This window comes from Janthinobacterium sp. 67, assembly GCF_002797895.1.
Lineage (GTDB): Bacteria > Pseudomonadota > Gammaproteobacteria > Burkholderiales > Burkholderiaceae_D > Janthinobacterium.
On sequence record NZ_PGES01000001.1, the window covers coordinates 1,591,399 to 1,649,069 of the forward strand.

Consider the following 57,671-nt stretch of genomic DNA (forward strand, 5'->3'; position numbering starts at 1 on the left):
CCCTGTACCTGGCGTTGCGCCCCGGCGAGCCGCCAGCCCCGCCGCCGGAAAGGGCGGAACCGGACCTGTTCGCGTTCGTGCGCTCAATGGAAGGCACGCGGCCAGACGGCAACGTCACGGTGGCCGCCGGCGACAAGCTGGTGGTCGACGCGGAACTGGGCCATCTGTTCGACTACTACCTGGCGGGCCTCGGCGAAAAGCCGCTGGCCGCCATCCGCAGCCAGATCGAGGCGGAGCTGGACCGGCGCCTGGCGCCCGTCCCCGCCCGCGAAGCGAAGCGTTTGCTGGGCGCCTACCTGGCCTACAAGCAGGCATTGCTCGGCGCGGAACAGGCCTTGCCGGCGCAAGCCGATGCGGCTCTGGCGGCGCGCGCGCGCCTGCATGCCATGCGCGCCTTGCGCGGCAATTACTTTACAGCCGAGGAAAGCGCGGGCCTGTTCGGCGCCAGCGACGCGTATGACGACGACGCCGTGGCGCGCATGACCATCCTCGGCGACACGTCGCTCGATGAAGCGCAGCGCCAGGCGCAACTGACGGCGCTCGATCAAAAAATGCCGCCCACCCTGCGCGCCGCGCGCGACGCGCCGCTGCAGGTGGCGCAGCTGGACGCCTCCGTCAAGGCCTTGCGGGCACAGGGCGGCGGCGACAATGAAGTCTACCGCCTGCGCGCCAGCACCTTCACGCCGGCGGCGGCCGCGCGTCTGGCGGAACTGGACCGCGAAGAATCGCAATGGCAGCAGCGCATCATCGCGTATCGAGCGCAGAAGGCCAGCCTGCCAGGCGGCGCGCAGGATGCGGCGGCCCTGCGGCAACTGCGCGACGCCAGTTTCACGCCGGACGAACAGCGCCGGCTGGGCGCCTACGAATAGCGCTCAAGCCAGCTGCGCCAGCAAGGCAGCCGCCGCCATCACGTCCACCGTTCCCCGCCCCTGCCGATAGCCCGCATGGACGGGGGCCAGCACGGCGTGCGCGGCCGCGCCGCGGCCTTGCGCCTGCAGCACGGCCGCCAGGCTGGTGGCGCAGCGCAGTTCCCAGCCTGGCGCCTGCTGCTCCCTGGCCAGCCGCAGCGCTTCTTCCAGTTGCACCCGCACCGCTTCCAGCCCGGCCGCATCGCCTTGCGCCAGCGCGCGCCAGCGCTGGTGCGCGTCACGGCGCAGCACTTCCGGCGCACTCCACGGCGCCTGGCCCGTGCGAGCGCGCCGCAGCGCCTGGCTATCGGCGGCAGCGTCGTGCAGGGTGGCCATCAAGTCGACCTGTATCGGCCAGTTGCGCACCGCAGGCCAGGGGAATGGCGTCAGCGCCTCGCCTCCATCGAGCAGGCGCTGGTAAGCGGCGCCCCAGGCGCTCCAGTACAGCAAGCCATAGCGGGCCGCATGCTCGCACAGCAGGCAAGTCCACGCATCGGCCAGCTCCCGCTGCCCGCACCACAGGGCAACGGGAATGGCATTGATGGCCAGCGCCACGCACAGCGTGACGCCATTGTGCTCGAGCCCCACGGCCACCGCCTCGCGCACCAGGGCCAAGGCGTCGTCGGGGCGGCCCTGCATCCATAGGCAGCGCGCCAGCGTGCCGCGCAGGCACACCTGCTGATCGGCCAGCAAGACATTATTGAAGCCAAGCTGGCCTGCGCCCTCGGGATGCGCGAGCACCATGCGCGCCAGCGCCGCCGATTGCGCGTAACGTCCCTGCAGATACTCGCCCACGGAGCGCATGCGCGCCAGCACCAGCCGCATCGGCGTATCGCCGCGCGCGTCGCACAGGACGGCAAGCTCGGTGACGTAACTGTCGGCGCGCTGGAAATCGGCCAGCTTCAGGCTGCAGATCCACATGCCGCAAATCGCTTCAAAGCGGCGGCTGCCATCGTCCGTGCGCATGGCCAGCGCATAGCCGCGCTGGAACGAGCGCAGCATGGTACCGGTGATGCCCTGCGTATGCAGCAGCAGGTGCGCCTGCGAGGCATGCAGCCGCATCTCGCTGTCCGGGTCGTCCAGCGCATGCGCGGCCATGCGCGCGAGCGCGCGCCCGACGCGCACGCGGTACTCGTCCATCAGCGACAGCTGGTAAAACAGGGTTTGCGCGGCCAGGGTCAGCGCCACGCCCAACGCCACGTCGCCCTCCTCGCCGAAGGCCCAGTCGATGGCGGCGCGCAGGTCGTCGACGTGGCGGCCGTAGCGCGCGCTCCAGCGGGCCGGCGGCATGCTCTTCCAGTCGGCGGCGATGCGCCCGGCCAGGCCCAGGCAATGGCGCGCATGACGCAGCAGCACGGCGCCCGCGTCCCCGCCCGCCGACAGCTGCGCGCTGGCATAGGCGCGCGTGGTGTCGAGCAGCCGGTAATACACGTGCTGGTGGCAAAACTCGATGCTGACGAGGGACTTGGCCGCCAGGTCGGCCAGCGTATCGAACACGTCGCATCCGGCCACGGCGCTGGCCGACTCGAGGCGGAAGCGGCTCCTGAACACGCTCAGCGCCTGCAGCACCTGGCGCTCTTGCGCGTCGAGCAGGCCGTAGCTCCAGTCCAGGGTGGCGCGCAGGGTCTGGTGGCGCAAGGGCATGTTGCGCGCGCCGCGCGTGAGCAAACGAAAGCGGTCGTCGAGCTGGCGGCGCAATTCGTGCAAGCCGAAATGGCCGATGCGCCCGGCCGCCAGTTCCAGCGCCAGCGGGATGCCATCGAGCCGCCGGCAAATGTCCACCACCACGGGCACGTCGGCGTCGGCCAGCACGAAAGCATCGTCGACGGCCGCGCAGCGTTCGCAAAACAGCTGCACCGCGGCGAAATGGCGGGCCGCCGCCGCATCGGGCACGGCATCGGCCGGCGGCAATTCCAGCGCGGGCAGGCGCTGCAACTGCTCGCTGGTGAGACGCAGCGGCTCGCGGCTGGTGGCCAGCACGTGCAGCAGCGGCGCGCCCTTGAGCAAGGCGTCGGCCAGCGTGGCGGCCGCGCCGATCACGTGCTCGCAGTTATCGAGCACGATCAGCATGTGGCGCGGGCGCAGGTAGGCCAGCAGGACCGGCATGGCGTCGCCGGCCGCCACGGCCACCCCGAGCGCCGTGGCCAGCGCCAGCGGCACCAGGCGGCCCTCCTCCAGCGGCGACAGATCGACGAAACACACGCCGTCGGCATAGCGGCGCAGCACGCGCGTGGCCAGGCCGACGGCCAGCGTGGTCTTGCCGATGCCGCCCGGGCCGGCAATGCACAGCAGGCGCAATTGCAGCAGCTGGTTGGCCATCGTCTGCAGCACCTCGGCGCGGCCCAGCATGCGCGTCAGCATGACGGGCAGGTTGTGCCGGGGTTCGGCGCCGGCCGCACCGGGTGCCGGCCTGCCCGTGTGCGCCAACGGCGCGAGGAAACCGTAGCCGCGCCCGGGAACGGTGGTGATGTAGCGCTGGCCGTCGCGGCCGTCGCCAAGCGCCTTGCGCAGCGCCGCCAGGTGCACGCGCAAGGTCGCGTCGTCGACGACGGCATTGGGCCAGACAATGGCCACCAGTTCATGCTTGTCGACGATGTCGCCGGCGCGCTCGAGCAGGGCCAGCAGCAAGTCCATGGCCCTGCTGCCCAGGCGTAGCGCGCGTTCGCCTTCGAACAGCACGCGCTCTAGCGGCAAAAGGCGAAACGGGCCGAAGACATAGGCCGGGGCGGGACTGTTTATCATTCTTGCGAGGGGGAGTAGGTGTTAACGCATGCGGCTTGCAGAGGACCTATTTTACTGAGCATGCGCGCCATGCCGTACCAGGCCGGCCGGCGCGCCCGCGGCCAGCAGCGCGGCCACCTCGGCCGCGGGCGCCGGGCGGTGCAGATAAAACCCCTGTACCTGCGGGCAGCCGAGCCGCCGCAGTTGCGCCATCTGCCCGCCGTTTTCCACGCCCTCGGCCAGCGCCTGCAAGCCCAGGCCCCGCGCCAGCGCCAGGGTCGAGGCGACGATGACGGCGTCGCGGCCACCGCTGCCACCGTTGCCCAGCTCATGGATGAAGGAGCGGTCGATCTTGATGGTGTCAATGGGCAGCATCCTGACATGACTGAGGCCCGAATGGCCGGTGCCATAGTCGTCGAGCGAAATGGACAGGCCCAGCGCGCGCAGCCGGCGCAATCCCTGCGTCGCCTGCGCCATGTCGTCGATGCAGCAGCTTTCCGTCACTTCCAGCTCCAGCAGGCCGGGCGGAATGGCGTGGCGCCGCAAGCAGCCCAGCACGAAGTCGGGCAGGTGCGGCTGGCACAGCTGGCGCGCCGACACGTTCACGGCGACCGGCACCACGGGCAAGCCCGCCGCGCGCCACTGCGCCAGTTGGCGGCAGGCCGCGTCGATGCCCCAGTTGCCCAGCGCGGCGATGGCGTTCGTCCGCTCGGCCAGGCCGATGAATTCGTTCGGGTAGACCAGGCCGTGGCGCGGATGGTTCCAGCGCAGCAGCGCTTCCAGGCCGACCAGGCGCAATTGCGCCGTATCGAACTTGCCCTGGTAGTGAAAGCAGAATTCGCCGTTGGCGATGGCCCTGTCCAGGCGCCCCTGCAACTCCCGGCTGCGCGCCGGCGCCCGGCACAGCCGCGCCAGCGCGCCGTGCCAGAACCTTGCCAGGCGCGCCACTAGGCCAGCAGGCGCGGCAAGGCCGGCGCAGTGCGGCCCGCCAGAACCGCCGGCCCCTGGCGCAGGCGAAACACGCTGACCACCTGCAGCAGCCTGGCCGCTTCGCCTTCCAGCGATTGCGAAGCGGCCGCCGCTTCCTCCACCAGGGCCGCATTCTGCTGCGTCACTTCGTCCATCTGCACGACCGCCTGGCTGACCTGGCCGATGCCCGTGCTTTGCTCGGCGCTGGCGGCCGTGATGTCGGCCACCATCTGGCTCACGCGTCCCACGGCCGCCACCACGTCCCGCATCGTGGCGCCCGCCTGCGCCACCAACGCCGCGCCCGCGTCCACCTGCTGCGTCGAGTTGGCGATCAGGGCGCGGATATCGCGCGCCGCCGCCGCGCTGCGCTGCGCCAGGTTGCGCACTTCCGTTGCCACGACGGCAAAGCCGCGCCCCTGCTCGCCCGCGCGCGCCGCTTCCACGGCCGCGTTCAGGGCCAGGATATTCGTCTGGAAAGCCAGCATGTCGATCACGCCGATGATGTCGGCAATCTGCGCCGACGACGCGCTGATGGCGTCCATCGTATGGATCACCTGGCCCACGGCTTGCCCGCCGGCGCCGGCGATGTTCGCCGCCTCGACGGCCAGCACGCTGGCATGGCGGGCATTGTCCGCGTTCTGCTGCACGGTCGAGCTCAGTTCCTCCATGGCCGATGCCGTCTGTTCGAGCGAGCTGGCCTGCTCCTCGGTGCGCGAGGACAGGTCGATATTGCCGGCCGCGATCTGCGACGAGGCCGTCGCGATGGTGTCGGTGCCGCTGCGCACCTGCTGCACGATGTCGAGCAGGTTGCCGTTCATGATGCACAGCGCGTCGAGCAGCTTGCCCGTTTCATCGCCGCCGTGGCGGCCGAAGGTCGACGTCAGGTCGCCGGCGGCCACGGTCTGCGCCACGCTCAAGGCATGGCGCAGCGGATCGACGATGCTGCGCGTGACCAGCCAGGCCGTGACGAGCGAGAAGAGCACGGCCAGCGCGCTCAGCGCCAGCATCATGTTGCGCGCCGTGGCGTGTTCCGCGCGCACCTGGGCGCCCGCTTCCTCCATCAGCCCATGCTGGTGCGCGATCAGGCTTTCCAGCGCCGCCATGTAGCGCAGCTGCTCGCCGCGCACGGTGCCCAGCAGCAAACCGGTCGCTTCGTCGCGCGCGCCCTCGCCCAGCAGGGCCAGCACCTTGTCGCGCCCGCCATTGAACGCGGCGCGCGCCTGCGTCACGGCCGCCATCAGCTGGCGGCCCTGCGGCGACAGCACCACCTGTTCCAGCTGCGCCAGCCCCTTTTCCGTTTCGCCGCCCGCCCTGGCGATGGTGGCGCGTTCCTGCGCCAGCTGCTGCGGCTCCGTCATCAGCAGCAGGTTGCGCGAGGAGCGTGCGATGATGTTGACATTCTTGATGATGTCGTTGGCCAGCACGGTTTTCGGATATTTGTCATCGATCACGTCGCGCATGCGCAGCTCCAGGCTCGACAGGCGCAGCATGCCCAGCACGGCGGTCGCCAGCAGCAGCAAGGTCAACAATGCAAAGGCGCAGCGCAAGCGCGTGCCGATTTTCATATTTGCCATCTTCATTCGCATCCTTCAGTGTGGTGCATCGGTCATCGCGCCGGGCTCGCATGCAAGGCTGACGGCAATGGCTGCCGCCTGCCAGGTATGGCCGGACGCAGCAGGCGGAAGGGTCAGCCGGGATGTGGCCGAGGCGGGAACAAGGGCGGTACGGCAGGCAGTGTGAGTTATCTCACAGGCAATGTCGCGTTAAGTTTTGCAAAGATTTGCTTAGATGGCAAAACAGCTATTTTAATAACGCTGTTTTTTTAGTAAGTAGTAGCCGCAGTGCGCGCCGGCGCATACATGTAAAAACGGCCGCGCAAGGCGGCCATCCGGTAGCGCATGCTGGCGCCTTCACGCCATCAGAACACTTCCCACTCGTCGTCGCGCGGCGCGTTCTGGCGCTGGGACGGCACGGCGCGCAAGGCCGGGCGGCCCGCCGCGGGACGTGATGCGGGACGCTGCGGCGCTACGCTGGCCGCCACGGCACGCGGCGCGGCCGGCTTTGCCTGCGCGTTTGCACGTGCGGCAGGCGCCTGCGCGCCATCGAGCTTGAAGACGCTGACCACCTGGGCCAGCTGGCCCGATTGCTCCTGCAGCGATTCGGCCGCGGCGGCCGCCTCTTCCACCAGGGCAGCATTCTGCTGCGTCACCTGATCCATCTGGCCGATGGCCTGGTTGATCTGGTCGATGCCCGAGCTTTGCTCCTGCGTGGCCAGGCTGATTTCCGCCATGATGTCCGTCACGCGCTGCACGCTGGCGACGATTTCGGCCATCGTGCTGCCCGCCTCGGCCACCAGTTTGCTGCCCGTATCGACGGCCACGACGGAGTCGCCGATCAGCGTCTTGATTTCCTTCGCTGCGCCAGCGGACCTTTGGGCCAGATTGCGTACCTCGGTGGCCACCACGGCAAAGCCGCGTCCCTGCTCGCCCGCGCGCGCCGCTTCCACGGCCGCATTCAAGGCCAGGATGTTCGTCTGGAAGGCGATGCCGTCGATGACGGAAATGATGTCGACGATCTTGCGCGACGAATCGTTGATGGCGTCCATGGTTTCGACCACCTTGCCCACCACGGCGCCGCCCTTGACCGCCACGCCCGAGGCGCTCAGCGCCAGCTGGTTCGCCTGCTGGGCGTTGTCCGCGTTCTGGCGCACGGTCGACGTCAGCTCTTCCATCGACGACGCCGTCTCTTCCAGCGAGCTGGCCTGCTCTTCCGTGCGCGAGGACAGGTCCAGGTTGCCGCTGGCAATTTCCGACGAGGCCGTGGCGATGGTTTCCGTGCCGCTGCGCACCTGGCCCACGATGCTGACCAGGCTGGAATTCATGTCTTTCAGCGCCTGCAGCAGCTGGCCCGTTTCTTCCGTCGTGTGCACTTCGATCCGGCTCGTCAGGTCGCCCGAAGCCACCGTTTGCGCCACTTTCACGGCCGAATTGATCGGCTGGGTAATGGCGCGCGTGATGTAGGCGGCGCAGCCGATGCCCAGCGCGGAGGCCAGCAAGCCGAGGATGACCATCAGGCTTTCCGAGCGGACCACGGCCGCGCTGCCGTCCTTGACGCTGGCGTCGGCCACGCCGTTATTGAGCTTGATGATCTCGTTGAGCGTGCCTTCGGCCTTGCCGAATAACGCGCGCGAATCCTGGTACTGCTTGTAGAACGCCACGAACAACTCTTTCTGCCGCGGCTCGTCGCGGTTATCGGCCAGCTGGCGCAAGATGGCCCGCACCTTGTCGTCGTCGCCCTTCCAGGCCGCCCACTCGCCCTGGAAGCGCTGCCACAGCACGGCTTCCTCGGGGGTTTGCGGCAGCGGCTCGTACAGCTTGCGGCCCGCCTCGATATTGTTCCACGCCTTGGTGCGCAGCTGCAGCGCTTCCGCAAACTTGTCCTGTGCCTGGTAATTGTTTTCATAGATGGCGGCCGTCAGGGTGGCGGCGGCGACGGCCGTCTGGCCTTCGCTCATCATCATCAGGCCCTGGATCGACGGCAGGCGCACCACGCCGATTTCATTGACGGCATTGCCCACGGTGGCGATGCCCGCGTAGCCGCTGATGCCCACCACCAGCAAGGCCGCCATCATCACGGCAACGAGCGTCGCCAGTTTCCATTTGATCAGTAAATTCTTAAACATGGCTAGATCCTTTATAAAGTCACGACGACTGCTGGCAAAGTTGAGGCTGGCATGTTCGAGTAAAACAGCTGACACTTGTATAAAGGTGGCGGGGATGGGGCGTACGCTTCGTTACAATTGGCGAGATTTGATAAGTGGAAGCATAGAGGAAAAATATGGTTCTGGCTGATACATACTTGATACAAAACAAGATTTATTTCTTTCCTGTGGCGCGTGTTGCACAGCGGTCAAAAAAATTGACAGGGCGCCCCGCTTTGGTGCAAAAAATCCCCGTGCCTCCCTATTGGCTGCGCAGTTGATAGTCGTATAAGATGAGCAACAAGCAAACAACAGGCAGACCATGGCTTATCCTATCGAACACAAACTGGTGATCGGGGTCGCTTCCAGCGCCCTGTTCGACCTGGCCGAATCGCACCAGGTCTATCTGGACAACGGCCCCGAGGAATACCGCAAATACCAGGAAACGCATATCGACACGGTGCTGCCGCGCGGCGTGGCCTTCCCCTTCATCCGCCGTTTCCTGAACATCAACAAGCACTATCCGCGCCAGTCGCCCGTGGAAGTGGTGCTGTTTTCGCGCAATTCGCCTGAAACGGGCTTGCGCGTGATGCACTCGATCGCCCACTACGGCCTGGACATTTCGCGCGCCGCCTTCATGACGGGCAAGTCGCCCTACCCCTACCTGCCCGCCTTCAACGCCTCGCTGTTCCTCAGCGCAAATGAAGGCGACGTGCGCAGCGCGCTGGCCTGCGACTATCCGGCCGGCCTGGTGCTGCCGTCGCGCACGGAAGACGATGAAAACGACGAGGAACTGCGCGTGGCCTTCGATTTCGACGGCGTGATCGCCGACGACGAAGCGGAAACCGTCTTCAAGCGCAACAACGACGTCGATGAATTCCACGCCCATGAAACCCTGAACGTGGGCACGCCGCACCGCCCCGGCCCGCTGGCCGGCCTGTTCCAGAAGCTGGCCACCATGCAGCGCCTGGAAGAAAGGGCCCAGCGGCGCGACCCCGGCTATAAAAAGATCCTGCGCATCGCCATCATCACGGCGCGCAACGCGCCCTCGCACGAGCGAGTCGTGACGACCCTGAAAAGCTGGGGCGTGGCGGCCGACGAGACGTTTTTCCTCGGCGGCATGGACAAGTCGCGCGTACTGGCCGTGTTCAAGCCGCATATCTTCTTCGACGACCAGCTGAGCCACCTGAAATCGGCGGGCGGCACCATACCGATGGTGCATGTCCCCTTCGGCATCGCCAATGCCCGCGCGGGATAAAACCTGCTGCGCGTCGTGCTTTGCGGCCTGCGATGCTCACCGTACCAGCGTACGGTTGCGCTTCTTAGCCACAAATCACTGCCGCTCGCGACGGTTTTCTCAAGCGCGGAGATAAGGGCGATGGTCTATAATCTCGCCTGTCAGCGCCGTCACTGGCGGCGCGGCGCGCACCACAGCTGTTCCACTCAACTGCCTCTGCCACTAGTGTCATCGCCTGCATGTCCTTAGACTTAACAAAAGCCCTCCCCAAGCCCGGCAACCGCTATGCGCTGCCCGCCCTGTATGGTTCATCCGACGCCTATGCCCTGGCGCTGGCCGCCTTGGCCTTGAAAGCGCGGGGCCAGATGCTGGCCGTGGTGGTGGCGCAGGCCAGCGACGGCCAGCGCCTGCTCGATGAAATCCCCTGGTTTGGCGGCAAGGACCTGCGCTGCCACCTGCTGCCGGACTGGGAAACCCTGCCCTACGACGCGTTCTCGCCGCACCAGGACCTGGTCTCCGAGCGCCTGGCCACCTTGCACGAAATCCAGACACGCCAGTGCGACGTGCTGATCGTGCCGGCCACCACGGCGCTCGTGCGCCTGGCCCCGCCATCCTTTTTGGCCGCCTACACCTTCTTCTTCAAGAAGGGCGAAAAGCTCGACGAAGCGCGCCTGAAGTCGCAGCTGACCCTGGCCGGCTACAGCCATGTCTCGCAAGTGATGTCGCCCGGCGAATACTCGGTGCGCGGCGGCCTGCTCGACCTGTTCCCCATGGGGTCCGCCCTGCCCTACCGCCTCGATTTGTTCGGCGACACCATCGAAACCATCCGCACCTTCGACGCCGACACCCAGCGCTCGCTGTATCCCGTGCATGAAGTGCGGCTGCTGCCGGGCCGCGAATTTCCCATGGACGAAGCGGCCCGCACCACCTTCCGCAACCGCTGGCGCGAACAGTTCGAAGGCGATCCATCGCGCTCGGTCGTCTACAAGGACATCAGCAGCGGCATCGCCTCGGCCGGCATCGAGTACTACCTGCCCCTGTTCTTCGAGCACACGGCCACCCTGTTCGACTACCTGCCGCCCGACGCCTCGCTCGCCCTGGTGGGCGAGATCGACGCTGCCATCGGGCGCTTCTGGACCGACACGCAGTCGCGCTACCGCTTCCTGAAGGCGGACCGCGAGCGGCCGATTTTGCCGCCCGAATCGCTGTTCCTGTCCGACGAGCAGTTCTTCGGCCTGGCCAAGCCGTATGCGCGCCTGGCGATCAGCAAATCGAACGATGCGCTGGCGTCCGAACTGTCCGCGCCCATGCCGAACATCGCCGTCAACCGCCGCGCCGACGATCCGCTGGCCAACCTGCGCAGCTATTTGCTGCAATCGGGACGCCGCGTGATGATCTGCGCCGAATCGAACGGCCGCCGCGAAACCTTGCAGCAGTACTTCAGCGAATACGATCTGCACCTGACGCCCGTGGAAGGCAGCGACGGCTTCCTGCAATCCGACGCCAAGCTGATGCTGGGCGTGGCGCCGCTGCATGCGGGCTTCGAGCTGTTTACGCCCGAGGGCAATCTGGCCTTCATCACCGAAACGGAGCTGTACGCCGGTTCCGGCCGCCGGGTCGGCAGCAAGAAGCAGGAAGGCGTGACGCAGGTCGAGTCGATGGTGCGCGACCTGTCGGAGCTGAAAATCGGCGACCCCGTCGTGCACATCAACCACGGCATCGGGCGCTACATGGGCCTGACCAGCATGGACCTGGGCGAAGGCGAGACGGAGTTCCTGCATCTGGAATACGCGAAGGACACCAAGCTGTACGTGCCCGTGTCGCAGCTGCACGTCATTTCCCGCTATTCGGGCGCTTCGCCGGAAGACGCGCCGCTGCATTCGCTCGGTTCGGGCCAGTGGGAAAAGGCGAAGAAGCGCGCGGCCGACCAGGTGCGCGACACGGCCGCCGAGCTGCTCAACCTGTATGCGCGCCGCGCGCTGCGCCAGGGCCACTCGTTCGAATTCTCGTCGCACGATTACCAGCGCTTCGCCGACAGCTTCGGCTTCGACGAAACGCCGGACCAGGCCGAGGCCATCCACAACGTCATCAAGGACATGACTTCCGGTAAACCGATGGACCGCCTCGTCTGTGGCGACGTCGGCTTCGGCAAGACGGAAGTGGCGCTGCGCGCAGCCTTTATCGCCGTCATGGGCGGCAAGCAGGTGGCCATCCTGGCGCCCACCACCCTGCTGGCCGAGCAGCATGCGCAAACCTTCGCCGACCGCTTCGCCGACTGGCCCGTGCGCATCGCCGAGCTGTCGCGCTTCCGCAGCGGCAAGGAGATCACGCAGGCGTTCAAGGGCATGGCCGACGGCACCATCGACATCGTCATCGGCACCCATAAACTGCTGTCGGACGACGTGAAATTCACGCGTCTGGGCCTCGTCATCATCGACGAGGAACACCGATTTGGCGTGCGCCAGAAGGAAGCGCTGAAAGCGCTGCGCGCGGAAGTGGACGTGCTGACCCTGACGGCCACGCCGATCCCGCGCACCCTGGGCATGGCCTTGGAAGGCTTGCGCGACTTTTCCATCATCGCCACGGCGCCGCAAAAGCGCCTGGCGATCAAGACGTTCGTGCGCAGCGAAGGCGAAGCCATCATCCGCGAAGCGTGCCTGCGCGAGCTCAAACGCGGCGGCCAGATCTATTTCCTGCACAACGAGGTGGAAACCATCCAGAACCGCCTGGCCATGCTGACGGAACTGCTGCCCGAGGCGCGCATCGCCGTGGCGCACGGCCAGATGCACGAGCGCGACCTGGAAAAGGTCATGCGCGACTTCGTCGCCCAGCGTTTCAACATCCTGCTGTGCACGACGATCATTGAAACGGGCATCGACGTGCCGACGGCGAACACCATCATCATGCACCGTGCCGACAAGTTCGGCCTGGCGCAGCTGCACCAGCTGCGCGGCCGTGTGGGCCGCTCGCATCACCAGGCCTACGCCTACCTGCTGGTGCACGACGTGCAGGGCCTGTCGAAGCTGGCGCAGCGCCGCCTGGACGCCATCCAGCAGATGGAAGAACTGGGCAGCGGCTTTTACCTGGCCATGCACGACCTGGAAATCCGCGGCGCCGGCGAGGTGCTGGGCGAGAGCCAGTCGGGCGAGATGACGGAAATCGGCTTCCAGCTGTATTCGGACATGCTCAACGAAGCCGTGCGTTCGCTGAAAGCGGGCAAGGAGCCGGACCTGGCCGCGCCGCTGGCGTCGACCACCGAGATCAACCTGCACGTGCCGGCGCTGCTGCCGGCCGACTTCTGCGGCGACGTGCACGAGCGCCTGTCGATCTACAAGCGCCTGGCCAACTGCGCCACGCAAGAGAAGATCGACGATATCCAGGAAGAGCTGATCGACCGCTTCGGCAAGCTGCCCGACGCCGTCAAGGCCCTGGTCGAGACGCACCGCCTGCGCATCGGCGCGAAAACCGTGGGCATCGTCAAGATCGACGTGCATGGCGAGGCGGCCACCCTGCAATTCATGGCCAAGCCGCCGATCGACCCGATGCGCATCATCGACCTGATCCAGAAAAACCGCCATATCAAGCTGCATGGCCAGGACAAGCTGAAAATCACGGCCGCCATGCCGGACCTGGCCGCGCGCGTGACGCAGATCAAGACCACCATCAAGCAATTGACGGTATAGACCATTTCGATAATTAATGCAGGACTGCCACATGACCACTACCAAGACCATCACCATGAATCTGATCCTGCAGGGCCTTGACGGCGATAGCGCCCGCCTCGAGCGCATCGCCGCGCTGGCCGCGCCGACGTCCGTCACGCGCCTCGGTCCGAACGCCGTGCGCTGCGAACAGATCGCCTACTCGCCCGCGCTGCGCCCCACGATCGAAGTGGCGGCGCAGGCGGCGCAGCTGGACGCCACCTACATGATGGGCCAGCGCGAACTGCGCGAATTCAAGCTCGTGGCGATGGACATGGATTCGACCCTGATCACCATCGAGTGCATCGATGAAATCGCCGACATGCAGGGCTTGAAACCGCAAGTGGCGGCCATCACGGAAGCGGCCATGCGCGGCGAACTCGATTTTGCCGCCAGCCTGAAGCAGCGCGTGGCCCTGCTCGAAGGGCTCGACGCGTCGGCCCTGCAGCGCGTCTACGACGAGCGTCTGAAACTGTCGCCGGGCGCGGAAGCCATGCTGGCGGCCGTGCAAAAGGCCGGCCTGAAAACCCTGCTGGTGTCGGGCGGTTTTACCTTCTTCACCGAACGCCTGAAGGAACGCCTGGGCCTCGACTACACGCATGCGAACGCACTGGAAATCGTCGACGGCAAGCTGACGGGCAAAGTCCTGGGCGGCATCGTCGACGCGGAAGAAAAGCAGCGCACGGTGGAGCGCGTGTGCGCGGAACTGGGCATTTCCCCATCCGAAGCCATCGTCATGGGCGATGGCGCCAACGATTTGAAAATGATGGGCATCGCCGGCCTGTCCGTGGCCTTCCGCGCCAAGCCCGTGGTGCGCTCGCAAGCCGACGTGGCGCTGAACTTCGTGGGACTCGATGGCTTGCTCAACGTCTTGAGCTGAGTCGGCGCCAGCTTAGCCCTATCGGGCGGGCGGTGCGCGCGCGATGGCATAAGTTTGCTATATTGAAAACTTGTGACCATCCGCCAGCCCATTGTGAAAGAACGCCGCATGCCGCCACCGCTGCCAGAAGAGATACAACGCCACCTCGATATATTCGTCGCCGCCGCGCAAAAGGCCTTCGGCGCCGACCTGGCCGCCGCCGTACTGTTTGGCTCGGCCGCCGATGGCCAGCTGCGCGCCACCTCCGACGTCAACCTGCTGTTGCTGCTCAAGCGCTTTACGCCACAGGCAGCCGATGCGCTGCGCGGCCCCTTGCGCCTGGCGCACGCCGCCATCGATTTGCAGGTGATGTTCTTGCAAGAAAACGAATTGGCGCAGGCCGCCGACGCCTTTGCCGTCAAGTTTGCCGACATCATCGCGCGCCACCGGGTGCTGCATGGCGCTGACCCTTTCGCCAGCCTGCACACGAGCCGCGACGCCGTGCTGCGCCGCCTGCGGCAAGTGCTGCTGAACCAGCAGCTGCGCATGCGCGAACGGTATATGCTGTTGAGCCTGACAGAAGAACAGCTGGCCAGCGCCATCGCGGACGCGGCCGGCCCCCTGCGTTCGGCGGCGGCCTCGCTGGCGCAACTCGATGGCAAGTCTGCACAATCTGGCAAGCAGGCGCTCGAAGCGTTTGTCGACCAGCTGGGCGACCCGGCCCTGCACGCCGCCCTGCAAGCCATGTCGGCCGCGCGCGAAACGGCACGCCTAGCGCCGGGGCAGGCCCTGCCCGCCTTCACAAGCCTGATGGCGATTACCGAACGCCTGCGCGAACACGCGGAGCAGATGCGGTGAACGGCTTCAATCCCTTTGACTGGAGCGGGCCATCGTTCCTGCTGGCCTACCTGATCTTCGGCGCGCTCGTGTACTACCTGGCGCGCGAGCTGCTGATCCGCATGGAATTGCGCAATCCGCACGCCCAGCTGTCGCTGGCAGATGATCCCTACCGCATCGCGTTCCTGCGCGGTGGCGCCCTCGAAGCCGTGAAAATCGCCGCCATCGTGCTGGTCGACCGGGGCTTGCTGCGCGCCGACGGCCCGCTGCTGGAAACGGCCAACGCCGACAGCCTGCGCTTTGCCAGCCACGATATCGAACGCGACGTGCTGCGGCTGTACCTGGGGCGCCAGGGGCACAGCAAGGAACTGGCCGTGCAAGCCGAGATGCTGCCGTCGTGCCGCGCCTACGAGGAGACGTTGACGCAGCAGGAATTGCTGGTCGGCCCGCAGCTACTGCGCCGGCGCGCACGCATCACCTGGGCCGCGCACTGGCTGCTGCTGACGGTGGCCGGCGTCAAGGCCGTCATCGCCATCAGCCGCCAGCACTACAATCTGCTGTTCCTGGCGGTCCTGCTGGCGATTTTTCTCCTCATGCTGCGCGGCTTGCGCACCAGCGCGAGCAGCTGGAGCGCGCAGCGGCTGCTGACCGACCTGCGCATGCTGTTTGGCCGGCTGAACATGCGCTCATCGCGCCTGCAGGCGGGCAACAGCAGCGCCGACATGGCGCTGCTGGCCGCCATCTTCGGCATCAGCGCCCTGCCCTTGTCCGTGTACGCGTATGTCGCCGAGCTGTATCCGGTGCCCCGGCAAAATGGCGGTGGCGACTCCTCGTCCGGCAGCACGGGCGACTCGGGCGACTCGTCATCGGGCGGTGGTGACGGCGGCGGCAGCGGCTGTGGGGGATGCGGCGGTGGCGGCGGCTGTGGCAGTTAGCCAGGAGACCGCGCGCGACCGTGTCGGCCTGGGCTGGCGCGCCGAACTGGCTGCCGGCATCCTGTCCAACCTGGCGCGGATCGACGTGCTGGAAGTGATCGCCGACGATTATTACGGCGCCTCGCGCGCCGGCATCGCCGCCTTGCGCAGCCTGGCGCGGCAGGTGCCGGTCAGCCTGCATGGCGTCGGCATGGGACTGGCGTCGACGATTCCCGCCGAGCCGCGCCGGCTGCATGCGATGGCGCGCCTGATGCAAGCGGTGCAGGCGGAATCGTGGTCCGAGCACCTGAGTTTCGTGCGCGCCGGCGGCATCGAGATCGGCCACCTGGCCGCGCCGCCGCGCACGCCGCACAGCGCCGCCGGCGCCATCGCCAATATCGCGCTGGCCACGCGCATCGTCGGCAGCGCGCCGCTGATGGAAAACATCGCCACCCTGGTCCAGCCGCCGGCCAGCACCATGGACGAAGCGGCATGGCTGGCGCAGATTATCCACGGCGCGCAAGTGCCGCTGCTGCTCGACCTGCACAACCTGTATGCAAATGCCGTCAATGCCGGCGAGTCGCCGCAGGAACTGCTGCTGCGCCTGCCGCTGGACAGGGTCGGCGCCGTGCACCTAAGCGGCGGCCACTGGATCGCTGCGCCGGACGGCGGCCAGCGGCTGCTGGACGACCACCTGCACGACGTGCCGCCCGAAGTCTTTGCTTTATTGACCGTGCTGGCGCGCCATGCGCCGCAACCGTTGACGGCAATCGTCGAACGCGACGGCAATTACCCGTCGTTCGAGCATGTGCTGGGCCAGCTGGAACTGGCGCGCGCGGCCTTGCGCGCGGGGCGAGCCGCATGAGTTCCCCCGCACTGGAAACCTATCTGGCAAGGCTGTACACGGACGACGCCCTGCGTGCCGCCTTCCTGCTCGAACCCCATGCGCAAGCCCTGCTGCATGGCTTGTCGCCGCAGGAAGCGGAAGCGATGGCGGCGATCGACCGCATCGGCCTGCAGATGGCGGCGGCCAGCTATCGTTCCAAGCGCACCGCACACGGTACCCGGGCGGCACCGGCGCAACGCTGGTGGCGCCGGCTGATTGCTGGCTGGACCTGACGGCCTACAGCTGCCACATACGCAGCGGCAGCAATCCCCACCAGGCCAGCACCAGCAGCAGTTGCAAAGCCGCCAGCAAGGCCACCCAATCCCATTTCGCCCACGAGCCCGCCTCGGCCGGCGTGCCGCGGCTGCGCCAGCAGCGGGCCAGGCCGAACGCCGTCGCCAGCGGCAGCGCGCCCGTCACCAATACCAGCAGCACACTGGCGATGGTGACGTCGCCCAGGCGCAGGTAGGACTGGAAATAGAAAAACGGCAGCGGCAAGAGCAGCGCCAGCATGGCCAGCAAAGGCGCGAACAGATGGTCGCCCCGCTCCAGGCTGCGCAGCGCGGCGCGCCACACGCCCACCACCAGTACGTACAGCAAGCCGGCAGCCCCCAGGGCCAGGCTGCCCCACAGCACCAGCATGCGCAGCATCGACGCGCGCTCATAGCTGCGCAGGCCGTCGCTGAGGATATGCTTGCCGTCTTCCTGCATCAGCACGTGCGACGGCGTGCTGCGGTCGCTGGCGCGGAACAGCAGGCCGCCCACCGGTTCCAGTTCCTTCGGCTCGCCCTGGAACGGGATCAGGAACAGCGACTCGCCATCCCATTTCAGCCGCGTAAAACCGAAGACGGCATCGACCCAGGCCATGCTGGCCATGGGGCTCGGCGACGGCACGTAGACGCCCTGCCAGTTTTCCACCGTGGGCGCGGGCGTACCGCGCGGGGCCGGCGCGCGCAGCGGCAGCTCCAGGTCGCGCAGCAGCAGGCGGTTGAAGCGTTCATAGTCGGCCCGCTCGGCATCCGTATTGAAGGCCACGAAGAAGGCGCTGTCCTGCTCCGGGTAGATGCACAGCATGGCGCGAAAACCGACGGCCGTGCCAGGGTGGCAGGCGCCGACCACGTTATGGCGGTCGCGCACGGCCAGCGCCAGGCCGTGGCCCGTGGCCAGGCCCGCCTGCGCCGCATCCGTGCCGGCCGGCTCGGACAAGGCGCCCATCAGGGCCAGGTCGATGAACTGCGCGCCCTGCAGCTTGCCGTCTCCCATCAGGAAGCGCGCCAGCCTGGCCATGTCGGCCGCCGTGGTGGTGAACTGCGCGGCCGGGCGCAAATACTGGGGCACGGCCGGCTGCGCCACGCCATGCTCGAAGTGGCCCATGGCCAGGCGCGGGTCCGCGAGCGATCCCGCCTGACTGACGAAAGCAAACGTGCTGTCCGCCATGCCCAGCGGCTGCAGCAGCTGCGCATCGAGGTAGCGCTCATAGGGCTGGCCCGTGACCTTCTCGATCACCATGCCCAGCAAGCCATAGCCCATGTTCGAGTACGCATAGCGGCTGCCGGGCCGGGCGCGCACGCGCAGCAGATTGCCGCCGCCGTCGAAGGCCTCGGCCAGCGGCGTGTCCGGCGCCGGGTTCAGGCTGAACGCCTGCCAGAAGCGCACATTATCGATACCCGACGTATGCGCGAGCAAGTGGCGGATGCGCACGGGGTCGCTGGCCAGCCACGGATTTCTCAGGGCGACTTCCGGCAGCACCTGCTGCAAGGGCGTGTCGAGCGTGAGCTTGTCTTCGCTGACGAGGCGCAGGACGCCCAGTGCCAGCGCCACCTTGCCCACGGAGCCCACCTGCATGCGCGTGTCCGCCTGCATCGGTATTTGCTTGGCGGCATCGCGCAAGCCGGACGCGCCGACTTTGACTGTTCCGTCGGGCAAGACTTCGCTCCAGACGGCACCCGCCAGGCCCTCGTCCTTCAAGCCGGCCGCAAACTCCGCCTCCAAGGTAGGGCCGGCGGCGTGGGCCACGGTGGCACAGCACAGCAGCAAGGCCGGCACGGCCCGCTGCAGCCACGACCTGGCGCGCGCGGCCAGGGTCGGATATCGATCTCGTTTCAACAATGTATTCCGCCTTTTCCATGGACTGCGCTCCCGCGCAAGATAGCTTGTTACAATCAAAACCTGAGCAAACAATCAAGCAGGAGCCCGCATGTCACAAGATATTATTTTGGATACCCAACTTCAGCAGACCAAGAAACTGGCCTGGTGGTTGTACCTGATACATGGCGCCAGCTTCGTGTTTTCGCTGGGCGCGTTTTCCTTCATTCCGCTCATCATCAATTATGTGAAGCGGGACGAGGCGGCCGGGACCTTCGTGCACAGCCATCACAGCTGGATGATCCGCTCCTTCTGGTGGTACGTGGTCTGGATCGTCGTCGGCGCCATCTTGTGGGTCACGCTGATCGGCCTTCCGCTGGCGCTCATCGTGTGGGGCGTGGCCTGGCTGTGGAAAGCCTACCGCCTGCTGCGCGGCTTCATCGACCTGAACAACAACAGCCCCGTCCCCATGTAAATGCTTGTGGGCAAGCCATCGTGCTTGCCCGCACAGGGCTACATCGCCGCGAACGCCCGTTCGATATCGGCGATCAAGTCCTGCGGATCTTCCAGCCCCACGTTCAGGCGCACCAGCTGGCCCGGCAGTTGCCAGCCCTTGCGCATGGCGGCGATGCGGTACGGCATCACCAGGCTGTTCGCGCCGCCCCAGCTGTAGCCAATCTTGAACAACTGCAAGGCATCGACGAAACGGTCCGTCTGCGCCTCCGTGTAGCGGGCATCGAACAGCACGGAAAACAGGCCGCCCGCGCCGGTAAAGTCGCGCTGCCAGATGGCGTGGCCCGGGCAATCCTCGAATGCGGGATGCAGCACCGTGGCAATCTCGCTGCGGCCCTTGAGCCAGGCGGCCACCGTGCGCGCGCCCGCGTCATGGGCGTCGAAGCGCAGCTTCATGGTCGGCAAGCCGCGCAGCACCAGATAGGCGTCGTCCGCCCCCACGCCCATGCCCAGACGCATGTGCGCCTGCGCCAGGCGCTCGTGCAGCGCCCGCTCGCGCGTAATGAGCGCGCCCATCAGCACGTCCGAGCCGCCCGACTGGTATTTCGTCAGCGCCTGCATGATGATGTCCACGCCCAGGTCGAAGCCGCGCAGGGCCAGGCCGGCCGACCAGGTGTTGTCCAAAGCCACCAGCACGCCGCGCGCACGGGCGGCCGCGCAGATGGCGGGCAAGTCCGGCACTTCCATCGTCACCGAACCCGGTGCTTCCGTCCAGATGAGTTTGGTGTTTTCCTGGATCAGGGCGGCGATGCCGGCACCGATGAGCGGATCGTAATAGCGGGCCGTGATGCCGAAATCCTGCGCCAGCCAGCGTCCCAGTTCGCGGTTCGGGTTGTATATATTTTCCGGCAATAAAACGTCGTCGCCCGTTTTCAACAGGGCAAAGTCCGCCATGGCGATGGCCGCCAGCCCCGACGGCGCCAGCAGGCAATGCTTGCCCCCTTCTATCTCGGCCAGCCGCGCTTCCAGGGTGAACGTGGTGGGCGTGCCGTGCAAGCCGTAGGTGTAGGCGTTCTTGTCTTTCCAGTCGCCCGAGCGCATGGCCGCGACGTCCTTGAACAGCACGGTCGAGGCGTGATGGATGGCGTTGGGAAACGCGGCAAAGCCTTGCGGCGCCTGGTAATCGCTGTGGATCAGCGCCGTCTGGAGGGATTTGGGTGTGGTCATGGCGTCGTCGGCAAAAATAAAAAGGCGGGCCAGTCTGTGCTGGTCCGCCTTGATTGTAAGGGCTTATGCCCTTGCCTGCCGTACGTATGACAGAGTGTTACACCTGCATAAAATTTTTATTCTGCGGCGCCCCACAGGTCGTGCGCGTCCGCTGAGGTGATGGTCACGTCAACAAACTGGCCAACGGCCAGCTTGCGGTGCGGCTCGAACGGCGGTTTCACATACACGACGCCGTCGATTTCCGGCGCATCGGCGGACGAGCGGCCCACGCCGCCGGAGCGGGTGACTTCATCGATCAGCACGCGCACGGTCTTGCCGACCTTCGCTTGCAGGCGCTTGCGAGAAATCTCTTCCTGCAGCAGCATGACGCGGCCGCGGCGCTCTTCGCGCAGCTCTTCCGGCACGGGGTTGGCGATTTCGTTCGCGGTCGCGCCTTCCACAGGAGAGTACGCGAAGCAGCCCAGGCGGTCGATCTGCGCTTCCTTGAGGAAATCAAGCAGGTACTCGAATTCCGCTTCCGTTTCGCCTGGGAAACCGGCGATGAAGGTCGAGCGGATGGTCAGGTCCGGGTTGATGGCGCGCCAGGCCTGGATGCGGTCGAGGTTTTTCTCGCCGCTGGCCGGGCGCTTCATGCGCTTCAGGACGTCAGGATGCGCATGCTGCATCGGAATGTCGAGGTACGGCAGGATGTGGCCGCCGCTCATCATCGGGATGATCTGGTCCACGTGCGGGTACGGATACACATAGTGCAAGCGCACCCAGGCGCCGTAGGACTTGGCCAGCTCGCCCAGCGCTTCCGTCAGCTGCGTCATGTGGGTTTTCACGGGACGGCCATTCCAGAAGCCGGAGCGGAATTTCACGTCCACGCCATACGCCGACGTATCTTGCGAAATGACCAGCAATTCCTTGACGCCGGACTTGAACAGGTTTTCCGCTTCCATCATCAGTTCGCCGATCGGACGCGAGACGAGGTCGCCGCGCATGGACGGGATGATGCAGAAGCTGCAGCGGTGGTTGCAGCCTTCGGAAATTTTCAGGTAGGCATAGTGCTTCGGCGTCAGCTTGACGCCTTGCGGCGGCACCAGGTCGAGGAAAGGCGCATGCGGCTTCGGCAGGTGCAAGTGGACGGAATCCATCACTTCGGCCAAGGCGTGCGGACCCGTGACGGACAGCACTTTCGGATGCACCTTCATGATGATGTCGTCGCCGGCAGCATCTTTCTTGGCGCCCAGGCAGCCGGTCACGATCACTTTGCCATTTTCAGCCAGCGCTTCGCCGATGGCGTCCAGCGACTCTTGCACGGCAGCATCGATAAAACCGCAGGTATTGACGATCACCAGATCGGCGCCAGCATAGGATTTCGCCGTTTCGTAGCCTTCGGCGCGCAGTTGGGTCAGGATTTGTTCGGAGTCGACCAGCGCTTTCGGGCAGCCGAGCGAGACAAAGCCCACTTTCGGCGCCGCACCTGGCATGGCCAGCATGGCCTCGGGCTGGGCGGAAGGAACGGGAATACGGTGAATTTCAGACATGGTTGGCAGCTAATAAAATGGTGAGGCGAATCGGCTATTGTACCCCGAGCCGCCCCATGCTGTCAGGGCCGGCTTCTTTTGCTGGCGCATCTGCAACGCTGCAACTGCCGTTTTGTTCCGGCCACTGCCATCGAAGCAGTGGCCGAACAAGCTCCCACCATGCATCATCGGTATCAAGAAATTAAAAATAATGCCTTAGGGAAATTAATGGTCTGACATATAATTGTTTTTTAAAAAACTAAATCAATTCCATGTCTTTTTCCTTTTCCAATCTGAAAGCGCGACGCCTGGCTGTCGCGGCTTGCGGCATGTCTGTATTGCTGCTGAGCGGCTGCGTCGTCAACACGTCGGTCGTTGACCCACTGAAAATGAGCGCACAATCGGGAGAGACCCCGGTGGTGGTCAGCATCACGTCGAACACCAAAGATATTTACGGATTCAATTCGATCAAGTTACGCCAGGTGGTGGCGGGCGAGCAGCGCAGTGATTTCAAGCTGGTCTCCGCAAACCTGGTGATGACAAAGGTCGAGAGCGCGATGGCAGGGGATACCTCCCTGTTTATTGGCACCCTGCCCCCTGGCGAATATGAGTTTGTCGAACTGATCGACACCCGGGCCAACAAGCTCTTGCATGTGTACTCGACCATCGTAGGAAGCTTCAAAATCGGAACGGGAAAATCGGCGGATCTGGGTCGGCTGATTGTGACACGCGGCGATTTCGGCGTGCAATACGGTCGCAGCGCGCAGGTGGTATCCAATGCGGAATTGATCCAGCGCTTTGCCCCCGACTACAGCAAGCTATTCGGCGCCGCTGCCAGCCTGGGCTGGAGCACCCCGCACCACGCGCAGGACAATGTCGAGCAATTTGCCCGCGCCCACCCGGCCGGGGCCGAGTGCGCCACCGAAATGCCCGATGGTCGGGTGGCTGCCGCCAGCCGCATGGGCGCCGTCCTGATGCGCTCGACGCAAGGCCAATGGAAGATCATCAATGCCCCATCGGTGGAGTCGCTGTCTTGCGTGTTCCCCGTAGACCTGCCGAATGCCGAGTTGATCGCGGTAGGCGAATCCGGCTCCCTGCTGCGCAAGGCGCGTGACAGTGACGAGCTGTTTCCTGTCGACACAGGCAACCTGCCGCCCGGCAACCTGCTGCGCATCGGTGGCAACCCCAAGGATGGCTGGTACGTGATGCATCGCAAGGGAGACGCATTGAACATTTTCCATGCGAATCAACTGGACGCTGGCGACTGGCGCTCCGTGCACCGTTCCACCTTGCCCGGCTCGTGGCTGCACGGCCCGGGCTTGTTATGGACATGGCAAGACGCGGGCCACATCGGCTATGCGCTGGAAAGCGGCGTGATCGGCGAATTCGATTACAGCACGGGCAAGTTGACCGAGCGCTTTAGCCCGCACAAGAAAAGCTTGACAGAGTTTATCCATCAAGCCAATGGCACGCAAAGCGTTCTGGTAGCGGCTGGTCTGGGAGGACGGTTTCCGGACGCCTATGTTTCACGGGATCGTGGCCAGAACTGGACACCTGTCGTGTCGCCATTCAAAGTCCTGATGTCGCCCGTGGCACCCCTCAATGACGGCAGATTGCTGATGGAGGCCGGCATGTATAACGAGGGCGCACTGCTGGTCAGTAGCGACGAAGGTAAAACCTGGGGACCGTATGCGCCATACACACTGCGCCACGCCCCATTGATTTTCCCCTCCGGCCTGGCTCTCAGCATTCAGGAAGATTTCAAGGGTAACGTCAGCATTTACAGCTCCATGGATAATGCCAGGAAATGGAAGCTCGAGCATTCAAACCAGGATCTGCTCTCCACGCTGCAACAGCTGAAACGATAGGCGCTTCCGCACTCGCCATCGACAGCAGCCGGCATGGCACCCGCAAAGCACAACGGCACAGGAGTTCCCGTGCCGTTGCGTGGACCGCATGGGCTGCGGCTTATTTTTTGTCCGTCGGCGGAACCGGCGGCACAAACGGGAAGGTGCCGAACAGATTCTTGCTCTGGTTCTGCATCTGTTCCTGCATCTGCACGAACAGGCTCTTGCTCTGGTCGATGTAGTTGTTCATCATGCCTTGCATCATCGGGCCCTGGACATTCATGAACTGGGTCCACATTTCCGGGCTGAATGGCTTGCCTTCGAAGCTGCCGGCCGACGTGCCCGTGAACTTGTGCTGGATATCGGTGAACGCTTGCACGTTCTTTTCCAGGTAGGATCCCATCATGCCCTGCATGGCGTGGCCATAGTAGCGGATGATCTGCGACAACACGCTGCTCGAGAACATGGGCGCGCCGTTCGCTTCCTCTTCCAAAATGATTTGCAGCAAAATGCTGCGCGTCAAATCTTCATTGGATTTGGCATCGACGACGGTAAACACTTCATTGTCCAACACCAGCTGCTTGACGTCCGTCAAGGTGATGTAGGAACTGGTTTGCGTGTCGTACAGACGGCGGTTGGGATATTTTTTAATCAGGCGGTCTATACTTTTTTTTGCACTACTCATCACAAGTTCCACTTATTGCGCCGCAGCGCATACTGAGTTGATTCGAAAAAAAAGCGAACCAGGGTCCGCTTTCGCACCTGCCTACTTTTTGCATTATAGAGGGGAAAACAACTCCATTGCACATCAGGGTAGTAGATTCCCTTATTTATTGCAACGCAACTAAAAGTAGATTCCTGACCAGACCGGAGATTACGCCGGCCTCGTCAGCAAAAACGCTTTGTAAATTAATCCGCCCTGACTTTAACATACCGCCCCGGTGCCGCCTCGATAGCCGCGTGGCGCTTGTTGCCCGGCTTGCCTGGCGCCTTCACCTGGGCGCCGCCGTGTTCGGCCAGGAACGCCGCCCATTCGGGCCACCAGCTGCCCACGTGTTCGGTCGCGCCTTCCATCCATTGCTCGGCGCTCAAGGGCTTGGCTTTCGCCGTGCGGGGCTGGTCGTTGCTCCAGTAACTGCGCTTTTTCTTCGAGGCAGGATTGATCACGCCGGCGATATGGCCCGACGCACCGAGGATGAAACGGTTGGCTTTCGGTTTTTTCGGGTTCAGCAAGGCCGTGCTGGCGTAAGCCGCGCCCCAGGGCACGATATGGTCTTCGCGCGAACCGTAGATGAAAGCGGGCGCGTCGATGCTGCTCAGGTCGACCTTTTCGCCCGCCACCGTCAGCTTGCCCGGCACTTTCAGGCTGTTTTCCAGGTAAGTGTTGCGCAGATACCAGCAGAACATGGGGCCCGGCAAGCCCGTGCCGTCGCCATTCCAGTACAGCAAGTCGAACGCGGGCGGCTCCTTGCCCTTCAGGTAATTCGACTGCACATAATTCCACACGAGATCGTTCGGCCGCAGGCTCGAGAAAGTGCTGCCCAGGTCGCGGCCCGTCATCAGGCCGCCCTTGGCCAGGGTCTGCTCGCGCAGCGCCACCTGCGGCTCGTCGATAAAGACGTCGAGCGCGCCCGTGTCGCAGAAATCGAGGAAAGTGGTCAGCAGGGTCAGGCTGGCGGCGGGATTCTCGCCGCGCGCCTTGAGCACGGCCAGCGCCGTCGAGACGATGGTACCGCCCACGCAAAAGCCGAACATATTGAGCTTGTCCTGACCGGAAATATCCTGCGTGACCTTGATGGCTTCGATCACGCCTTGCTCGACGTAATCGTCCCACGTCAGGTGCTGCATGCTCATGTCCGGATTGCGCCAGGACATGAGGAACACGGTATTGCCCTGCTCCACCGCGTAGCGCACGAGCGAATTTTCCGGCTGCAAGTCAAGGATATAGAACTTATTGATGCATGGCGGCACCATCAGCAGGGGACGCTGGTGTACCGTGGCAGTCGTCGGTGTGTACTGGATCAGCTGGAACAAGGCATTTTCAAACACCACCGTGCCCGGCGTGGTGGCCACGTTGCGGCCCACTTCGAAGGCCGATTCGTCGGATTGCGAGATGCGGCCCTTCTGCATGTCGGCCAGCATATTGCTGAGGCCCTTGGCCAGGCTTTCGCCCTTGGTCTCGATCAGGGTTTGCTGGGCGTCGGGATTGGTGGCAAGAAAATTGGCGGGCGACATGGCGTCGACGATTTGCTGCACGGCAAACGCAATCTTTTGCTTCTGGTGCGGCGTCGCTTCCACGGCGTCGGCCATGGCGCTGAGAAACTCCGCATTGAGCAGGTAGGCGGCCGCATTGAAGGCAGACAAAGGGCTGGCGTGCCAGGCGGGCGCGGCGAAGCGGCGGTCTTTCAGCTCCGGAGCCTTGCCGGCCATGAAGTCGGCCCACAAGCCCGTCAGCTTGGCCACGTAGGCATTTTTCAGTTGTTCGATCGCTTCCGGCTTGATGCTGGCGCCCGCATCCTGCAAAATGCCGGCAATCGGATTGCCCTGGGGGTGCGGTACCATGTTGAACCACGTCTTCCACTGCTCAGGATTGCTGATCTGCGCCATCCATTCTTTGGTCATCATTTGAGGATCGGGCATATTCATAGGGATATGTAAGTCCATTCAAGAATTAATAAATAATTACTTCCGGGCCACCTGCATGCAAACTTTTACTGACTGGCAATACCAATGATGCTCATGACCGCTGTTGCCTGGATCTATGTCGTCGGCCTCATGGCGCTGACGGAACCGTCCATCGTCGCCGGGGTAATGACCTTCGTGCTGTACTGCGTCATCCCCCTGTCCATCCTATTCTATCTGACGGGCTCGCGGCGACGCAAACGCAAGGCGGCGCGCATCGCGGAACTGAGAGCGGGCGCCCAAGCCTCAGCAGACGATAAAACAAAAACGGCAGACACATAAGTGTCTGCCGTGCGGATTATTTGCGCCAGATCAAGCTGGCCTGTCTTCCCGTGACGCCATCGCGCCGGTACGAGTAAAACTGCGCCGCATCGCTGACGGTGCAATATTCCCCTCCCGCCACTTGCGCCACGCCATCGCGCAACAGCAGGGTGCGCGCCAGCGCGTAGATATCGGCCAGGTACTTGCCCGGTCTGCCAGCGATGGCGGCGAAGGCCGCACTCAACACTTGCCGCTCGGCGTCGTCGCGCGCGCCGTCGCGGAACGCTTGCAGCACGTCCTGCCCCACTTCGAATTGCTGCGGACCAATCGCCGGCCCCAGCCAGGCGAGGATATCCGTCGCGCCCTGTGCCCGCATGGCTGCAACCGTGCGCTGCAAGACGCCATTGGCCAGTCCGCGCCAGCCCGCATGGGCCGCGCCGACGACGAGGCCATCGCTCGAACAAAACAGCACCGGCAGGCAATCGGCCGTCATCACCACGCACACGGCGCCAGGCAAGGCGGCGATGCTGGCATCGGCGTCCGGCACGCAGCCGTGCAAGCTGGCAGCATCGGCAACTGCCACACCATGCACCTGCGACAGCCAGGCCGGCTCGGCAGGCAAGATGGCCGCCAGCCGCGCCCGGTTGGCGGCCACGTACACAGGGTCGTCGCCCACGTGCGTGCCCAGGTTCAAGCCACCGCCGCCCTGCCCGTCACCGTACGGACCTTCACTGACACCGCCCGCGCGCACGGTCGCCAGCGCGCCCACGTTCGCGGGCAAGCCTGGCCAATGGGGAACAATGCAAGGCAACGGCGACGTCATCAGACCTGTTCCGGCTCGGGAATGCCGGCCGTGGCGATCAGTTGCGCGAAATCATCGGCCAGCGGCACGATCCATTCGCACGCTTCCAGGGTGCCCGGATGCACGAGACCCAGGCGACGCGCCTGCAGCGCCTGGCGCGAGAAGACGGATACCAGGTGCTGCTTGCCGTACACGTAATCGCCGACCAGAGCAAAGCCCAGATGCTGCATGTGCACGCGGATCTGGTGCGTGCGGCCTGTTTCCAGACGGCATTGCATCAGGCTCACGGGACGGCGGTCGAGTTCGCCGCTGCCGATCAATTCATAGTGCGTGATGGCGGGCTTGGCCGTAAAGTTTTCCGAGACGGCCATCTTGACCCGGTCGCGCGGGTGGCGCGCGATCGATGCGTCGATGGTGCCCGCCATTTTTGGCGTGCCCCACACGAGCGCGAAATACTCGCGCTTGACGGTGCGCGCCTGCAACTGGCGCACGAGGTCCGTTTGCGAGGCCAGGGTCTTGCCGACGACCATCAGGCCGCTCGTATCCTTGTCCAGGCGGTGCACGATGCCGGCGCGCGGCACGCCAGCCAGCTGCGGACAGTGGTGCAGCAAGCCGTTGAGCAAGGTGCCCGACCAGTTGCCGGGGCCCGGATGCACGACCAGTCCGGCCGGTTTGTTGATGACGATGATATGCTCATCTTCGTGCACGATGTTCAATTCCATCGCTTCCGGCTTAAAAGCCTCGTCTTCCGGCGCGCTTTGCGGCAGAATGACGATCTTCTCGTCGCCATAGGCGGTCATGTTGCGTTTGGCAACTTTTCCATCGACGGTCACGAAACCGGCTTCCAGCCACAATTGCAAGCGGCTGCGCGAGTATTGCGGCACCAGCTTGGAGATGACTTTATCGAGGCGGTGGCCGCAGGCGTCCGGCGTCAGTTCCAATGTAATCGGGGCCATTTCCTCGAAGACGTCGTCGGCGGCAAAATCGCCGTCAAACGCCTCTTCAGCGGCATGGTCAGAAAGGGAGTCAAACGCGGGGTCAGCCAAATTAGGCTTCGGAGTTAATATCACAGCATTCCCATCGGCTATAATCAGCCTATTGTAAAATCTTGGTTAAAACCTTCTTGCAAAACGTCATGCAAAAAAAATTATCGTTGGTAGTCGCTTCAGTCGTTCTGCTCGGCATGTCCGCTTGCAGCTTGTTGCCTGAAAAAGTGGATGAGACCAAAAACTGGTCCGTTACGAAATTATACTCGGAGGCGCGTGAAGAAATGGCCGGGCAGCACTATGAAGCTGCAATCGGCCTGTTCCAGAAGCTGGAGGCTAACTATCCTTTCGGCAACTATGCTCTGCAAGCGCAGATGGAGATCGCTTACGCGTATTATAAGTCGGGAGACCAGGCGCAGGCACTGGCTGCCGTCGAACGCTTCATCAAGTTGCATCCGAACCACGCCAATGTCGACTATATGTACTACTTGCGTGGCCTGATCAGCTTTAACGACCAGATCAGCTTCCTGAACTTCCTGTACGAGCAAGATCCGACCGAGCGCGATCCGAAAGCCACGCGCGAAGCGTTTGCCGCCTTCAAGCAACTGGTCGACAAGTTCCCGAACAGTAAATACGCGCCCGATTCGCTGGCCCGCATGAACTATCTGATCGATGCGATGGCGAAATACGAAGTGCACGTGGCGCGCTATTACTACCGCCGCGGCGCCTACCTGGCCGCCGCCAACCGCGCGCAAACGACGATCAGCGACTTTTCCGCCTCGCCGGCCATCGAAGAAGCGCTGTTCATCATGTACCGCTCGTATGACAAGCTGGGTTTGACCGACTTGCGCGACGACGCCTTGCGCGTGCTGACCAAGAACTATCCGAACACGGCATTCCTCAGCCCGGAAGGGGTGAACAAGGAACGCAAGTGGTGGAAATTCTGGCAGTAAGCTGCAATAAAAAACCGGGCTAGCCCGGTTTTTTCTTAGCCCAACGGCAAAATCCGGGGTCGTACCCTGAGGGTACGACCCCAGCATTTGCTTTAGGGTTACTCTCCGACCTTGCGCCGAAACACCCAGTTAGTATCGTTCGACGCCTCCGGCACATACGCGTAGCCGTCGACGTCAAACTGCTTCAGCTGCTGCGGATCGCGGATCTGATTGACGGCCGCATAGCGGGCCAGCATGCCGCGCGCGCGCTTGGCGTAGAACGAGATGATTTTATATTTGCCATTCTTCCAGTCCTCGAACACGGGCGCGATGACGGGTACGTCCAGCTGGCGCGGCTTGACGGATTTGAAATATTCTTCGGACGCCAGGTTGACCAGCACTTTCGCACCCTGCTCCTTGGCCGTACGGTTCAGGCCGTTGGTGATGGTGTCGCCCCAGAACGCATACAAATCCTTGCCGCGCGCGGTCGACAGCCGCGTGCCCATTTCCAGGCGATGCGGGTGGATCAGATCCAGCGGGCGCAGCAAGCCGTACAGGCCCGACAGGATGCGCACGCGCGACTGGGCATAGTCGAGCTGGGCCGGCTGCAGGCTGCGCGCCTCGAAACCGGCATACACGTCGCCATTGAAGGCCATGATGGCCTGGCGCGCGTCGTCAAGCTGCGGGGTCCAGGATGCGTAGCGGGCCACGTTGAGGGCCGACAAGGCGTCGGAAATACCCATCAGGCTGCCCACTTCGGCAGGGGAAAACTGGCGCATGCGGGCGATGAGCTGGGCGGAATGGTCGAGAAAATCGGGGGTGCTGTGCAACGAGGTTGTTGGCGGCGTCTCCAGGTCGAGACTCTTGGCGGGCGAAAGCACGATCAACATAAATTATCACTACAGAATAGAATTGCCGACATGATACCTGCTCCACAAAAACTCGTCCTCGACACCAACGTTTGCCTCGACCTCTTCGTCTTCAACGACCCGCGCTGGGCGGGCCTGCTGGCGGCCATGGAAAGTGGCGCCGTGCACGCCATCACGCGGGCGGATTGCCGCGAGGAATACCTGGTCGTGCTGCACTACAAGCATCTGCCCCTTGATGAAGCCAGTCGGGCCGTTGCCGCCGCCCGCTTCGACGCCCACATCACCGTCGTGGCGCCGCCTGTTTCCGGCGTGCGCCTGCCCGTCTGCACGGACAAGGATGACCAGAAGTTCCTCGAGCTGGCGCGCGACGCGAACGCCGACATCCTCATCACCAAGGACAAGGCCCTGCTGAAACTGGCCCGCAAGACGGCCAAGGCCGGCATGTTCAAGATCATGGTGCCGGAAGGCTGGGCCTTGCCAGCCTGAAGCCGCCAAAGCCCCGCACGCGACGGGGCGCGCTGCGCTAGAATGGGGCACGATTCCACTTTCCGCACCGCGCCCCTACCGTTCATGAACAGCCCGTCCCTGCCCTACACGACTCCCGCCCTGACCACCCGCTTGCCTGCTGTCGGCACCACCGTGTTTACCCGCATGTCCAGCCTGGCGGCCCAGCATGGCGCCGTCAACCTGGGCCAGGGCTTTCCCGATTTCGATTGCGACCCGGCCCTGGTCGACCTGGTCGGCGACGCCATGCGCGCCGGCCACAACCAGTATCCGATGATGACGGGCGCCGCGCCCCTGCGCGAGGCCATCGCCGCGAAGATCGCCAGCCTGTACGGCCACAGCTATGATGCAAACACGGAAATCACGGTCACGGCCGGCGCCACGCAGGCGCTCACCACCGCCATCCTGTGCTGCGTGCATCCGGGCGACGAAGTCATCGTCATCGAGCCGGCCTACGACAGCTACCTGCCCGCCATCGCGCTGGCCGGCGGCGTGCCCGTGCTGGTGGCCATGGAAGTCGGTGAACACGGTTACAGCGTGCCGTGGGACAAGCTGGCCGCTGCCGTCAGCAGCAAGACGCGTTTGATCATCATCAACACGCCGCACAACCCGACGGGCACCATCCTGCGCCCCGCCGATGTGGCGGCGCTGGCCGACATCGTGCGCGGCACGCAAATTTTGATCCTGTCCGACGAAGTGTACGAACACATGGTATACGACGGCGTGCCGCACGCTTCATTGAGCCGCAACCCGGAACTGGCGGCGCGCAGCTTCATCGTGTCCAGCTTCGGCAAGACCTATCACGTGACGGGCTGGAAGATAGGCTATGTAGCGGCCCCGGCCGCCCTGACGGCGGAGTTTCGCAAGGTGCACCAGTACAACGTGTTTAGTGTCAACACGCCGATGCAGCACGGCCTGGCCGGCTACATGGCGGACCCGCAGCCCTATCTGGACTTGCCCGCGTTCTACCAGCGCAAGCGCGACGTGTTCCGCGACGGCCTGGCGGGCAGCCGTTTTACCTTGTTGCCGGCCGACGGCACGTATTTCCAGTGCGTGCGCTACGATGCCATTTCGCAAGAGACCGAAGCGCAATTCGCCGAATGGCTGACAACGCAAATCAAGGTGGCCGCCATTCCCGTGTCCGCGTTTTATGCGCAGGGCAAGGAGTCGGGCATCGTGCGCTTCTGCTTTGCCAAGAAGGACGAGACCTTGCGCCTGGCGCTCGATCGCCTGCGCAGCATTTAATACCGCACTGCTCCGCTGCGGCGGGGCAAAGGATGACAAGCATGGTACAGCGTCGCATCGGCCCGGCCGACCTGGTTCCCGGCGAACCCCTGCCCTGGGATCTGTTTCTCGCGGACCATAGTGCCGGCCCGCAACTGCGCAAGGGGCAGATCATCACGGACGGCGCGCAGCTGGGCCGTTTGCTGCAGCTGGGCCTGTACGTGGGCGCGCCGGACCAGCCGTCCGTCCTGCGCCTGCTCAACGAGGCGGCGCAGCGCCTGGAGCGCCTGTTGCTGGCCTTGCGCAGCGAAAACAATGCCGAGCGCGACGTGCGCGACATCTCCCGCGAACTGCTGCGCGCGCTCGAGCACGATGCCGACATCGCGCTGGCCAGCATCCTGCTCAACCAGATCGCCGGCAGCTACGCCGTGCGCCACTGCATCGAAACGGCCTTGCTGGCCATGCTGGTGGGCCGCAGCATGCACAAGTCCCACGACGAATTGCTGTTGATCGGCGCCGCCGCGCTGACGATGAACGTGGGCATGCTGCGCCACCACGACAGTTTCCAGGACCGGCGCGGCCCCCTGAACGACGAGGAAATGCGCATCGTGCGCCAGCATCCGCAGGAAAGCACGGAATTGTTGCGCTGCGCCGGTGTCGATGACGAGGAATGGCTCAGCTGTGTGCTCTTGCACCATGAAAACGACGACGGCAGCGGCTACCCGCAGGGGCGCACGGCCGATGAAATCCTGCAAAACGCCAAGCTGATCGGCCTGGCCGACCGCTATTGCGCCCGCGTCTCGGCGCGCAACTACCGGCGCTCCATCGTGCCCGACCAGGCGCTGCAGCACATCTTCCTCGACCAGGGCGTGGCCATCGACCCGCAGCTGGGCGAGCAATTCGTCAGCCTGCTGGGCAAATATCCGCCCGGAACGTTGGTGCGCCTGCGCAGCGGCGAACTGGGGGTGGTGACGCAACGGGGCGCCGGCCACGTGCATCCGCTCAGCGACCCGCTGGGCGCGCCGCTGGCCGCCGCCCAGCTATCGCAGATGACGCCGCGCGACACGACAGACAGCCAGTTCGCCATCGTCTCGTCGCTGCACGAAGATGACGCGGGCGTGCGCTTCAGCATGCGGCATGTGTGGGGCGATGAGGCGCGGCTCTAGCCTCGCTGGGCAAGGCCCGGAGGCCGGAGCCGCAAGCTGTCACGTCACGGTTTCGGCGGGCGGATGCCCGTGTACTGTGCGCTGACCAGCAGCCATTGCTTGTCGACAAGCCGGGCGACATAGCCGGCGCGCAGGGCGAAGGTGCGTGCAACCTCAGCTTGATTGACACGATAGGACAGCCGTGCCGAGATGAGCGCCGTATCGCCAAAAAGACGCACTACCGGCTCATCGACCTGGACTTGAGGGCTCGGCCGCTTCTGCTCCGGCGCATAGAAGGACAGCATTTTTTCGCGCCCGTCCACCTCGCCGACCGGCGATATTTCCACATAATTCTCGGCTGTGGTGGCTTTCAAGGCGGCTTGATCGAAGCTGCTCTGGGCCTGCGCATGGCGCTGCACCAGGGCCAGCAGTTCGGCGTCGGCGGGCGCCGCGCTCGCACTACCGATAACGCCCAAGCTGCCAAGCAGGCAGGTGGAAAGAATAGGTGAAAGGGATAATTTCATGCGTATTTCATCCTGGTCAAGGTCATTGAGAAACATCCGTTGATGACGGCGCTACCGTCAGCATCGAACACTCGCTTGCGGGCAGCCGATCGTGAGTAAGCCACCGCATGCTATCCGCTTGCCATTTTCCGGCACATGCCATTGAGACAAACTGCTGGATCGGGGGATTGAAACGCCGTTTCGCCGGCTTGACTGGCCATGCTGGCGATCGCGGCATGCAAAGCCAGGCGTCCTCCACCAAGATGCCTCCTCCTGCAATAGCCCCCAGGGGAGAACAGGTATTTCCGGCATCTGCCAGCCTCGAAAACATGCCCGCAGCCGTAACCTTCGGCAATGCTTATGGCAGAGAGACCTGACTATTTTACAAGATTGCTGCTCATTACTATTTCTCTTATTTTTATTTCATAATAGTAATGAAGGGCACTGTCTTCGCTAAATTGATTTTCCAGGACAACAACGTCGACATCTTTTTCAGGAAAATACATTTTGATTGATGCAAACCCCAGCCCTTTTCCGGAGTGGCCAATGTAGTTGACCGGTGTCCTGTCGTTCACATAGACACCATATCCATAGCCAATTTTTTCCGCACCGAAAGCGACGTGCTGGCTGGATATATCGTAATTCGTCATCAGCCTGTAGCTTTCCGGCTTTAAAATTTGTCCTTTATGAAGTTTTTCATCCCAGATAGTCAAGTCCCTTGCATTTGAAACAATGCCTCCGGCGGGAATGAAGTCAACCCAGCCTGCCCCCTGAACCGGATGCGTTTTCAATTCGAATACATTTTTCGAATTGACATAGCCATTGATAACGTTATTCTTCTTGCCTTCCTCATAGCAAAAACTATTGTCCATTGCCAGCTCTTTGAACAAGTCATTTGCCGCTTCGATATACTTTTTGCCGCTTACTTTTTCAAGAATATGCCCCAGCATGGCATACGTTGTGACACCGTATAAAAAGTCCGTACCCGGCTTGAAACTCAGCGGCGCGTCAATGTCAGTGATTCCAGCCGAAAAGTTGAGCAGCTGATGCACGGTCACCGTGTCGGCCCAGGCCTGAGGCAAATCAGGCAAGTATCTTCTAACGGGACCATGCAAGTCTATCCTGCCTTTTTCAACTTCCCTTAAAATCAGCGCTGCCGTGATCTGCTTGCTATTCGACATGATGCGGAAGTTATCGTCCAGTTTCAAGGGCACTTTATTTTCAAAATCCGCATAACCATGGGCTTTTGAATATATCGTTTTCCCATGTTGCGTGATGAGAATCACCCCGTTGAAACTTCGTGGACTTGTTTCCTTGAGCAAGCTGTCAATTTGAGCGGCGTAGTCATCCGGCTTGTCTGCATATGCAATATTTTCAGCATGGACATCGGCAAATACAGCGCTTATCGCTAGAAATGAAATCGCCAATATGGCGAGTGGCGAAGTCGCTTTTCCGGCAGCATCAGAAGTTTTCATGGGGATATCGTCGTTTGGTTTAAGAACCTCAACCGGGAAAATTATACCCTCGCCCCCTGCATGGCTGCGAATTCACACGGCCGGCACCGGAACCGTCATTTTGAAGACGTCAAATACGTCCGCAAGCCATGCGTCAGCACAAAAGGAAACACGCTCGCATGGTCTTCATCCTCGAACACGCGCAAACGCGTCTTCAGGCCCGGATACTTGTGCGATTTCAGCTTGCCGTCGAACTCGCGCAAGTCGGCCACCATGTCGGCGTCTTCCTCCGAACGCGAACGCTTCTTGCCGGCCGCCAGCTTTTCCAGGCCGCCGATGCCGAAGAACACGGACGCGGGCAAGTCCTTGTGGCTGGCCGCATACGCCTGCTCGCGGTCGAACATGACGCCGGCGTCGTACCACAGCGACGGGCTGCCGAGGATGTAGTGCTCGAAGGTGCGCGGTTCCGTCAGCAGAAATTGCAGGCCCAGCAGGCTGCCGTAGGAATGGCCGATGAACACCTTGCGCTGCATGTCGACGCGATAGTTACTGGCGATGAAGGGGAACACGACGCCCGAGATGAACTGGCCGTAGGCCTTCGCTTCGCCGAACGCGGGCTGCCGCCCCGGCATGTCCGAGCGGTACTCAGTCTTGCGCGGCGTGGTGGGCGTGTAGTCGCGGCGGCGGCTGTACACCCCGCCATCGCCGTTGGCGTACGACAGGCCGACCACCACGACTTCTTCCATCCCCGCATGCTTGTTCAGGCGCTGCGCGATATTGCGCACGACGGGAAACGCATAATTGGCGTCCACGACGAACAGCACCGGATAGCGTTTATTTCCCTGCCGATAGGAATCGGGCAAGGCGACATATAGCTGATAGTCGCGTTTCAAGGCTTGCGCACGGATGTCGCGCACTTCCGTATTTTCCAGAACGTAGCTGGCGGGCGCGGCAACTGCGCTGCTGGCCAGGCAGCAAAGGACGATGAGCAAACTGAAAGGTTTCAAGCTGGTTTCTTTCATTGAGATCAAAGTTACTTCGCCGCAGCCGCCGTCAGCTGCACCAGCTTGCGCTCGACAAACGCCTGCAATTGCGGCGACAGGGTTTGCAAGCCCTTGGCCCGCTCGAACGCCTGGCGCGCCTGGGCCGGGTGGTTGTCCGCTTGCAAGGCAATACCAAGCCCCATCCACCAGACGCTGTTGTCGGGCGCCGTCTGCAAGGCCAGCTGGTAATGTTCGGACGCTTCGCGGTAGCGCTGCTCGCGTTGCAGCACGCCGGCCAGGAAAGCCTGGTATTCGCCGTTGTCGATGGCGTACGGCAGGCTGCGCATGAGAGTCTCGAGGGCGGCCACGCCGCCGTTGGCCTTGTCCAGCTGCAAGCGGGCCAGCATCATCGCTTGCGCCGGCTGTTTCGGGTCCAATGCCAGGCTCAGCTGCAATTGACGGGCCGCCTCGTCCGGGCGCTGGGCTTCGAGCAGCAGGCGCACCAGGGTTTCGCGCGCGCCCTGGTGGCGCGGGTCCAGCTGCAAGGTCTGCTGCAAGGCCAGCATGGCGTCGGAAACGCGGCCATCCTGCAACTGGGCCAGCGCGCGCCGGTATTCGTTCTCCACGCGCTGCTGGGCGGTGACTTGCTTGCCGTCGACGATACGCTCACTGGCGGCGGATACTGGCGTCTTGACGACGGGCGCAGCGGCAGGCTTGGCGGCTTTTTCCGTGATGCGGCGCAATTCGGCGGGCCGCGCTCTGGCGGGCGCCGGGGCGGCGTCCTCGGCCCGGAACACGGGTTCAGGTTCCGCAACAACGACGGGCGCGGCAGGAGCGGCCACCGGCGCGGGCGCAACCACCGCAGGCGCCGGGACCGGGATCGGGACCGGGACCGGGGCCGGGACCGGAATACTGGCCACATTGACCAGCACGGGCGGCACGGCCGGGCGCTTCCAGTACACCCAGCCCAGGGCGATGGCCGCCGCCGTCAGGCCGGCCGCGCCGCCGAAGACGAGCACACGCGGCAGGCCCCGCTCGCGTTCGGGCACGGAGCGGATGCCGGCCGCGTCGCCGCGACCATCGGGGGTGCCGCGCGCATCGAGGTCTTGCAACATCTTGTTAATCAGGCTCATCTACAGGCTCATCTTCGTCATCGGTTCAATAAAGTCCAGCTCACGGCACTGGCGGCAGCCAGCACGCCGGCGCCGGCCAGCCATGGCCAAGGCCTCCGCCAGAAGCGCGGCGTGCTGGCCAGGGTATCGCTGGCGGCCAGCGCCACGTGGCGCCCGCTGACCTGCTGCCGCCCTTCCCCATACGCCACCATCAGCGCCTTGTGCGCCATGATGTTGATCAGGCGCGGGATGCCGCCGGAAGCCTGGTACAGCTTGCGCACGCCGCCGCGGCTGAACAGGCGCGCGCCGTCGAAGCCGGCCACGCGCAGGCGGTGCGCCACATAGAAATCCACGTCGTCGCGCGACAGCGGGCCCAGGTGGTAGTGAAAGGTGATGCGTTGCGCCAGCTGGCGGATTTCCGGCAGGGCCAGCTTGACGTCGAGTTCCGGCTGGCCGAACAGCACGATTTGCAGCAGCTTGCGCTTTTCCGTTTCCAGGTTCGTCAGCAGGCGCAGCGCTTCGAGGCTGTCGACGGGAATCGCCTGCGCTTCGTCCAGGCACAGCAACACGCGCTTGCCCTGCGCGGCCAGGTTGAGCAGGCGCAGGTTCAGGGATTTGAGCAGCTGATGCTGATCGGCGTCTTTCTCCAGCAGCACATCGAGGTCGTCCGCCAGCGCCAGGATCAGCGAACGGGGCGGCAGGTTCGGATTCGGGATGTAGGCCGTGACGAAGTCCGGTCCCAACGATTGCATGAACTTGCGGCAAAGAAAAGTCTTGCCTGTGCCCACTTCGCCAGTGATCTTGATGAAGCCCTCGCCATTGCGCGCCGCCACCAGCAGGGTATTGAGCGCCTTTTGCGACTGCGGGCCATTGAAGAAGAAACTGGTATCGGGCGTGAGGCCGAACGGCGCCTCGCGCAAGCCGAAATGGGCCTGGTACATTTAGCGCCGCTCCGACGGCCGGCGCGGGTCCAGCGCCTCGATGCGCTTGCCCGATTCCAGCAAGTCCTCGTTCCAGCTATTGGCGCCCTCGACGATGGTCGGCTTGATCAGCACCACCAGCTCGCGCTTCTGGATCACCTGCCCCGTGTTGCGGAACAGCGCGCCCAGCACGGGAATGTCGCCCGCGCCCGGCACTTGCGAACGGTCCGACGTGGTGGCCTGGCGCATCAGGCCGCCGATGGCGACGATGCGGCCATCCTGGCTGCGCACCATGCTGTCCATTTCGGAGGTGCTGGAGGCGGCCAGCGGCAGCTTCAGCGAACCGGCGCTGCCCAGGTCGATTTGCTTGTTGACGGTCGTTACCTGGCTGACGGACGGGTGCACGTGCAGGATGATGTTGCCCTGCTCGTCGATCTGCGGCGTCACGTCGAGCACGACGCCGGAAAAGAACGGCTGCAAGGTGACGTTCGGGCTGGAAGTGGTGCCGCCCGTGGTGCCGGTGGAAGTCACGGTGGTGCTTACGCCGGTGACGAAGAATTCGTCCGTGCCGATCTTCAGCACGGCCTTCTGGTTGTTCATGGTGGCGATGCGCGGACTCGACAGTACGTGCACGGCCCCCTGCGACTCGAGGAAGGTGATCATTGCGGCGAAATTGGCCGTCTGGAACGCCAGGCCGAACATCGAGCCGGCCGCATTCGCCGCCGAACTGAGGCCAAAGCCGCTGCTGGCCGTCAAGCCGCTGCCATTCGTCATGTTCGGCGGCTGGCCGCCATTGAACGGCAGCGGCGCCAGGGTGCCGCCCGGCTGGATGAAGCCCGTCGAAATGCGGTTCGTGTGACCGCTCTTGATGGAGGCGAACGAGGCCCAGTTGATGCCGGTCTGGAAATTATCGTTCAATTCCACTTCGAGAATCTTGGCTTCCAGGATCACCTGGCGGTCCACCGACAGTTGCGTTGCCTTCAGGTACAGATCGACGGCGCGCAGCTCGTCGGGCATGCCGCGCACGACGACGACGCCGGACTGCGGGCTGATCACCACCTTGCGGCCGTCGGCCGTGCCGCCGATGATGGCGCCCAGCGAATCCTTCAGTTCGGCCCAGAAATTGCTGTCGGACGTGGTACTCAGGTTGGAACTGTCCTGCGCCACTTGCTGGCCCGACTGGCCTGGCTGCTGCGGCTGGTTCTGCTGCGCCGGCTGGCCGCCGTTGCTCCCGCTCTGGCCGCTGGTGCTCGTGCCGGCATTCGATACCGACGTCGAGGAGACGCGCAGGTTCGACATGCCCTTGCGGTTGCCCGTCAGGTAATTGACCTGGAACATGCGGGTTTGCATGGTGAGCGGCCGTATCGTAATGCGCGTGCCGTCGACCTTGTAATCATAGCCATACATCTCGCGCACGGCGTCGAGCGCCTCGAACAGGGTCACATCCTTCAGGTTGGCCGAAATGCTGCCCTGCACGTCCGGATGCACGAGCATGTTGTAGCGCGTGCCGTTGACGAGCGAGTGGAAGAACTGGCGGGCCGGCACGTTGTTGAAAGCGACGTTGAAACGCTCGTCGAGCACGCCGCGCGCCTTGGGCAACTGCGCGGCCAGCGTGGACGCGGGCGGCAGCAGCGCGTTTTCCACCGCGTCGGATTGCGCCGCCGGGCCGGTGGTCGCTGCCGCGCCGGCCACCTGTTCCTTGATCGCATTGTAGGTATCGCGCTTTACAGGCGCGACGTTGCAGGCGCACAAACCCGCTGCAAGTCCCAGAACGCCCGCCCGCTTGCTGATTTCAAGTATCTTCCGCATTCCCGCCTTGTATTTATTGGGTGACATGAACCTGTTTCCTTCGTACATGCATTGCATCATTTGCGTCGACCGTCTTCGGATACAGCCGCAGCGTTTCCAGTGTCTTGCCGCGCCGCAAGGTCACGCTGGTCTCGCCGATGGCGACGACGACTGCTCCGCCCAGCTTGTCGCCAGCGCGCACGCTGCGACCATCGATCACGGCCAGGCGCCGTCCGCCGGGCTGATTGGAAATCAGCACCGATTGCAGCTGCGGCCGCGCCACGCCGGCAGAGGCCGCACTACCCTGGACAGGCGCCGCATCGGGCGGCCGCGTGGGATCGGCCAGCGCCTGGGCCAGCACACCCGGCGCCGGCGCCAGCAGCGCGCAGGCAAGGAAGGCGCAGCGGCCGGCGCGCATCACAGCGCGATCCATTTCTCGTCCAGGCTGAGCGTGTACAAGGTCAGGCTCAGCGTGGCGTTCGGATACTGCTCGACCTGCATGTTGACCTTGCCCCAGAACACATGGGCCGGCATGGCCTCGACGGCATCCATATAATTCACCATATCCAGATAATTTCCACGCAATACGATTTCCACGCCATGACGGTAGAGCAGGGCCGGTGCCCTGGCCGGCTCGGCTTCCGCTGGCGACTTCGCGGCAGGCGCGGCGGCAGGTGCGGACGCCGCTGTTGCGCTGGCAGCGGCATGGCCGCCCTGCCCCATGGCGCCCGATGGCAGGGTAGTGAGCGACACCAGGTGCAAGCGGGCCTGCTGTTTCAGCAATTGCTGCAGCATCGGCACGATGCGCTCGGGCGCCACCAGGCCATTTTGCGTCGATTGCAAGCCATGCCGCATCTGCAGGACTTCCTGCCTGATCCGTTCGAGCCGGATGCGGTCCTGCACGTTGGGGTCGGCCGCATGCGCGGCCATTCTTTGCGCCATCTCGGCATCGACGGCCGCGACGGCTTGCTGCCGCTGGGCAATCGTGTCGGCCAGCGCCTTGCGCCTGGCCAGCTGCGGATCGATGAACAGATAAAAGACGATGAACATGAGCAGCGCGGCGCTGGCGCCGAAGATCATGATACGTTCCCGCACGCTGAGTGCATCGAATTTCAAGGCGAATTGTTGCCATTGCTGCTTCATTGCTTGACCGTCCCTGCGCCGCTGGCGGGCGCCGCCGACGATTGCAAACTGAATTCGATAAAGCGCGGTGCCGGTGCCGGTACGGCGGCGGCAGACGCTGCGCCCGGTAACGCTGGCGCCGGCGCCGGCGCGGAAGCCTGGGCAGCTGGAGGCTGAGCGGTGGTCATGTCAAGGCGCGCAAACGACTTGCCCTGCAAGGCCGATTCCCTGGACAGGGCGCTGATGTATTGCGGCAGCAAGTCCGGCTGCACGACCCGCCCCTGCAAGCCGATCTCGTTGCCGGCGCCGGCAATGCTCGCGCCCGTCAACCACAAGCCGTTGACCCTGGCGCGCGCGAACGCGCGGAAATAATCGGCATAGCCGCGCGTGGTGCCCAGTTCACCGCCCTGCAAAATTTGCCCCGCTTCCTGCAAGGCGCTGCGGTCGGCCTCGGCCTGGCCCAGCGCGCTGGCGATCAGAGGGTCCTTGCCGGGCACGGGAAACCGCGCGAACACATCGGTCCGGCGCGCCTCGCGCGCGTCGAGCATGACCTTGGCGTCGGCCGCCGCCCGTTCCAGCGCGGCCACCTGGCGCGCGCCAAACCAGACCAGCGCGGCGCTGGCGGCCAGGACCAGCCCCAGTCCCCGCAACAAGCCCTGCGCCGACAGCGCCTGCTTCCGCTTTTCAAACGCAGGGTTGAACAGATTGATTTGCTGGCTCACGCTGGCATCCCCTCCTGCCGCAAGGCCGCGCCCAGGGCCAGGAAAAAGCGTGCCTGGCCGGCAGCGGCCGACAAGTCCGGCACCTTGGAAAAGTCAAACAGGGTCGCCAGATCCAGCGCCTCGACCGGCATGTACAAATTGTCCGCCAGGTAGCCATGCAGGCCATCGCTGCCGGTAGGCGCCAGGACCAGCCTGGCAATGGTGATGAAATGGAATTGACGATCGAAATGGTCAAAGGAACGCTGCAGTTCAAGCGTGATCTTGTCGTAACACTGCTGCCGCTGGGTGTCGCTGGCATCGGCCAGTTGCGTCACGGTCACGTCGATGCGCCGCGCCAGATACAGCTCCCCATCAAAGGTCACGGTCAGCAGTCCCCCTTCGCCATCGAAAGACAGCATGGCCAGGCCCCGCCCCTGCGTTTCCATCAAGCCCGCGATATTTCGCTGAGCCATTTCCGGGATATCGATGACGGACAGGGCGATCTTGCATTCGCCATACAGCGCCTGACGCTGGGCTACGGCATTGTTGCGCGCCGCGACGGCGAACAGCGATTGCGCGCGGCCCGGTCCGTTCCTGTCGGCTGGAATATCGAAGACGTCGACGGTGGCCTCCGCCGCCGGAAAGTCGATCATGTCCTTCAGGCGCCAGCGGACGGCGGTCTTGAGTTCTTCCGGCGGCACGTTCGGCGCATCGAGGGTCAGCAATTGATACTCGCCCGCACCGAGCAAGGTGGTGTTCCGATACGACTGGGCATGCACATCCCGGTTCATTTTTTCAAGGATGGCCGCCGCCAGCGGCTTGCGTCCGGCATACGTGGCCACCGCCTGCACCAGCGGCTTGTCGTCCGCGCGCCGCTTGACCACGGCGGCGCACACGCCTTCCGCTGAAAATGACGTCGCCAGCCAACCCTCGTGTTTTTTTGCTTTTGCGAATAAACCCATGCCACCGATCCAGGTAATGAAATGCGACGACAGCGGTGCCGTCCGAATGATGCATTGAATCAATTTTAATTCATCGCAGGTATGAACAGGTTAAAAAAGAAATAATTGACAACAGATTTTCAGGAAAACCCCACGAATGTCACGACGCGCCGAAAAATCGCGCCCTTCAATATACTTCGCGCATGAAGATAAGCCTGGAATCACTCTTGAATGCGCCTATGGTCTGGCGCGCCTGTCCCGGCAGATAGGGAATCAGCGACTGCAGCATGAGCGTGCCTTTTTTCGTCACCGGTGCGGCGGGCTTGGCCATCAGCACGCTGCCGGCGCCCAGCTTCAGCAAGCTACTGTCGAGCGGCAAGGTGGTAGCGGCGGGCAAGTGGGCATCCGTCAGGTTGACGTAATTGTTCAAGACGAAATTCTTGCGCAGCAGAGCCGTGCAATTGTCCAGCGTATTGACGGCATACGCGCTGCCGTTCCAGTATTGCGCGGCCAGGGGCACCAGCAGCGCACGCTGTTCCGAGCCGTACATATTGTTGATGCGCAAGCGGCCGTGACGCAGACTGGTGTTGCCGATGGCGACGCTGGCGGCCGGCGCGACGGCCAGCCCATTCACGCTGGAAATGAGCGCGCCATCGCTGTCGCTGATGCCCACCACCAGCGAAAAATCGTCGTATGGGCCATCCTGGCCGCTGGCCAGCCGGTCAAAGCTGTGCAGTACCGTGATGCCGGTGGCGCCGCTGGGCATCGCCTGCAGCAGGCCAGGCGCGGCGAGCGTGATGCTGCCCGCACCGGCAGTGCCGGCCTGCACCGTGTAGATGGCGCCGTCGCCGCCGAACTTGATCAGTTCACCCGCCGACAGGCCGCCGCTACCGGCCACCACCACTTGCGTGCTGCCGGCGGCATACGCGGCGCCGTCGGTCGCGTACGAACGCCCGCTGCGTCCCTGGCTCCACGCAAAGGCGGGCAATGCCGGCGCCAGGCGGCCGATGGCCAGTGCCGCGCCGGCATTGGCCGCGCCCACGCTGACGCTGGACAGTCCGGGATAGGCGCTGCCAAAGTGCGCGAGGACCTGGTTGCCCTTGCTCAAGGCCGTCGCGCCCAGCACGATACCCAGTTCGCGCTGGCCCATGTAGGTGGCGTCGCCGCAGGCGCCGCTCAGCGCGCCCGTGAGCGCGTAATGGTCAGGAAAAAAGCGGCCAAAGACGGGGGCCGGGGTTTGCGCCTGGTTGGCGATATTGCAGCCGAATTTGCCATTGACGGCCGTATTGCTGCTGCTGCCGACGATGCAGTCGCCGGGCTGGTCGACGCTCGTGTAGGCGTTGTCGAGCACTGCCTCGGGCAGCATGCGGAAAGTGCCGACGTCGCCGTAGGTGACGCCGCTGTTGCTGGCCAGGCCGCTGGCCAGCACGGCCTGCCCCAGCGGAAACGGGCTGGCATTCGAGGCCGACGCGAGGCGGTCGGTGTAGTCGGCGGTACTGAGGAAGCCGGTGATTTTCTGGCCGGCCAAGGTATTGTCGACCAGCGGCGTGCCGTTGTAGCCGGCCGCAGCGGCGGCGCTCAGGGTAAACTGGGCGCCCGCCGCCAGGCTGGGGGGGCCGCTCAGGCCGCTGTTGCTCATGTTGGAACTGAGCGCAAACTGCTGCGGCCGCACCGCGAAATTATCGGTCGAGCATCCCACATTGGCGGTGCCGCACACGGCCGCCGTGCAAGTGACGCGCACGCGCACGTCGCGGTAGGCGCTGTACCTGGGCGCCACGGCGCTGATGGCAGTGGCAGGGATGCTCACATTGGTGGTCGAATAGCCGCCCGTAAACGCCACCAGGCCCAGCGGAATGACGGCGGTCTGGGTGAGCGGACAGTTGTTCGCCCCCAGCGCCACGCCGGTGGCGGTATTGACCAGCAAATCCACGGTGGCCGCGCCGGCGAACGCCGTTTCCAGGCTGGCGTCGGACTTCAGTTTGACCAGGTCCAGCTTGAAGGCCGTGTCGGCCAGCTTGGTATTGAGGCGCGCGTAGCTCAGGCTGCTGGTGCTGGGCACGCAACGGGGCGACGTCGCCTCGCAGGCGTTGAAGCGCGCCACGGCGCACGCCTTGATCACCAGCGACTGGTCTTCCTGCTCCGTGAACTGCCCGTCCGTCACATTCACGCTGACGGTGGCGGCCGTGCCGCTGCTCAGGCCAAACACGGCCTGGTACTCGCCGTTGAACAGATAGGTGGCCACGCCGTCGTTCAGCGTGCCATTGGCAAGCACGCCATAGCCCGAGATCAGGGCCCAGTCACCGATGCCGTTCGAGGTGCTCAGCTGGATTTGCGTGGTGTTGTTCGGCATCACGATATTGTTGTGATTGACGTCATGCGCCGTAACCGTGACCGTGCTTTGCTGGCACGTCAGGCCGGTGCCCGTATTTGTCACCGCATAATGGTTCAGGCAGCCGGCCTGGCTGAGATTCTGGTCGCGCTGCACCAGCGCCAGACCGCCTTCATAGTTATAGGCGCGCAATTCATCGATGGCGCCATCGGTGGAATTGCCGCTGCCGTTCTGCCCCGTGAGCGCGCTGCGGTTGTCGCCGATAAACAAGGTGCCGACGCGCGGCGACACCACGGCCGCCGTGGTAAACGCCGTCTCCTTTTGCAGCACGCCGTCGACGTATATGCGCAAGTGGTCGCTGTTGGCGGCGGCCAGCGCATTGAAGCTCCAGCTCACGGCGATATGCTTCCAGGTGCCGGCGGCCACCGTATTGGCGGCCGTTTCCACCGTGCGCTGGTTGCCCAGGCTATCCGTGACGACGAAGCGCAAGGCGCCCGTGCTGCGCCGCACGAGGAAAAACCATTCATTGTTCATCTGCGTGGCGTCGAGCAGCTGCGCATCGCGCGCGCCGCTGCCGGACCAGGCCGTATTGGCCTTGTACCAGAACGTGATGGTGCCGGCGCCGCCCATGGTGCCAGGCACGGACAGGGCGCTGTCGATGGCGTCGATGGCCGCGGCGCTGGTATTGAGGGGAAAGCTGGCCGCACGGCAGACGCGGCCGGCGGCGATGGTCTGCGCGCCGCCCAGCACCGTGCCGTCGCGTCCGTTGCCGCTGGTGTCGCTGACCTGCCCCGGCGTATTGTCCCAGCTGGGCTGCTCCATCCGGTATTCGAGCACCGGACGGGGGATGTAGAACTTGATGGCCGAATTGCTGACAGGAAAGCCGGTTTGCGGCGTGTCGTAATCGTTGCTGTCGGCCTGCCAGCCGATCTGGCCCAGCTTGGCGGAAGGCCCCGCCACGGCGGCGCCGTACTGGTAAATGAATTCGCCGTTTTCCTGCAAGATCAGTTGCAGGCTGTAGGAACCGGTGGGATTGGCGCCCGTCGTCCATTCGGGCACATTATTCCACGTCACGACAAAACTGCGGTACGGCGCCGTGCCGACCGTGGCGTAGCTGACATAGCAGGTGGTGCGGCTGGCGCAGGCGGTATTATAGGAGGGCAATTCCAGTTTCGAGGTGGGATCGAGGTCGTTGCCATAGATGCGCATGGTGTAGTTCAAGCTGCTGTCCGGATACGGCAGCGTCTGTACCGGGCTGCCGTAGCCGCACGTGACGTTGTTATTGAACTGCACCCGGCCATTCGTCATCACGCGCAGGCTGCTGAAGGCCACGCCCGAATACATGAAGCTGAAACCGATGGGCAAGGCGTCGCTGAGCGTGTCGTCGAGGATGGGCGGCGTGGTGCCGCAGCCGGTGGCGCCGTTGAATTTGTACGGCGAAGTGTTGTAGCCGAGCCTGGCATGATTGCTGGCGTCGATCCAGTTGTAGGCAAAACTGGTATTGGCGTACGTCACTGCCTGCGCCGGGGCGCAGTACAGCAGGGCCAGCAGGGCCAAGCGCCCCAATGCATGTATCCATACTGCCGTGACTGCCCGCATGTCGCTCCTTTGGTTTGCCTCGCCTAAAACTCCGCCTGTACGACGCGCTGCACGTAATCGGGATGATTGGTGGCGTTGGCGGTGGCGCACACACCGCCAACGGGCTGATTGCACGCCGTGGCGATCACCTGGAAGCGCGGTACCGCGCCAGCGGTCTGCGTGCAGCGCACGGTGACGGAAAAACCAGCCAGCGCGCCATTCGCGGGCAGGGCGAAACTGCTGCTGGCGGCGCAACTGCCGTTGACGCGCTGCTGGTACAGTCCCCACTCCATGCCGGCCCGGGCCGCCTGGTAGGCGCGTGCGCCCTGCACGTCCAGCGCCGACTCGGCATGCTGCATGGTCGAAATGGAAACCAGCGCCACGCCCAGCGCGGACAGCACCACCAGCAGAAAGATGGCGGTGATAATGCTGAAGCCGCGCGCCGGGCGGCATGGGCGCCGGCGATGCGGCATGGAGGTGGCGGTAGCGGATATCGTCATGGCGAATTATTCACCTGTGCCTGCTGCACCAGCGTGATCTGGCCGGCATTGCCGCCGGGCGCGCCCAGGGTCAGGCCGATGCTGACCAGGCCCCGCTGCATGTTGGGCAGCGTATCGAAGGAAAAATCGCAAGCGGCAACTTGCATCGCCATCAGCGCTGCCGACGGCGCGCCATTGAGGGGCGCGGCGGCGGCGCTCACCGGCTGGGCTGGCTGGATCGCATAGCCGGCATAGCGCGTCAGCGTGCCCGTGCCATTCGCATTCGGTGCGCAGTGGTAGGTCACGACCGTGCTGACCACCTGGAAACGATAGCTGAGGGAAGGCATGGACGGCGTTTGCGCGACGAAGGGGTTATTGAGCAGCGTGACTTCGTTGCCGCTGATGGAAGCGACCTGGGCGCGGTTGCATTGCCCGCTGCAGTTATAGGCATTCACGGGAGGCTGGTCGCCCAAATTGTTAACGACGATAAAGTCGCCGGCCACGATGGCCTGCCGGCCGGCAGGCGGGGCGCCGACGATGGTAAACACCTTCGCGTTGCTCACCGGCGTGAGGGGATCGAAGGCCAGCACATTGCCCGGTATTGTGGCCGGGTCGTCTTCCGACAGATAGCGTCCGCCCGTCTTGGTCAGCAGCAGCTCCAGATAGCTGTCGCCCCCATTGTTCGCGACGCGCACGCTGTTGGGCAGCGCCAGGCGCACGTCGCGCGTGATGCGGCGCGCCGCCGTATCGGCGGCATCGGCCAGTTCGGCGCGGGCGGCCACGTCCAGGTAGCCTTGCATGGGCGCGCGGATGAATACCGTCACCATGCCGGCCACGATGGCCGTGATGATGATCACCACGATCAGTTCGATCAAGGTAAAACCGCGCTGCCGGGGGCGTAAAAAAGTCATCATGGGACGGCATTTCCTGCGTAACGCGTGCGGTAACCGGCCAGCACCAGCTGCTGATTCGCGCCGTAAGTCACGGTGACCGTAACGCGCAGCACATTCATGTTGACGGGCGTGGCGTCCGAAGGCAAGGTGGCGCCTGCCGGCCCCAGTCCCGCCTCGGGGCTGATGGCCACGCTCACCGCATAGCCCGCAGGAAAGCTGTTGCCGGCCGCGTCGGTCGTATAGCTCGCGGGCGTATTGAACGCGCGCACGTAGTCGCTGACATTGTAGTAGGGTCGCCCCGTGGCGGGCACCGTCGCGCTGACATTCTGCGGCGTGTTGCAGCCGGTGGGATTGGTGGCACTGTCGAACGGCGCGGCATTCGTCGCCGCATCCGCGGCCGGATCGGCGACCGGGTCGCAAAACGTGAAGCGCGCCATGGTTACCTCTTCCAGCATGCCCTCGGCCAGCGCCAGCGCCTGCTTGCGCAATTGCGGATCGGCGCTGCTGGCTGTGGTACGGGTAAAAATTTGCAGCAATCCAATCACGGCGATGGAGACAATGACGATGAAGACAATCAGTTCGATCAGAGTCACGCCGCGCTGCGCCAACCTGCGAGCCGGCAAGACGGCTATCCTAGTAATGGACATAGCCCGTCTCCCCTTCGACGATGATGTTGCGCGTCATGCCGCCGCCGCTGATGCCGATGCTGACGCGCGCGGGAAAGCTCGAGACGGGCTCGGCGTCGCTCGCCTTGAACGGCCGGCCCAGGGCATTGAAATAAAAAGCGGCGGCATCGGCCGGCACGCTGTAGCTGATATTGTTGGGCGGTGCTTCGCACAGCCACGCCGTCGTATTGGCGCAGGCGCTCATGGTGGCGCTGCGGCCGCTGTTGCCGCCAGCAGGCGGCAAGACGCGGTTGGCCGCGTCGCAGGCCGTATTGAAACACAGGGCAATGCGGCTGCCGTTAAGCTGCACGAAAACGGGCCGGTTTTGCGCGATCGCCAGTTTTTGCCCATAGCGCAGCATGCCGATGTTTTGGTCGGCAAAGCTGCGCGCGTCAAAAGTATCCTGCTGAAAGAAACGAGGGGCGGCGACGGCAGCCAGCACCCCGCCCACCACCAGCACGGCGATCAGTTCGACCAGGGTAAAGCCGCGCTGCAGGCGCCCACGATTGGCAGGCCCGGCAAACATCAAACCTGCAGGAGACGGCATCGTGTACTCGCACCTATGGCAATGAGCGGCATGCTGGCTCAAGCATGCCAGAAAGAATAAAAAAACGCCTGGCAAGCCAGGCGGATTGCATGCGGCGCGACCTGCCGCTGCATGCAGATTCACGTCATTAGCAATTGCTAAGGACAGGCGCGGGGCCCACCGCCGCCGCCGCAGTCGCCGTAGCGACTGTATAGGTAACCGCGCAGGTAAGATGGTTGGCATCGGCGGCGATCGATACTGGCGCCGTGCCCGTGACATTGTAGTCGGCCAAACCACCTGCCGCCAACACGATGCCGGCCGCATCAGGATAGCCGTTCGCCATGGTGATGGTCGTACCTTCCATTACCACAGGAGGAATTGTGCCGACGGCAGTGTTGTTGACCAGCCATTGCGCATGAGCCAGGGAAGCGGCGGCCTGCACTGTGGCGCGAGCGCCGTTGACTTTCGCCAGGCGGGCATCGGCCGACAGATTGATAAAACGGGGAATCGCGGTGGCCGCCAAGATGCCCAGGATGACGATGACGACGACTAACTCGATCAGCGTAAAGCCCGCTTGGCCACCTTGTTGAAAACGACGAATTGACTGCAGTTTCATGCTAATCTCCAAAAAATCAAAAAAACGATGCTGGCAAAATGTGCCGGCAAAATAAAAAACTATTTCAGCCCATCCGCCTCGCCCAGCTGTATCAACGCCACATCGGGCGCATCCACCGGGGTTGAGGGCCGGGCCAGGGTAGCGGACGCTTGCCGCAAGCTTACCTTGAATCGAAGCAACTCGGAACGACTAAGGCCGAAAGTGTTGCCTCGATTTAATACGTATATCAATTCTGCATTACTTCTATCAAAAAACCAATGACCTTGAGGAAGTTTTGCTATCTCCGGCGCCGTATATTCACCTAAATAATTGGACGGCCTTTCCGCCAGCCAATCGATGAGGTTTTGCCCCGCCAGCGCCGGCAACTGATTTTGCCGATCAGCCGCATACAGTTCCAGCACTTTCATGCGCAGACCCGCGCGCAGCGCCAGCACCGTTTGCTGCACGGCGACCCGTTCCGCCTCCTGCTGGACCGCTAACAGCCGGCTCAGCAGCACAGCCGCCAGCACGGCAATGACGGACACGACAACGGCCAGTTCAAACAGGGTGAACCCGCTCTGCCCTGCCTTGACTGCCACGCTGTTGTTTTTTGGCGAAATGCACGATCTCATTTATGCAGGGCCACCTTGCCCAGATCCCACACCGGCAAGAAGATGCCCAGCGCCAGCACCAGCACCATGACGCCGAGAAAGGCGATCAGGATGGGTTCGATCTGCGCGGACAGGGTCTTCAATTCGTAATCGACTTCGCGTTCATACATCTGGGCGATTTCATTCATCAAGTCATCGAGTGAACCGGACTCTTCGCCGACGGCGATCATTTGCAGCACCACCGGCGTGAAGACGCCCGCCGTCACCGAGGTGCGCAGAATACTGTCGCCGCGCTCGACGCCGTCGCGCATCTGCTCGACACGGGCGCACAGATAGGCGTTGTCCACCGTCTGCGACACCACCGTCAGCGCCTGGACGATGGGCACGCCGCTGGTGCTCGACAGCGCGAAACTGCGTGCGAAGCGCGCCATCGTGCCTTTCAGGATGATCTTCCCGGCGATGGGGAAACGCAACTTGTACCGGTCCCACGCGTAACGGCCTCTGACCGTGCGCAGCCAGGCCCGGAAACCGGCTATCGCGCCGATAGTCAGTGCCAGCAGCAAAGGCCAATACGCGACCATGAAGGCCGACGTGCCGATCAGGATGCGCGTCATCAAGGGCAGTTCTGCATGGAAGCTGGCGAACACCTTCTCGAACTGGGGAATCACGAACATATTGACGACGACCATGGCGATGAGCATGGCCACGATCACGAAACTGGGATAGCGCGTGGCTGATTTCACGCGCGCGCGCATGTCGCGGTCGAATTCCAGGTGGTCGAACAGGCGCAGGAAAACCTCATCGAGGCGCCCCGTCATTTCGCCCACGCGCACCATCGACAAATAAAACGGCGTAAAGATCGCGGGGTGGCGCGCCATGGCGGCCGACAGTTCGCGGCCCGCGTCGAGCGATTCGCGCACGTCCTTGATGATGCGTCCGAACGCGGGGCTGATGGCGGACTCCTGCAGGCCGGCCAGGCCGCGCATGATGGGCACGCCCGCCTTGAGCAGGGTATACAACTGGCGGCTGAACAATTGCACATCCATCGAGCTGACTTTTTTCTCCGTCAGCTTTTGCCACCAGCCGATATCGGCGCCCGTGGTGGCGGCTTTTTTGGTCACCAGGATTTCCACCGGCGTCGCGCCGGTGGAAAACAGCTGGTCCGCCACGGCGCCGCTGTCGGCCCCTTCCATCACGCCGGTCAGCAGTTCGCCGCTGGCATTGCGCGCCTTGTAAGCAAAAAATGGCACCTCAATCCTCGCTCTGGTTGCTGATGCGCATCGCTTCCATCACCGTCGTGCGGCCCTGGACCACCAATTGCACGGCGTGGCGGCGCAGGGTTTCGCCCGCCATCTGCGCCATCGCCACCTTCATGAAGTGCGATGGGTCGGCATGGTTGGCGGCGTCGGCCACGGCGCGCGTGATTTCCAGCAATTCATACACGCCCGTGCGGCCCCGGTAACCCATGCCGTTGCAATGCGAACAGCCCTTGCCGTGGAAATACTGGTTGCGCTCGACCAGCTCGCCCAGTTCCAGGCGCAGCCATTCGTATTCGTTCGGCGTGGGCTGGTACGGCGTGCTGCAGCTTTCGCAGATCACGCGCACCAGGCGCTGCGCCAGCACGGCTTGCAGCGAACTGCCCACCATGTAGCGGGGTACGCCCATGTCCATCAGGCGCAGCGGCGTGCTGATGGCGTCGTTCGTATGCAGGGTCGACAACACCAAGTGACCCGTCATGGCGGCGCGCAAGCCGATCTGCGCCGTTTCCTGGTCGCGCATCTCGCCGACGAGCACGATGTCCGGGTCTTGCCGCAGGGCCGAGCGCAGCACCCTGGCGAAGTTCAGTTCGATCTTGTCATTGACTTGCACCTGGTTGATGCCGGCCAGCCGGTACTCGACGGGGTCTTCCACCGTAATGAGCTTTTTTTCCACCGAATTGAGTTCGGACAAGGCGCAATACAGGGTCGTCGTCTTGCCGCTGCCGGTCGGGCCCGTCACCAGCACGAGGCCGTTCGGGCGGCTGACGATGGCGCGGAACTGCGCCACCAGCGCAGGCGGCATGCCGATGGCGTCCAGGCGCAAGGTCGTGCCGCCCTGGTTGAGCAGACGCATGACGACGGATTCGCCGTACTGCGTAGGCATGGTGGAAATACGCACGTCGATGCGCTGGTTTTTCACGCGGATGGCGAAGCGGCCATCCTGCGGCAGGCGCTTCTCGGAAATATCGAGGTCCGACATCAGTTTCAGACGCAGCGCCAGCGAACTGGCGATCTTGCTGTCCGCTTCCGTCTGCAGGTGCAGCACGCCGTCGATGCGGAAGCGGATCTGCAGCCGGCCTTCCTGCGGCTCGATGTGGATGTCCGAGGCGCGCACCTGGGTGGCATCCTCGAACACGGATTGCAGCAGCTTGACGATGGGCGCTTCTTCCAGGCCCGGATTGGCGGCCAGCGCGCCGAAGTCGACGGAAACGTCGCCCAGGTCCTGCTCCAGCTCGCGCGTCAGGGTGGAGATGTCTTCCGTGCGGCGGTAGATGCGGTCGATGGCGGCCAGCACTTCCGTCTCATTGACGACGGCCAGCTCGATCTGGCGCTTGACCAGGCGCGAAATCTCGTCATACGCGAACAGGTCGGTCGGGTCGGACATGCCGACCAGCAAGCCCTCGCGCCGGTCTTCCAGCACCAGCGCGCGAAAGCGCCGCGCCTGGGTTTCCGGCAGCAGCCGCACCAGTTCGGGATTGATGTTGAAAAACTTCAGATTAATGTAGGGAATGTCGAGCTGGCGCGCCAGCGCGCCCGAAATCTGCTCTTCCGTGACGAAGCCGTGCTCGACAAAAACGCGGCCCAGCTTGCGTCCCGAACGCTTCTGCTCCGTCAAGGCCTGGCCCAACTGTTCTTCCGTCAGCAATTTCTGCTGCACCAAAATTTCACCGAGCCGGACTTTCTCTGGCCTTGCCATGCTTACTCCTCGACAAACATATTCGACAGACGATACACGCCCGCGGCGCGCACAGGCATTTTATTCCAGAACCTGTTGTTTCTTAAAGAAAATACATTGCGTCGCTTGATTTTCGCGCATTTCAACGCTCGGCAAGGAAACACTTGCCGCGCACCTGCGCCCATGGCAATAATGGCGGTCGTTCCCCGTCTTCGCTGCCGACCATTACCCCTATGAACGCCTGCGCCATCGAGTTTCACAATGTGCACCTGCAACTGGCGGGCAGCGCCGTGCTGCGCGGCGTCGACCTGCAAGTGCGCGCGGGAGAACTGTTCGGCCTGGTCGGCGTGAATGGCGCGGGAAAGACGAGCCTGCTCAAATGCCTGCTCGACTTTTGCACGCCCGAGCGGGGAGACATCGCCATTTTCGACCGGCCGCACCGCCAAGGCGCGGCGCGCCAGCCCCTGTCGTTTTTGCCGGAACGCTTCCAGGCGCCCTACTACCTGACGGGCGGCGACTTCCTGCGCTACCTGTCGCGTCTGCACGACGTGCGTCCCGATGCGCAAGCCGTGCGGCAAACCCTGGACGCGCTGGACCTGGCGCCGGACGTTCTGCTGCGCCCCGCGCGCGCGTATTCGAAAGGCATGATGCAGAAACTGGGGCTGGCCGCCTGCCTGCTGTCGGGCAAGCGGCAACTGGTGCTCGATGAACCGATGAGCGGACTCGACCCGAAGGCGCGCGCGCAATTCAAGCAAGTGCTGCGGCAAGCGCGCGCGCAGGGTCGCGGCGCCCTGCTCACCTCGCATGCGCTGGCCGACGTGGAAGAATTGTGCGACCGCATGGCCATCCTGCATGCGGGCCGCATCGTGTTTATGGGCACGCCCGCCGAATGCCGTGCCCGCCACGGCGGTACGCAAGACGCCAGCCTGGAACAGGCTTTTCTCAATTGCATCGCGGCATGAACACCGACACGCACGTCCCCATCCACTACGCGCCCTCGCCGCACGGCATGTATCTGCACCATTTCGGCTTGCGCACGGCACCGTTCGGCATTACGCCGGACCCGGCCTTCTTTTATGCCGGAAATACGCGGGGCGAACTGCTCGATGCGCTGCTGTATGCCGTCATGCAAGGCGAAGGCATCATCAAGCTGACGGGCGAAGTGGGCAGCGGCAAGACCATGCTGTGCCGCATGCTGGCCGAACGCCTGCCGCCCCGGGTCGACGTACTGTATCTGCTCAATCCCCGGTTGGAACCGGATGAAGTCCTGCACGCCATCGCCGCCGAACTGGGCCTGGAACTGGACGGCTGCCGCGCCGACGCCGTGCTGCGCGCCGTGCACGGCGAGCTGATCGCACGGCATGCGGCGGGACGCCAGGTGCTGCTGCTGGCCGAAGAAGCGCAAGCCATGCCGGGCGCCACCCTGGAAGCGCTGCGCCTGCTGACGAATCTGGAAACGGCCAGCCACAAGCTGCTGCAGATCGTGCTGTTCGGCCAGCCGGAATTGCAGCACACTTTGGACTTGCCCCAGTTCCGCCAATTGAAGGAACGCATCACCCACAGTTTTACCGTGCCGCGCCTGCCGCAAGCCTTGCTGGACGACTATCTGGCATGCCGCCTGGCCGCCGCCGGCCGCATGGCGCCGCTCGTCTTCACGCCGGCCGCGCTGCGCCGGCTGGCGCGCGCCGCGCAAGGCATCGTGCGCAGGGTCAATATCCTGGCCGACAAGGCCTTGCTGGCCGCGTTTGCGGACGATGCGCAGCAAATCAGCGCGCGCCACGTGCGCCTGGCCATTGCCGACAGCCCCTTCCACCGTCCGCCCTGGCATGCGTGCAAGCTGCTGGCGGGCGCCTTGAGCGCGCTGATGCTGCTGCTGGCCGCGGCGCTGCTGTGGCAATGGCTGGCGCCGGGCCAGGCAGCGGTCCCACGTGCACCGCTGCCGGCACCATCGACGCTGCTCGACAGCAAACTGGCCGAATCGCGCGACTGGCTGGCAAGGCAAGGACCGCGGCAGCTGGTGCTGCACGTCGCCAGCCTGCCCGCCACCGAAACGGCCGCGGCGGAAACGTTCCTGCAGCAGGCGCAGCAAGCGATCGGCCTGCGCGACCTCCATGTGTTCCGCCTGCCTGGCGCAGCGCCCGCAAATGCCGCCGCGCGCCTGGACATCGTCTACGGCAGCTTCGCCGACCAAGCCAGCGCCGAAGCCGTCCGGGCCAGGCTGGCCCCAGCGTCGCCACAGAAAATATTGCTAAGCGACATAGACAGTATCCGTACGGAAATAAAAGCCGTGACGCCGGCACAAACGGGGCGTGGCGCCCCCTGACTTTATTTCGGTATATTGCATCCAGAGCCTGCACAGCCGATTGCTTTTAGGCGATCATGCTGGCTAAAACTACCAAAGCACAACACGACTCCAAGGGCGAACTTTTTCATGAATCAACACCCTATTCCTGTGCTGGCCTCCTGGGTCGCCCTCGCCTGCAGCACCGTGCTGTCCGGTTGCGCCTCGCATCAAATGCCGCTGTCGCCTGCCCACCTCAATGCCGCGCCCGTCCCCGGCGGCGCCATTCCCGAACCGGTGCAGCAAAGCAGCGCGCTGGCCGCGCCCCTGCCCGCGCCGAAAGTGGAAACCTACAGCGTTACCGTGCACAAGGTGCCCGTGCAATCGCTGCTGTTTGCACTCGCGCGCGACGCGGGCATGAATATCGACATCCACCCGCAGATCGAAGGCAGCGTCACCCTGAATGCGCTGAACCAGACCCTGCCGCAATTGCTGGCGCGTATCGGCAAGCAAGTCGATATGCGCTACGAAATCGATGGCAAGAACCTGACGGTGCTGCCCGATGCGCCCGTGTGGCGCAATTACAAGGTCGATTACGTCAACATGGCGCGCAGCACCAACAGCAGCGTGAATATCGCCACGCAAATTTCCACGGCGGGCGGCGGGTCGAACAACGCCAGCAACCCGGTCGGCGGCACGCAAGGCAGCGGCGGCAATGGCAATAACAACTCGACCACCCTGGTCGTGAATCGTTCGGAAAATAATTTCTGGTACAGCCTGGAAAAGAATATCCGCGACCTGCTGCGCGAGACGACGCTCAACGACGTGCAGGTGGACCCGCTGGCGCAGCTGAACCAGCAATTGACGAATGCCCAGGGGAATGCGCAAGGCCAGCAGGGACAAGCGGGCCAGCCAGGACAGCCGGGACAGCAGCAGAATCAGGCCGGCAATCAATACGGCAGCCAGGCGCCGATGCAGACTGGCGGCCAGTATGCGCCAGGCCAGCAGCAGGCGCCCATCCAGAACGCGAATCCTGGCCAGTCACTCGATGCGAACGGCATGCCGCTGCTGAAACTGGCCAACAAGGGCAGCCCCTCGTCCGTCGTCGTCAACGTGGAAGGCGGCTTGATCGCCGTGCGCGCGACGGGCCGCCAGCACGAAAAAGTCGCCGAATTCCTCGACGCCGTGGTGCATAGCGCCAAACGGCAAGTGCTGATCGAGGCGACCATCCTCGAAGTGCGCCTGAGCAATGAATACCAGCAAGGCATCAACTGGTCGCGCCTGACGGGCAACCTGAGCCTGACGCAGAAGCAGGTGGGCACCTCTGCGCTCAGCAGCGGCGTCACGCCCGGCTCCACGCCCGGCATCTTCGTGCTCGATTACCTGAAGGACAGTTTCAGAACGACCATCCAGCTGCTGGAATCATTCGGCAAGGTGAAAGTGCTGTCCAGCCCGAAGATCAGCGTGCTCAACAACCAGACGGCCATGCTGAAGGTGGTCGACAACAACGTCTTCTTTACCATCAAGGTGACGCCCGCCGTGGTCAGCTCGACGGGCACCATCACCACGCCGGCCACCTATGAGTCGAAGCTGGAAACCGTGCCCGTCGGCTTCGTCATGAGCGTCACGCCGCAGATTTCCGACAGCGATGAAGTGACCCTGAACGTGCGCCCCACCATCACGCGCATCGTCGGTTACGTGCAAGACCCGAATCCGGCCCTGGCCACGGCCAGCGTGATCAGCAGGGTACCCGTGATCCAGGCGCGCGAACTGGAGTCGATCATGAAAGTGGGCAATGGCCAGATCGCCGTCATGGGCGGCCTGATGCAAGATTCCGTCGACAATGCCAAGGATGGCGTGCCCGGCCTGTCCAGCCTGCCCCTGGTCGGCAATTTGTTCACCTATCGTAACGAAGCAAGCAGCAAGACGGAACTGGTGATCTTCATGCGCCCCGTCGTGGTCAAGGATGCCAGCATCGAGGGCGATTACCGCGACTACC

The 57,671-nt window shown here is 63.8% G+C and carries 49 protein-coding genes (2 of these 49 only partly in view); 18 read left to right on the forward strand and 31 right to left on the reverse strand.

Features of this window, described 5'->3' with window-relative positions; all coding sequences use genetic code 11:
• Window positions 1–869, forward strand: partial view of a lipase secretion chaperone gene (locus CLU90_RS07165; protein ID WP_100427530.1) — the 3' portion only. 43 nt of this gene lie to the left of the window's left edge; only the last 869 of its 912 coding nucleotides appear in the window; its start codon lies off the left edge, out of view; its stop codon occupies window positions 867–869.
• A gap of 3 nt (window positions 870–872) precedes the next feature.
• On the opposite strand, the gene CLU90_RS07170 is transcribed toward CLU90_RS07165, so the two are convergent.
• The 4 genes from CLU90_RS07170 to CLU90_RS07185 form a co-directional block, all read right to left on the reverse strand.
• Window positions 873–3,650 (reverse strand): ATP-binding protein, encoded by a 2,778-nt coding sequence (locus tag CLU90_RS07170; protein WP_100427531.1) that lies wholly within the window; start codon window positions 3,648–3,650, stop codon window positions 873–875.
• Between the two features lie 51 nt (window positions 3,651–3,701).
• Window positions 3,702–4,577, reverse strand: coding sequence for a putative bifunctional diguanylate cyclase/phosphodiesterase (locus CLU90_RS07175; RefSeq protein WP_100427532.1), 876 nt, complete (start codon window positions 4,575–4,577; stop codon window positions 3,702–3,704).
• On the reverse strand, window positions 4,577–6,172 hold the full coding sequence (locus CLU90_RS30090; protein WP_269799990.1) for a methyl-accepting chemotaxis protein: 1,596 nt from the start codon (window positions 6,170–6,172) through the stop codon (window positions 4,577–4,579). Before CLU90_RS30090 ends, CLU90_RS07175 begins: the two co-directional genes overlap by 1 nt.
• Before the next feature lie 344 nt (window positions 6,173–6,516).
• Window positions 6,517–8,280, reverse strand: a complete 1,764-nt coding sequence (locus CLU90_RS07185) for a methyl-accepting chemotaxis protein (protein ID WP_100427534.1) — start codon at window positions 8,278–8,280, stop codon at window positions 6,517–6,519.
• Window positions 8,281–8,620: 340 nt separating this feature from the next.
• Between CLU90_RS07185 and CLU90_RS07190 the strand changes: the two genes are divergently transcribed.
• The 7 genes from CLU90_RS07190 to CLU90_RS07220 all read left to right on the forward strand — a co-directional run bounded on the left by CLU90_RS07190 (window position 8,621) and on the right by CLU90_RS07220 (window position 16,965).
• Window positions 8,621–9,556 carry a 5'-nucleotidase gene (locus CLU90_RS07190; RefSeq protein ID WP_092709496.1) on the forward strand — a complete coding sequence of 312 codons (936 nt, stop codon included), beginning with the start codon at window positions 8,621–8,623 and terminating at the stop codon, window positions 9,554–9,556.
• Between the two features lie 218 nt (window positions 9,557–9,774).
• Window positions 9,775–13,218, forward strand: coding sequence for a transcription-repair coupling factor (mfd, locus tag CLU90_RS07195; protein ID WP_100427535.1), 3,444 nt, complete (start codon window positions 9,775–9,777; stop codon window positions 13,216–13,218).
• A 55-nt stretch (window positions 13,219–13,273) separates the two neighbouring features.
• Window positions 13,274–14,116, forward strand: coding sequence for a phosphoserine phosphatase SerB (gene serB, locus CLU90_RS07200; RefSeq protein WP_100429393.1), 843 nt, complete (start codon window positions 13,274–13,276; stop codon window positions 14,114–14,116).
• 108 nt (window positions 14,117–14,224) lie between these two features.
• Window positions 14,225–14,953, forward strand: a complete 729-nt coding sequence (locus CLU90_RS07205; protein ID WP_157808763.1) for a nucleotidyltransferase domain-containing protein — start codon at window positions 14,225–14,227, stop codon at window positions 14,951–14,953.
• A complete protein-coding gene (locus CLU90_RS07210; RefSeq protein WP_100427537.1) occupies window positions 14,950–15,867 on the forward strand; it encodes a TIGR04222 domain-containing membrane protein in 918 nt (305 codons plus the stop codon). Before CLU90_RS07205 ends, CLU90_RS07210 begins: the two co-directional genes overlap by 4 nt.
• Window positions 15,857–16,711 (forward strand): DUF692 domain-containing protein, encoded by an 855-nt coding sequence (locus tag CLU90_RS07215; protein WP_157808764.1) that lies wholly within the window; start codon window positions 15,857–15,859, stop codon window positions 16,709–16,711. The genes CLU90_RS07210 and CLU90_RS07215 overlap by 11 nt, the downstream gene beginning before the upstream one ends.
• Window positions 16,708–16,965, forward strand: a complete 258-nt coding sequence (locus CLU90_RS07220) for a hypothetical protein (protein ID WP_100427538.1) — start codon at window positions 16,708–16,710, stop codon at window positions 16,963–16,965. The genes CLU90_RS07215 and CLU90_RS07220 overlap by 4 nt, the downstream gene beginning before the upstream one ends.
• A 4-nt stretch (window positions 16,966–16,969) precedes the next feature.
• Here the strand turns inward: CLU90_RS07220 and CLU90_RS07225 are convergent, their stop codons facing one another.
• The gene (locus CLU90_RS07225) at window positions 16,970–18,838 is read right to left on the reverse strand and encodes a serine hydrolase domain-containing protein (RefSeq protein ID WP_157808765.1); all 1,869 of its coding nucleotides are present in this window, start codon (window positions 18,836–18,838) and stop codon (window positions 16,970–16,972) included.
• A gap of 91 nt (window positions 18,839–18,929) precedes the next feature.
• Between CLU90_RS07225 and CLU90_RS07230 the strand changes: the two genes are divergently transcribed.
• On the forward strand, window positions 18,930–19,292 hold the full coding sequence (locus CLU90_RS07230; protein WP_100427540.1) for a DUF4870 family protein: 363 nt from the start codon (window positions 18,930–18,932) through the stop codon (window positions 19,290–19,292).
• A gap of 38 nt (window positions 19,293–19,330) precedes the next feature.
• Here CLU90_RS07230 and CLU90_RS07235 read toward each other — a convergent pair whose 3' ends face one another.
• Window positions 19,331–20,497: a cystathionine beta-lyase gene (locus CLU90_RS07235; protein ID WP_092709511.1), complete on the reverse strand. Its 1,167-nt coding sequence runs from the start codon at window positions 20,495–20,497 to the stop codon at window positions 19,331–19,333.
• 116 nt (window positions 20,498–20,613) lie between these two features.
• Window positions 20,614–21,969 (reverse strand): 30S ribosomal protein S12 methylthiotransferase RimO, encoded by a 1,356-nt coding sequence (rimO, locus tag CLU90_RS07240; RefSeq protein WP_198511299.1) that lies wholly within the window; start codon window positions 21,967–21,969, stop codon window positions 20,614–20,616.
• A 308-nt stretch (window positions 21,970–22,277) separates the two neighbouring features.
• Between rimO and CLU90_RS07245 the strand changes: the two genes are divergently transcribed.
• On the forward strand, window positions 22,278–23,873 hold the full coding sequence (locus tag CLU90_RS07245; RefSeq protein WP_157808766.1) for a hypothetical protein: 1,596 nt from the start codon (window positions 22,278–22,280) through the stop codon (window positions 23,871–23,873).
• Between the two features lie 100 nt (window positions 23,874–23,973).
• Here CLU90_RS07245 and phaR read toward each other — a convergent pair whose 3' ends face one another.
• Both phaR and phaC read right to left on the reverse strand, forming a co-directional pair.
• Window positions 23,974–24,537, reverse strand: a complete 564-nt coding sequence (phaR, locus tag CLU90_RS07250) for a polyhydroxyalkanoate synthesis repressor PhaR (protein WP_092709520.1) — start codon at window positions 24,535–24,537, stop codon at window positions 23,974–23,976.
• A 224-nt stretch (window positions 24,538–24,761) separates the two neighbouring features.
• Window positions 24,762–26,477, reverse strand: coding sequence for a class I poly(R)-hydroxyalkanoic acid synthase (gene phaC / locus CLU90_RS07255; protein WP_100427543.1), 1,716 nt, complete (start codon window positions 26,475–26,477; stop codon window positions 24,762–24,764).
• Window positions 26,478–26,582: 105 nt separating this feature from the next.
• Here phaC and CLU90_RS07260 point away from each other — a divergent pair, with 105 nt between their 5' ends.
• The gene (locus CLU90_RS07260) at window positions 26,583–26,816 is read left to right on the forward strand and encodes a hypothetical protein (RefSeq protein WP_314607287.1); all 234 of its coding nucleotides are present in this window, start codon (window positions 26,583–26,585) and stop codon (window positions 26,814–26,816) included.
• A 16-nt stretch (window positions 26,817–26,832) separates the two neighbouring features.
• On the opposite strand, the gene pgeF is transcribed toward CLU90_RS07260, so the two are convergent.
• Window positions 26,833–27,618, reverse strand: coding sequence for a peptidoglycan editing factor PgeF (pgeF, locus tag CLU90_RS07265; RefSeq protein WP_100427544.1), 786 nt, complete (start codon window positions 27,616–27,618; stop codon window positions 26,833–26,835).
• Window positions 27,618–28,643, reverse strand: a complete 1,026-nt coding sequence (locus CLU90_RS07270; RefSeq protein ID WP_046683027.1) for an RluA family pseudouridine synthase — start codon at window positions 28,641–28,643, stop codon at window positions 27,618–27,620. The genes pgeF and CLU90_RS07270 overlap by 1 nt, the downstream gene beginning before the upstream one ends.
• A gap of 89 nt (window positions 28,644–28,732) precedes the next feature.
• Here CLU90_RS07270 and CLU90_RS07275 point away from each other — a divergent pair, with 89 nt between their 5' ends.
• Window positions 28,733–29,536, forward strand: coding sequence for an outer membrane protein assembly factor BamD (locus CLU90_RS07275; RefSeq protein ID WP_086140734.1), 804 nt, complete (start codon window positions 28,733–28,735; stop codon window positions 29,534–29,536).
• Between the two features lie 98 nt (window positions 29,537–29,634).
• On the opposite strand, the gene yaaA is transcribed toward CLU90_RS07275, so the two are convergent.
• A complete protein-coding gene (yaaA, locus tag CLU90_RS07280; RefSeq protein ID WP_092709529.1) occupies window positions 29,635–30,405 on the reverse strand; it encodes a peroxide stress protein YaaA in 771 nt (256 codons plus the stop codon).
• 30 nt (window positions 30,406–30,435) lie between these two features.
• On the opposite strand from yaaA, the gene CLU90_RS07285 reads away from it, so the two are divergent.
• The 3 genes from CLU90_RS07285 (at window position 30,436) to CLU90_RS07295 (ending at window position 33,278) form a co-directional block, all read left to right on the forward strand.
• Window positions 30,436–30,870: a putative toxin-antitoxin system toxin component, PIN family gene (locus CLU90_RS07285; RefSeq protein WP_100427545.1), complete on the forward strand. Its 435-nt coding sequence runs from the start codon at window positions 30,436–30,438 to the stop codon at window positions 30,868–30,870.
• Between the two features lie 84 nt (window positions 30,871–30,954).
• Complete coding sequence (locus tag CLU90_RS07290; protein WP_100427546.1) at window positions 30,955–32,133, forward strand: pyridoxal phosphate-dependent aminotransferase; 1,179 nt, start codon at window positions 30,955–30,957, stop codon at window positions 32,131–32,133.
• 41 nt (window positions 32,134–32,174) lie between these two features.
• Complete coding sequence (locus tag CLU90_RS07295) at window positions 32,175–33,278, forward strand: HD-GYP domain-containing protein (protein WP_100427547.1); 1,104 nt, start codon at window positions 32,175–32,177, stop codon at window positions 33,276–33,278.
• 44 nt (window positions 33,279–33,322) lie between these two features.
• Here the strand turns inward: CLU90_RS07295 and CLU90_RS07300 are convergent, their stop codons facing one another.
• The 19 genes from CLU90_RS07300 to CLU90_RS07390 all read right to left on the reverse strand — a co-directional run bounded on the left by CLU90_RS07300 (window position 33,323) and on the right by CLU90_RS07390 (window position 53,412).
• Entirely contained in the window at window positions 33,323–33,781 is a 459-nt protein-coding gene (locus CLU90_RS07300) for a nuclear transport factor 2 family protein (RefSeq protein ID WP_157808767.1), read from the reverse strand.
• 356 nt (window positions 33,782–34,137) lie between these two features.
• Window positions 34,138–35,235, reverse strand: coding sequence for a serine hydrolase domain-containing protein (locus tag CLU90_RS07305; protein WP_100427549.1), 1,098 nt, complete (start codon window positions 35,233–35,235; stop codon window positions 34,138–34,140).
• A 95-nt stretch (window positions 35,236–35,330) separates the two neighbouring features.
• On the reverse strand, window positions 35,331–36,221 hold the full coding sequence (locus CLU90_RS07310; RefSeq protein ID WP_232731108.1) for an alpha/beta hydrolase: 891 nt from the start codon (window positions 36,219–36,221) through the stop codon (window positions 35,331–35,333).
• Window positions 36,222–36,247: 26 nt separating this feature from the next.
• On the reverse strand, window positions 36,248–37,330 hold the full coding sequence (locus tag CLU90_RS07315; RefSeq protein ID WP_232731109.1) for a tetratricopeptide repeat protein: 1,083 nt from the start codon (window positions 37,328–37,330) through the stop codon (window positions 36,248–36,250).
• 17 nt (window positions 37,331–37,347) lie between these two features.
• Entirely contained in the window at window positions 37,348–38,250 is a 903-nt protein-coding gene (locus CLU90_RS07320) for an ExeA family protein (RefSeq protein WP_100427551.1), read from the reverse strand.
• Entirely contained in the window at window positions 38,251–40,038 is a 1,788-nt protein-coding gene (gene mshL / locus CLU90_RS07325; protein ID WP_092709549.1) for a pilus (MSHA type) biogenesis protein MshL, read from the reverse strand.
• Between the two features lie 13 nt (window positions 40,039–40,051).
• Window positions 40,052–40,450 carry an MSHA biogenesis protein MshK gene (locus CLU90_RS07330; RefSeq protein WP_232731111.1) on the reverse strand — a complete coding sequence of 133 codons (399 nt, stop codon included), beginning with the start codon at window positions 40,448–40,450 and terminating at the stop codon, window positions 40,052–40,054.
• Window positions 40,435–41,160 (reverse strand): type II secretion system protein GspM, encoded by a 726-nt coding sequence (gspM, locus tag CLU90_RS07335; protein ID WP_100427553.1) that lies wholly within the window; start codon window positions 41,158–41,160, stop codon window positions 40,435–40,437. The genes CLU90_RS07330 and gspM overlap by 16 nt, the downstream gene beginning before the upstream one ends.
• A complete protein-coding gene (locus CLU90_RS07340; protein ID WP_100427554.1) occupies window positions 41,157–41,861 on the reverse strand; it encodes an MSHA biogenesis protein MshA in 705 nt (234 codons plus the stop codon). Before CLU90_RS07340 ends, gspM begins: the two co-directional genes overlap by 4 nt.
• Window positions 41,858–42,802, reverse strand: coding sequence for an agglutinin biogenesis protein MshI (locus CLU90_RS07345; protein ID WP_092709928.1), 945 nt, complete (start codon window positions 42,800–42,802; stop codon window positions 41,858–41,860). Before CLU90_RS07345 ends, CLU90_RS07340 begins: the two co-directional genes overlap by 4 nt.
• 166 nt (window positions 42,803–42,968) lie before the next feature.
• The gene (locus CLU90_RS07350; RefSeq protein WP_198511167.1) at window positions 42,969–46,676 is read right to left on the reverse strand and encodes a LamG domain-containing protein; all 3,708 of its coding nucleotides are present in this window, start codon (window positions 46,674–46,676) and stop codon (window positions 42,969–42,971) included.
• A gap of 56 nt (window positions 46,677–46,732) precedes the next feature.
• Complete coding sequence (locus CLU90_RS07355) at window positions 46,733–47,188, reverse strand: agglutinin biogenesis protein MshP (protein ID WP_100427556.1); 456 nt, start codon at window positions 47,186–47,188, stop codon at window positions 46,733–46,735.
• Complete coding sequence (locus CLU90_RS07360) at window positions 47,185–48,081, reverse strand: prepilin-type N-terminal cleavage/methylation domain-containing protein (protein ID WP_100427557.1); 897 nt, start codon at window positions 48,079–48,081, stop codon at window positions 47,185–47,187. The genes CLU90_RS07355 and CLU90_RS07360 overlap by 4 nt, the downstream gene beginning before the upstream one ends.
• Window positions 48,078–48,683: a prepilin-type N-terminal cleavage/methylation domain-containing protein gene (locus tag CLU90_RS07365; protein ID WP_232731112.1), complete on the reverse strand. Its 606-nt coding sequence runs from the start codon at window positions 48,681–48,683 to the stop codon at window positions 48,078–48,080. Before CLU90_RS07365 ends, CLU90_RS07360 begins: the two co-directional genes overlap by 4 nt.
• Before the next feature lie 10 nt (window positions 48,684–48,693).
• A complete protein-coding gene (locus CLU90_RS07370; RefSeq protein ID WP_100427559.1) occupies window positions 48,694–49,272 on the reverse strand; it encodes a pilus assembly FimT family protein in 579 nt (192 codons plus the stop codon).
• A 127-nt stretch (window positions 49,273–49,399) separates the two neighbouring features.
• Window positions 49,400–49,867, reverse strand: coding sequence for a type II secretion system protein (locus tag CLU90_RS30095; protein ID WP_100427560.1), 468 nt, complete (start codon window positions 49,865–49,867; stop codon window positions 49,400–49,402).
• A 59-nt stretch (window positions 49,868–49,926) separates the two neighbouring features.
• On the reverse strand, window positions 49,927–50,445 hold the full coding sequence (locus CLU90_RS07380; RefSeq protein ID WP_157808768.1) for a type II secretion system protein: 519 nt from the start codon (window positions 50,443–50,445) through the stop codon (window positions 49,927–49,929).
• Window positions 50,446–50,474: 29 nt separating this feature from the next.
• The gene (locus CLU90_RS07385; RefSeq protein ID WP_100427562.1) at window positions 50,475–51,707 is read right to left on the reverse strand and encodes a type II secretion system F family protein; all 1,233 of its coding nucleotides are present in this window, start codon (window positions 51,705–51,707) and stop codon (window positions 50,475–50,477) included.
• 1 nt (window position 51,708) lies between these two features.
• Window positions 51,709–53,412: a GspE/PulE family protein gene (locus CLU90_RS07390; protein WP_100427563.1), complete on the reverse strand. Its 1,704-nt coding sequence runs from the start codon at window positions 53,410–53,412 to the stop codon at window positions 51,709–51,711.
• A gap of 143 nt (window positions 53,413–53,555) precedes the next feature.
• Here CLU90_RS07390 and CLU90_RS07395 point away from each other — a divergent pair, with 143 nt between their 5' ends.
• The 3 genes from CLU90_RS07395 to CLU90_RS07405 form a co-directional block, all read left to right on the forward strand.
• Window positions 53,556–54,353 carry an ABC transporter ATP-binding protein gene (locus CLU90_RS07395; RefSeq protein WP_232731113.1) on the forward strand — a complete coding sequence of 266 codons (798 nt, stop codon included), beginning with the start codon at window positions 53,556–53,558 and terminating at the stop codon, window positions 54,351–54,353.
• Window positions 54,350–55,714 (forward strand): ExeA family protein, encoded by a 1,365-nt coding sequence (locus CLU90_RS07400; RefSeq protein ID WP_232731114.1) that lies wholly within the window; start codon window positions 54,350–54,352, stop codon window positions 55,712–55,714. Before CLU90_RS07395 ends, CLU90_RS07400 begins: the two co-directional genes overlap by 4 nt.
• A gap of 108 nt (window positions 55,715–55,822) precedes the next feature.
• Window positions 55,823–57,671, forward strand: the 5' portion of a protein-coding gene (locus CLU90_RS07405; protein WP_100427565.1) for a type II secretion system protein GspD. Its footprint extends 107 nt past the window's final position; only the first 1,849 of its 1,956 coding nucleotides appear in the window; its start codon is at window positions 55,823–55,825; the stop codon falls past the right edge of the window.

Excerpts from the sequence above, each read along its gene's own strand:
- CLU90_RS07170 (WP_100427531.1), bottom strand. The coding sequence starts at position 3,650 with ATGATAAACAGTCCCGCCCCGGCCTATGTCTTCGGCCCGTTTCGCCTT.
- CLU90_RS30090 (WP_269799990.1), bottom strand. The coding sequence starts at position 6,172 with ATGGCAAATATGAAAATCGGCACGCGCTTGCGCTGCGCCTTTGCATTG.
- CLU90_RS07185 (WP_100427534.1), bottom strand. The coding sequence starts at position 8,280 with ATGTTTAAGAATTTACTGATCAAATGGAAACTGGCGACGCTCGTTGCC.
- CLU90_RS07190 (WP_092709496.1), top strand. The coding sequence starts at position 8,621 with ATGGCTTATCCTATCGAACACAAACTGGTGATCGGGGTCGCTTCCAGC.
- mfd (WP_100427535.1), top strand. The coding sequence starts at position 9,775 with ATGTCCTTAGACTTAACAAAAGCCCTCCCCAAGCCCGGCAACCGCTAT.
- serB (WP_100429393.1), top strand. The coding sequence starts at position 13,274 with ATGAATCTGATCCTGCAGGGCCTTGACGGCGATAGCGCCCGCCTCGAG.
- CLU90_RS07205 (WP_157808763.1), top strand. The coding sequence starts at position 14,225 with ATGCCGCCACCGCTGCCAGAAGAGATACAACGCCACCTCGATATATTC.
- CLU90_RS07220 (WP_100427538.1), top strand. The coding sequence starts at position 16,708 with ATGAGTTCCCCCGCACTGGAAACCTATCTGGCAAGGCTGTACACGGAC.
- CLU90_RS07230 (WP_100427540.1), top strand. The coding sequence starts at position 18,930 with ATGTCACAAGATATTATTTTGGATACCCAACTTCAGCAGACCAAGAAA.
- CLU90_RS07235 (WP_092709511.1), bottom strand. The coding sequence starts at position 20,497 with ATGACCACACCCAAATCCCTCCAGACGGCGCTGATCCACAGCGATTAC.
- rimO (WP_198511299.1), bottom strand. The coding sequence starts at position 21,969 with ATGCCAGGTGCGGCGCCGAAAGTGGGCTTTGTCTCGCTCGGCTGCCCG.
- CLU90_RS07245 (WP_157808766.1), top strand. The coding sequence starts at position 22,278 with ATGTCTTTTTCCTTTTCCAATCTGAAAGCGCGACGCCTGGCTGTCGCG.
- phaR (WP_092709520.1), bottom strand. The coding sequence starts at position 24,537 with ATGAGTAGTGCAAAAAAAAGTATAGACCGCCTGATTAAAAAATATCCC.
- phaC (WP_100427543.1), bottom strand. The coding sequence starts at position 26,477 with ATGATGACCAAAGAATGGATGGCGCAGATCAGCAATCCTGAGCAGTGG.
- CLU90_RS07260 (WP_314607287.1), top strand. The coding sequence starts at position 26,583 with ATGATGCTCATGACCGCTGTTGCCTGGATCTATGTCGTCGGCCTCATG.
- pgeF (WP_100427544.1), bottom strand. The coding sequence starts at position 27,618 with ATGACGTCGCCGTTGCCTTGCATTGTTCCCCATTGGCCAGGCTTGCCC.
- CLU90_RS07275 (WP_086140734.1), top strand. The coding sequence starts at position 28,733 with ATGCAAAAAAAATTATCGTTGGTAGTCGCTTCAGTCGTTCTGCTCGGC.
- yaaA (WP_092709529.1), bottom strand. The coding sequence starts at position 30,405 with ATGTTGATCGTGCTTTCGCCCGCCAAGAGTCTCGACCTGGAGACGCCG.
- CLU90_RS07285 (WP_100427545.1), top strand. The coding sequence starts at position 30,436 with ATGATACCTGCTCCACAAAAACTCGTCCTCGACACCAACGTTTGCCTC.
- CLU90_RS07290 (WP_100427546.1), top strand. The coding sequence starts at position 30,955 with ATGAACAGCCCGTCCCTGCCCTACACGACTCCCGCCCTGACCACCCGC.
- CLU90_RS07295 (WP_100427547.1), top strand. The coding sequence starts at position 32,175 with ATGGTACAGCGTCGCATCGGCCCGGCCGACCTGGTTCCCGGCGAACCC.
- CLU90_RS07300 (WP_157808767.1), bottom strand. The coding sequence starts at position 33,781 with ATGAAATTATCCCTTTCACCTATTCTTTCCACCTGCCTGCTTGGCAGC.
- CLU90_RS07305 (WP_100427549.1), bottom strand. The coding sequence starts at position 35,235 with ATGAAAACTTCTGATGCTGCCGGAAAAGCGACTTCGCCACTCGCCATA.
- CLU90_RS07315 (WP_232731109.1), bottom strand. The coding sequence starts at position 37,330 with ATGAGCCTGATTAACAAGATGTTGCAAGACCTCGATGCGCGCGGCACC.
- CLU90_RS07320 (WP_100427551.1), bottom strand. The coding sequence starts at position 38,250 with ATGTACCAGGCCCATTTCGGCTTGCGCGAGGCGCCGTTCGGCCTCACG.
- mshL (WP_092709549.1), bottom strand. The coding sequence starts at position 40,038 with ATGCGGAAGATACTTGAAATCAGCAAGCGGGCGGGCGTTCTGGGACTT.
- CLU90_RS07330 (WP_232731111.1), bottom strand. The coding sequence starts at position 40,450 with ATGGATCGCGCTGTGATGCGCGCCGGCCGCTGCGCCTTCCTTGCCTGC.
- gspM (WP_100427553.1), bottom strand. The coding sequence starts at position 41,160 with ATGAAGCAGCAATGGCAACAATTCGCCTTGAAATTCGATGCACTCAGC.
- CLU90_RS07345 (WP_092709928.1), bottom strand. The coding sequence starts at position 42,802 with ATGGGTTTATTCGCAAAAGCAAAAAAACACGAGGGTTGGCTGGCGACG.
- CLU90_RS07355 (WP_100427556.1), bottom strand. The coding sequence starts at position 47,188 with ATGACGATATCCGCTACCGCCACCTCCATGCCGCATCGCCGGCGCCCA.
- CLU90_RS07360 (WP_100427557.1), bottom strand. The coding sequence starts at position 48,081 with ATGATGACTTTTTTACGCCCCCGGCAGCGCGGTTTTACCTTGATCGAA.
- CLU90_RS07370 (WP_100427559.1), bottom strand. The coding sequence starts at position 49,272 with ATGCCGTCTCCTGCAGGTTTGATGTTTGCCGGGCCTGCCAATCGTGGG.
- CLU90_RS30095 (WP_100427560.1), bottom strand. The coding sequence starts at position 49,867 with ATGAAACTGCAGTCAATTCGTCGTTTTCAACAAGGTGGCCAAGCGGGC.
- CLU90_RS07390 (WP_100427563.1), bottom strand. The coding sequence starts at position 53,412 with ATGGCAAGGCCAGAGAAAGTCCGGCTCGGTGAAATTTTGGTGCAGCAG.
- CLU90_RS07400 (WP_232731114.1), top strand. The coding sequence starts at position 54,350 with ATGAACACCGACACGCACGTCCCCATCCACTACGCGCCCTCGCCGCAC.